At 71.3% G+C, this 56,709-nt stretch carries 53 protein-coding genes (2 of these 53 only partly in view); 33 read left to right on the top strand and 20 right to left on the bottom strand.

Going from position 1 to position 56,709, the window contains the following annotated elements; all coding sequences use genetic code 11:
- The 4 genes from ABZZ74_RS03900 to ABZZ74_RS03885 form a co-directional block, all read right to left on the bottom strand.
- On the bottom strand, positions 1–1,372 hold the 5' portion of the coding sequence (locus ABZZ74_RS03900) for an alkaline phosphatase D family protein (RefSeq protein WP_356761638.1). The gene continues 299 nt to the left of window position 1, outside the view; 1,372 of the gene's 1,671 nt are visible here — the first part of the coding sequence; it begins with the start codon at positions 1,370–1,372; its stop codon lies off the left edge, out of view.
- A 94-nt stretch (positions 1,373–1,466) separates the two neighbouring features.
- Positions 1,467–2,285 carry a thioredoxin domain-containing protein gene (locus ABZZ74_RS03895; protein WP_356761636.1) on the bottom strand — a complete coding sequence of 273 codons (819 nt, stop codon included), beginning with the start codon at positions 2,283–2,285 and terminating at the stop codon, positions 1,467–1,469.
- A gap of 157 nt (positions 2,286–2,442) precedes the next feature.
- Positions 2,443–3,135 carry a hypothetical protein gene (locus ABZZ74_RS03890; RefSeq protein WP_356761634.1) on the bottom strand — a complete coding sequence of 231 codons (693 nt, stop codon included), beginning with the start codon at positions 3,133–3,135 and terminating at the stop codon, positions 2,443–2,445.
- A gap of 77 nt (positions 3,136–3,212) precedes the next feature.
- Positions 3,213–4,538, bottom strand: coding sequence for a DUF2252 domain-containing protein (locus tag ABZZ74_RS03885; protein WP_356761632.1), 1,326 nt, complete (start codon positions 4,536–4,538; stop codon positions 3,213–3,215).
- Positions 4,539–4,741: 203 nt separating this feature from the next.
- Between ABZZ74_RS03885 and dnaE the strand changes: the two genes are divergently transcribed.
- Entirely contained in the window at positions 4,742–8,281 is a 3,540-nt protein-coding gene (dnaE, locus tag ABZZ74_RS03880) for a DNA polymerase III subunit alpha (RefSeq protein WP_356761630.1), read from the top strand.
- An 82-nt stretch (positions 8,282–8,363) separates the two neighbouring features.
- On the opposite strand, the gene ABZZ74_RS03875 is transcribed toward dnaE, so the two are convergent.
- A complete protein-coding gene (locus tag ABZZ74_RS03875) occupies positions 8,364–8,528 on the bottom strand; it encodes a hypothetical protein (protein WP_356761628.1) in 165 nt (54 codons plus the stop codon).
- 236 nt (positions 8,529–8,764) lie between these two features.
- Between ABZZ74_RS03875 and ABZZ74_RS03870 the strand changes: the two genes are divergently transcribed.
- The 4 genes from ABZZ74_RS03870 to ABZZ74_RS03855 all read left to right on the top strand — a co-directional run bounded on the left by ABZZ74_RS03870 (position 8,765) and on the right by ABZZ74_RS03855 (position 12,734).
- A complete protein-coding gene (locus ABZZ74_RS03870) occupies positions 8,765–9,973 on the top strand; it encodes an NYN domain-containing protein (RefSeq protein WP_356761626.1) in 1,209 nt (402 codons plus the stop codon).
- A gap of 122 nt (positions 9,974–10,095) precedes the next feature.
- The gene (locus tag ABZZ74_RS03865; protein ID WP_356761717.1) at positions 10,096–11,070 is read left to right on the top strand and encodes an ABC transporter ATP-binding protein; all 975 of its coding nucleotides are present in this window, start codon (positions 10,096–10,098) and stop codon (positions 11,068–11,070) included.
- A gap of 91 nt (positions 11,071–11,161) precedes the next feature.
- On the top strand, positions 11,162–11,980 hold the full coding sequence (locus ABZZ74_RS03860; protein ID WP_356761624.1) for an ABC transporter permease: 819 nt from the start codon (positions 11,162–11,164) through the stop codon (positions 11,978–11,980).
- 34 nt (positions 11,981–12,014) lie between these two features.
- Positions 12,015–12,734 (top strand): AAA family ATPase, encoded by a 720-nt coding sequence (locus tag ABZZ74_RS03855; protein WP_356761622.1) that lies wholly within the window; start codon positions 12,015–12,017, stop codon positions 12,732–12,734.
- Positions 12,735–12,925: 191 nt separating this feature from the next.
- Here ABZZ74_RS03855 and ybaK read toward each other — a convergent pair whose 3' ends face one another.
- From ybaK to ABZZ74_RS03835, 4 genes are all read right to left on the bottom strand, one after another.
- Positions 12,926–13,429 carry a Cys-tRNA(Pro) deacylase gene (ybaK, locus tag ABZZ74_RS03850; RefSeq protein WP_356761620.1) on the bottom strand — a complete coding sequence of 168 codons (504 nt, stop codon included), beginning with the start codon at positions 13,427–13,429 and terminating at the stop codon, positions 12,926–12,928.
- Between the two features lie 19 nt (positions 13,430–13,448).
- On the bottom strand, positions 13,449–14,189 hold the full coding sequence (locus ABZZ74_RS03845; protein WP_356761618.1) for an LON peptidase substrate-binding domain-containing protein: 741 nt from the start codon (positions 14,187–14,189) through the stop codon (positions 13,449–13,451).
- An 11-nt stretch (positions 14,190–14,200) separates the two neighbouring features.
- Complete coding sequence (locus tag ABZZ74_RS03840) at positions 14,201–15,256, bottom strand: hypothetical protein (protein WP_356761616.1); 1,056 nt, start codon at positions 15,254–15,256, stop codon at positions 14,201–14,203.
- Between the two features lie 129 nt (positions 15,257–15,385).
- Positions 15,386–16,963 carry an oxidoreductase gene (locus ABZZ74_RS03835; RefSeq protein ID WP_356761614.1) on the bottom strand — a complete coding sequence of 526 codons (1,578 nt, stop codon included), beginning with the start codon at positions 16,961–16,963 and terminating at the stop codon, positions 15,386–15,388.
- Positions 16,964–17,150: 187 nt separating this feature from the next.
- Between ABZZ74_RS03835 and hisD the strand changes: the two genes are divergently transcribed.
- The 10 genes from hisD (at position 17,151) to ABZZ74_RS03785 (ending at position 24,815) form a co-directional block, all read left to right on the top strand.
- Positions 17,151–18,473, top strand: coding sequence for a histidinol dehydrogenase (hisD, locus tag ABZZ74_RS03830; RefSeq protein WP_356761613.1), 1,323 nt, complete (start codon positions 17,151–17,153; stop codon positions 18,471–18,473).
- A complete protein-coding gene (locus tag ABZZ74_RS03825; protein WP_356761611.1) occupies positions 18,470–19,576 on the top strand; it encodes a histidinol-phosphate transaminase in 1,107 nt (368 codons plus the stop codon). The genes hisD and ABZZ74_RS03825 overlap by 4 nt, the downstream gene beginning before the upstream one ends.
- Positions 19,573–20,166: an imidazoleglycerol-phosphate dehydratase HisB gene (gene hisB, locus ABZZ74_RS03820; protein WP_356761609.1), complete on the top strand. Its 594-nt coding sequence runs from the start codon at positions 19,573–19,575 to the stop codon at positions 20,164–20,166. The genes ABZZ74_RS03825 and hisB overlap by 4 nt, the downstream gene beginning before the upstream one ends.
- Positions 20,163–20,327, top strand: a complete 165-nt coding sequence (locus tag ABZZ74_RS03815) for a hypothetical protein (RefSeq protein ID WP_208778187.1) — start codon at positions 20,163–20,165, stop codon at positions 20,325–20,327. Before hisB ends, ABZZ74_RS03815 begins: the two co-directional genes overlap by 4 nt.
- Positions 20,324–20,965: an imidazole glycerol phosphate synthase subunit HisH gene (hisH, locus tag ABZZ74_RS03810; protein WP_356761608.1), complete on the top strand. Its 642-nt coding sequence runs from the start codon at positions 20,324–20,326 to the stop codon at positions 20,963–20,965. The genes ABZZ74_RS03815 and hisH overlap by 4 nt, the downstream gene beginning before the upstream one ends.
- A complete protein-coding gene (gene priA / locus ABZZ74_RS03805; protein ID WP_356761607.1) occupies positions 20,962–21,687 on the top strand; it encodes a bifunctional 1-(5-phosphoribosyl)-5-((5-phosphoribosylamino)methylideneamino)imidazole-4-carboxamide isomerase/phosphoribosylanthranilate isomerase PriA in 726 nt (241 codons plus the stop codon). Before hisH ends, priA begins: the two co-directional genes overlap by 4 nt.
- The gene (locus ABZZ74_RS03800; RefSeq protein WP_356761605.1) at positions 21,684–22,088 is read left to right on the top strand and encodes a RidA family protein; all 405 of its coding nucleotides are present in this window, start codon (positions 21,684–21,686) and stop codon (positions 22,086–22,088) included. The genes priA and ABZZ74_RS03800 overlap by 4 nt, the downstream gene beginning before the upstream one ends.
- Positions 22,085–22,840 carry an imidazole glycerol phosphate synthase subunit HisF gene (hisF, locus tag ABZZ74_RS03795; RefSeq protein ID WP_356761603.1) on the top strand — a complete coding sequence of 252 codons (756 nt, stop codon included), beginning with the start codon at positions 22,085–22,087 and terminating at the stop codon, positions 22,838–22,840. The genes ABZZ74_RS03800 and hisF overlap by 4 nt, the downstream gene beginning before the upstream one ends.
- 118 nt (positions 22,841–22,958) lie before the next feature.
- The gene (locus tag ABZZ74_RS03790) at positions 22,959–23,546 is read left to right on the top strand and encodes a helix-turn-helix domain-containing protein (protein ID WP_356761601.1); all 588 of its coding nucleotides are present in this window, start codon (positions 22,959–22,961) and stop codon (positions 23,544–23,546) included.
- 12 nt (positions 23,547–23,558) lie between these two features.
- Entirely contained in the window at positions 23,559–24,815 is a 1,257-nt protein-coding gene (locus tag ABZZ74_RS03785; protein ID WP_356761599.1) for an MFS transporter, read from the top strand.
- A 301-nt stretch (positions 24,816–25,116) separates the two neighbouring features.
- Here the strand turns inward: ABZZ74_RS03785 and ABZZ74_RS03780 are convergent, their stop codons facing one another.
- Complete coding sequence (locus tag ABZZ74_RS03780; RefSeq protein WP_133042810.1) at positions 25,117–25,752, bottom strand: TIGR03085 family metal-binding protein; 636 nt, start codon at positions 25,750–25,752, stop codon at positions 25,117–25,119.
- Positions 25,753–25,835: 83 nt separating this feature from the next.
- Here ABZZ74_RS03780 and hisI point away from each other — a divergent pair, with 83 nt between their 5' ends.
- The 11 genes from hisI to lgt all read left to right on the top strand — a co-directional run bounded on the left by hisI (position 25,836) and on the right by lgt (position 34,657).
- Positions 25,836–26,246 carry a phosphoribosyl-AMP cyclohydrolase gene (gene hisI, locus ABZZ74_RS03775; RefSeq protein ID WP_133042809.1) on the top strand — a complete coding sequence of 137 codons (411 nt, stop codon included), beginning with the start codon at positions 25,836–25,838 and terminating at the stop codon, positions 26,244–26,246.
- An 11-nt stretch (positions 26,247–26,257) separates the two neighbouring features.
- Positions 26,258–27,736, top strand: coding sequence for an anthranilate synthase component I (locus tag ABZZ74_RS03770; RefSeq protein WP_356761596.1), 1,479 nt, complete (start codon positions 26,258–26,260; stop codon positions 27,734–27,736).
- A gap of 52 nt (positions 27,737–27,788) precedes the next feature.
- Positions 27,789–28,427, top strand: coding sequence for a TIGR02234 family membrane protein (locus ABZZ74_RS03765; protein WP_356761594.1), 639 nt, complete (start codon positions 27,789–27,791; stop codon positions 28,425–28,427).
- Between the two features lie 113 nt (positions 28,428–28,540).
- A complete protein-coding gene (locus ABZZ74_RS03760) occupies positions 28,541–28,795 on the top strand; it encodes an HGxxPAAW family protein (protein WP_356761592.1) in 255 nt (84 codons plus the stop codon).
- An 89-nt stretch (positions 28,796–28,884) separates the two neighbouring features.
- Complete coding sequence (locus ABZZ74_RS03755) at positions 28,885–29,334, top strand: DUF2752 domain-containing protein (RefSeq protein ID WP_356761591.1); 450 nt, start codon at positions 28,885–28,887, stop codon at positions 29,332–29,334.
- 147 nt (positions 29,335–29,481) lie between these two features.
- Positions 29,482–30,291 carry an indole-3-glycerol phosphate synthase TrpC gene (gene trpC / locus ABZZ74_RS03750; RefSeq protein WP_356761589.1) on the top strand — a complete coding sequence of 270 codons (810 nt, stop codon included), beginning with the start codon at positions 29,482–29,484 and terminating at the stop codon, positions 30,289–30,291.
- 21 nt (positions 30,292–30,312) lie between these two features.
- Positions 30,313–30,480, top strand: coding sequence for a hypothetical protein (locus ABZZ74_RS03745; protein ID WP_356761587.1), 168 nt, complete (start codon positions 30,313–30,315; stop codon positions 30,478–30,480).
- A gap of 104 nt (positions 30,481–30,584) precedes the next feature.
- On the top strand, positions 30,585–31,868 hold the full coding sequence (trpB, locus tag ABZZ74_RS03740) for a tryptophan synthase subunit beta (RefSeq protein ID WP_356761585.1): 1,284 nt from the start codon (positions 30,585–30,587) through the stop codon (positions 31,866–31,868).
- On the top strand, positions 31,865–32,683 hold the full coding sequence (trpA, locus tag ABZZ74_RS03735) for a tryptophan synthase subunit alpha (RefSeq protein ID WP_133042801.1): 819 nt from the start codon (positions 31,865–31,867) through the stop codon (positions 32,681–32,683). Before trpB ends, trpA begins: the two co-directional genes overlap by 4 nt.
- Before the next feature lie 87 nt (positions 32,684–32,770).
- Positions 32,771–33,547, top strand: a complete 777-nt coding sequence (locus ABZZ74_RS03730; RefSeq protein ID WP_356761583.1) for a thioredoxin domain-containing protein — start codon at positions 32,771–32,773, stop codon at positions 33,545–33,547.
- A 93-nt stretch (positions 33,548–33,640) separates the two neighbouring features.
- On the top strand, positions 33,641–34,657 hold the full coding sequence (gene lgt / locus ABZZ74_RS03725) for a prolipoprotein diacylglyceryl transferase (RefSeq protein ID WP_356761581.1): 1,017 nt from the start codon (positions 33,641–33,643) through the stop codon (positions 34,655–34,657).
- A gap of 58 nt (positions 34,658–34,715) precedes the next feature.
- Here the strand turns inward: lgt and ABZZ74_RS03720 are convergent, their stop codons facing one another.
- From ABZZ74_RS03720 to ABZZ74_RS03690, 7 genes are read right to left on the bottom strand one after another with little or no spacing between them, the layout of a single operon-like run.
- Positions 34,716–35,555, bottom strand: a complete 840-nt coding sequence (locus ABZZ74_RS03720; RefSeq protein ID WP_356761579.1) for a CoA ester lyase — start codon at positions 35,553–35,555, stop codon at positions 34,716–34,718.
- On the bottom strand, positions 35,552–36,754 hold the full coding sequence (locus tag ABZZ74_RS03715) for a CoA transferase (protein WP_356761577.1): 1,203 nt from the start codon (positions 36,752–36,754) through the stop codon (positions 35,552–35,554). Before ABZZ74_RS03715 ends, ABZZ74_RS03720 begins: the two co-directional genes overlap by 4 nt.
- Entirely contained in the window at positions 36,751–37,644 is an 894-nt protein-coding gene (gene rbsK, locus ABZZ74_RS03710; RefSeq protein ID WP_356761575.1) for a ribokinase, read from the bottom strand. The genes ABZZ74_RS03715 and rbsK overlap by 4 nt, the downstream gene beginning before the upstream one ends.
- Positions 37,641–38,999, bottom strand: coding sequence for an ADP-ribosylglycohydrolase family protein (locus tag ABZZ74_RS03705; RefSeq protein ID WP_356761573.1), 1,359 nt, complete (start codon positions 38,997–38,999; stop codon positions 37,641–37,643). The genes rbsK and ABZZ74_RS03705 overlap by 4 nt, the downstream gene beginning before the upstream one ends.
- A complete protein-coding gene (locus ABZZ74_RS03700; protein ID WP_356761571.1) occupies positions 38,987–40,180 on the bottom strand; it encodes an ADP-ribosylglycohydrolase family protein in 1,194 nt (397 codons plus the stop codon). The genes ABZZ74_RS03705 and ABZZ74_RS03700 overlap by 13 nt, the downstream gene beginning before the upstream one ends.
- 7 nt (positions 40,181–40,187) lie before the next feature.
- Entirely contained in the window at positions 40,188–41,633 is a 1,446-nt protein-coding gene (locus ABZZ74_RS03695) for an ADP-ribosylglycohydrolase family protein (protein ID WP_356761570.1), read from the bottom strand.
- Positions 41,630–42,655 (bottom strand): ADP-ribosylglycohydrolase family protein, encoded by a 1,026-nt coding sequence (locus ABZZ74_RS03690; protein WP_356761568.1) that lies wholly within the window; start codon positions 42,653–42,655, stop codon positions 41,630–41,632. The genes ABZZ74_RS03695 and ABZZ74_RS03690 overlap by 4 nt, the downstream gene beginning before the upstream one ends.
- A 196-nt stretch (positions 42,656–42,851) precedes the next feature.
- Here ABZZ74_RS03690 and ABZZ74_RS03685 point away from each other — a divergent pair, with 196 nt between their 5' ends.
- The 3 genes from ABZZ74_RS03685 (at position 42,852) to ABZZ74_RS03675 (ending at position 50,001) form a co-directional block, all read left to right on the top strand.
- Positions 42,852–43,583, top strand: coding sequence for a VIT1/CCC1 transporter family protein (locus ABZZ74_RS03685; protein ID WP_133042792.1), 732 nt, complete (start codon positions 42,852–42,854; stop codon positions 43,581–43,583).
- A 369-nt stretch (positions 43,584–43,952) separates the two neighbouring features.
- Positions 43,953–48,545: a glutamate synthase large subunit gene (gene gltB, locus ABZZ74_RS03680; protein ID WP_356761567.1), complete on the top strand. Its 4,593-nt coding sequence runs from the start codon at positions 43,953–43,955 to the stop codon at positions 48,543–48,545.
- A complete protein-coding gene (locus ABZZ74_RS03675) occupies positions 48,538–50,001 on the top strand; it encodes a glutamate synthase subunit beta (RefSeq protein WP_356761565.1) in 1,464 nt (487 codons plus the stop codon). The genes gltB and ABZZ74_RS03675 overlap by 8 nt, the downstream gene beginning before the upstream one ends.
- Before the next feature lie 133 nt (positions 50,002–50,134).
- Here ABZZ74_RS03675 and ABZZ74_RS03670 read toward each other — a convergent pair whose 3' ends face one another.
- A complete protein-coding gene (locus tag ABZZ74_RS03670) occupies positions 50,135–51,046 on the bottom strand; it encodes a rhomboid family intramembrane serine protease (protein WP_356761564.1) in 912 nt (303 codons plus the stop codon).
- Positions 51,047–51,142: 96 nt separating this feature from the next.
- Here ABZZ74_RS03670 and ABZZ74_RS03665 point away from each other — a divergent pair, with 96 nt between their 5' ends.
- Positions 51,143–51,868 (top strand): VWA domain-containing protein, encoded by a 726-nt coding sequence (locus tag ABZZ74_RS03665; RefSeq protein WP_356761562.1) that lies wholly within the window; start codon positions 51,143–51,145, stop codon positions 51,866–51,868.
- A 69-nt stretch (positions 51,869–51,937) separates the two neighbouring features.
- Positions 51,938–53,584 carry a cytochrome bc complex cytochrome b subunit gene (locus ABZZ74_RS03660; protein ID WP_356761561.1) on the top strand — a complete coding sequence of 549 codons (1,647 nt, stop codon included), beginning with the start codon at positions 51,938–51,940 and terminating at the stop codon, positions 53,582–53,584.
- Here the strand turns inward: ABZZ74_RS03660 and ABZZ74_RS03655 are convergent.
- The gene (locus ABZZ74_RS03655) at positions 53,559–54,521 is read right to left on the bottom strand and encodes an acyl-CoA dehydrogenase family protein (protein WP_356761559.1); all 963 of its coding nucleotides are present in this window, start codon (positions 54,519–54,521) and stop codon (positions 53,559–53,561) included. The two genes, ABZZ74_RS03660 and ABZZ74_RS03655, sit on opposite strands and share 26 nt — an antisense overlap.
- Entirely contained in the window at positions 54,521–55,660 is a 1,140-nt protein-coding gene (locus tag ABZZ74_RS03650; protein ID WP_356761557.1) for an acyl-CoA dehydrogenase family protein, read from the bottom strand. The genes ABZZ74_RS03655 and ABZZ74_RS03650 overlap by 1 nt, the downstream gene beginning before the upstream one ends.
- 50 nt (positions 55,661–55,710) lie before the next feature.
- Here ABZZ74_RS03650 and ABZZ74_RS03645 point away from each other — a divergent pair, with 50 nt between their 5' ends.
- Positions 55,711–56,520, top strand: coding sequence for an SDR family oxidoreductase (locus ABZZ74_RS03645; protein WP_356761555.1), 810 nt, complete (start codon positions 55,711–55,713; stop codon positions 56,518–56,520).
- A gap of 15 nt (positions 56,521–56,535) precedes the next feature.
- Positions 56,536–56,709, top strand: partial view of a TetR/AcrR family transcriptional regulator gene (locus ABZZ74_RS03640; RefSeq protein ID WP_133042783.1) — the start only. 438 nt of this gene lie beyond the right edge of the window; 174 of the gene's 612 nt are visible here — the first part of the coding sequence; its start codon is at positions 56,536–56,538; its stop codon lies off the right edge, out of view.

Genomic DNA, 56,709 nt, shown 5'->3' with positions numbered 1-56,709 from the left:
CGGCGGAGGCCGACAGCGGGTACGTACCGGCGTCCAGAGGCACGTCGTTGGCCCACGCCATGTGGATGTCACCGGTCAGGAACACGGTGTTGCGGATGGCGTTCGAGGTCAGATGGGCGAGCAGTTCGCGCCGGTCGTCGGTGTAGCCGTCCCACTGGTCGGTGTTGACCGCGAGGCCCTCCTGCGGCAGTCCCAGCAGCTTGGCCAGCGGCTTGAGGAGGTCGGCGGAGAGCGAGCCGACGACGAACGGCGCGATCATCACCGAGTTGCCGACCAGCCGCCAGGTGGTGTCGGAGGCCTTCAGCCCGGCCTTCAGCCAGTCGAGTTGGGCGCGGCCGGTGATCGTGCGGTCCGGATCGTCCACCGAACCGGAGCCGGAGGTGGCCTGCTGGGAGCGGAAGGAGCGCAGGTCCAGCAGGGACAGGTCGGCGAGCTTCCCGAAGCGCAGCCGCCGGTAGGTGGTGCCCGCGATCGCCGGACGCACCGGCATCCACTCGAAGTAGGCCTGCTTGGCGGCCGCCTTGCGGTCGGTCCAGGTGCCCTCACCACCCTCGGTGTGGTTGACCGCGCCGCCGGACCAGGCGTTGTCAGCGAACTCGTGGTCGTCCCAGATCGCGACGACCGGCGCCTTCGCGTGAAGCGCCTGCAGGTCCGGGTCTGTCTTGTACTTGCCGTGCCGGGTGCGGTAGTCGGCGAGCGTGAGGATCTCGTTGGCCGGCGCGTGCGGCCGTACGACCGTGCCGCGGGCCGCGTACTCACCGGACTTGTACTCGTAGATGTAGTCGCCGAGATGCAGCCAGGCGTCCAGGTCGCCGCGTGCCGCGAGATGGCGGTACGAGGCGAAGTAACCGCCCTCCCAGTTGGCGCAGGAGACCACGCCGAAGCGCAGGCCGGTGACGGCCGCGTCGGCGGCGGGCGCGGTGCGGGTGCGGGCGGCGGGGGAGTCCGTGCCGCCGGCCGAGAAGCGGAACCAGTAGTCGGTGGCCGGCTCCAGGCCCCGTATGTCCGCCTTCACGGTGTGGTCGGAGGCGGCGGTCGCCGTGGTCGAGCCCTTGGCGACGATCGTCGTGAAGGCCTTGTCCCGGGCCACCACCCAGCTCACCTGGGTGTCCGGGCCGAGCCCCGAGCCGGGCACCGCCTCGGCGGTGGGCGTCACCCGGGTCCACAGCAGGACGCCGTCGGGCAGCGGGTCGCCGGAGGCGACGCCGTGCAGGAACTGCGGGGTGTCGGCGGCGGCCCTGGCGGGCAGGGCGGCGGCGAGCGGGCCGGCCAGAACAGCCGTCGCCGCCGCGGCCTTGACGACCGTACGGCGGCGGGGCGAGCGCGAGTTGAGGTCCTGGGACGCCTTGGTGGATCTGTATCGACTGGTCACGGGCGAACAGGTTACTGACCGGTACGCGCAAGAGCGGGCGAACTCGCAAAAGTTCGCCCGCTCTTCCCTCGGAGGTCGTTCGCCGACCCCGGGATCAGGCCTTCAGGGCCGCGTCCACCACCTGGTTGAACTGCTCCACCGTCATCGGCGGGTTGCCCTGGCTGTCGGCCGTGAGCATCTTGCCGTTCATGACGAAGCTCGGCGTGCCGGTCACGCCGTCCTTGTTGTCGTCGAAGGTCTTCGACATGGCCATCGCCCAGGCGTCGTACGTGCCCTTCTTCACCGCGTCCTGGAACTTGGTGTTGTCCTTCAGCGCGGGCACGGTCTGGGCGACCTTGATGAGGTAGCTGTCGTCCTTGAACTTGTCGGTCGTCTCGTCCGGGTGCCACTTCGTCGAGTACAGGGCGGTCTTGTACGCGAGGAACGCGTCGTCGCTCACGTTCAGGGCGGCACCCAGGGCGCTCAGCGCGTTCTTGGAGCCCTGTCCGTTGTCCTTGTTGTCGATGAACGTGCCACCGATGTACTGGATCTTGAACTTGCCGCTGTCGATGTCCTTGATCACGGTCGAGCCGACGGTCTGCTCGAACTGGGCGCAGACCGGGCAGCGCGGGTCCTCGTAGACCTTGAGGGTCTTCTTCGCGTCGGCCTTGCCTATGACGACGGTGGTGCCCTTGGTGCCCGTCGTGTTGGCCGGGGCCACCACCTTGGCGTCCTTCAGGCCCGCCCAGTAGCTGGGCTTGTTGGCCTGAACGACCGCGTAGCCGATGCCGCCGGCCGCCGCGAGGACGGCGACGATCGAGCCGGCGACGATGATCTGCCGCTTCGCCTTGGCCCGCTTGGCCTGACGCTCGCGCTCCTGGCGCAGCCGCTCCCGGGCCGCCGTCTTGGCCGCCTGGGTGTTCCGCTTGCTCATGTTGGTGTTCTCCATGTGGGACGCGCATATGTCGTGCGCGGGATACGTGTGGGGGACTGCTCGTGCTCAGTGCTCAGTGCTCAGTGCTCAGTGCTCAGTGCTGTTCGGTGCTCGGCGCTCGTGAAGGGCGATGGGCGCCGTCGGCACCGGATGTCGTTCAGGCGAGGGCGAGCGGCAGCGGTGGTCCGCGTCGGCCCAGGGAGTGCACGAGGAGCCGGTCACGCACGACGGCCGGGGCGAGCTCGGGGCGCCCGAGGCGCCGTACCGTCGAGACCGGGCGGACGGTGACGGCGGCGACCGCCAGCAGCAGCGGCCGGAAGGTCGTGGCGGCCACCGCGCGCAGCAGCTGGGCCAGCGCGCGCTCGCCGCGGCGCAGCCAGGCGGCGGCGAGCAGGCCGACGCCGACGTGGGCGCCGAGCAGCAGCCAGGCGGTGGCCGGGTCGGCGTGCGCGAGCAGCGCCGCGAGGCGGTCGGGGTCCGCGCCGGTGACCTGCGCCAGCGGGGTGCCGACCTGGGTGTTGCTGCCGCACAGCACGTCCCAGCCGACCGAGGCCAGGGGGCCGGCGACCGGGCCGCCCGCACGGCCGTAGCAGACGTGCTGGCCGGTGGTGAGGATGGTGTCGGCGGCCAGCTCCAGCGGGATCAACAGACCGGCGATCGGCCAGAAGCCGCGCTCACGGCCGGCCAGCGCGTAGGAGACCGCGAACACGGCGGCGGCGAGCGCGGCCACCGTGTTCAGCGGCAGCGGGACCCGTGACAGCAGCACGTGCGACGCGGTGCTGAGCGTCACGACGAGTGCCGTGAACAGCGCCGCGCGCAGCGCTCTGAGTCGGGTCCCGGAGATGTCCATAGCGTGGAGAGTGTGTCACGTGCTCCGGTAAGGGACCCTTAAAAGGTCCCTGTGAGATGACGGACTGTGCCGGACTGTTAGAGACCCGGAATCCGCCCGTTGCGGAACAGGTCCACGAAGATCTGGTGGTCGGTACGCGCGCGTGCGCCGTAGTCGTGCGCGAAGCCGACCAGGAGGTCCGCGAAGCCGTCCTCGTCCGCCGCGATCGCCGCGTCGATGGCCCGCTCGGTGGAGAACGGCACCAGGGACTCGCCGGAGGTGTCGTCCGCCGCCGCGTGCATGGTCGCCGTCGCCCGGCCGAGGTCGGCGACGACCGCCGCGATCTCCTCCGGGTCGTCGATGTCGCCCCAGTCCAGGTCGACCGCGTAGGGCGAGACCTCCGCCACCAGCTGGCCCGCGCCGTCCAGCTCGGTCCAGCCCAGCCACGGGTCCGCGTGCGCTTGCAGGGCGCGCTGGGAGATCACCGTGCGGTGGCCCTCGTGCTGGAAGTAGTCCCGGATCGCCGGGTCGGTGATGTGCCGGGAGACGGCCGGGGTCTGGGCCTGCTTGATGTAGATCACCACGTCGTTCTCCAGGGCGTCGCTGTGCCCCTCGAGAAGGATGTTGTACGACGGCAGCCCGGCCGACCCGATGCCGATGCCGCGCCGGCCCACCACGTCCTTGACCCGGTAGGAGTCGGGGCGGGCCAGCGAGGAGTCCGGCAGCGTCTCCAGGTAGCCGTCGAAGGCCGCCAGGACCTTGTAGCGGGTGGCCGCGTCCAGCTCGATGGAGCCGCCGCCCGGAGCGAAGCGGCGCTCGAAGTCACGGATCTCCGTCATCGAGTCCAGCAGCTCGAAGCGGGTCAGCGAACGGGCCGCGCGCAGGGCGCCCAGCAGCGGGCCCTCCGCGGTGTCCAGGGTGAACGGCGGCACCTCGTCGCTCTTGGCGCCGGTCGCCAGCGCGTGGATCCGCTCGCGGTACGCGCCCGCGTACACCCGCACCAGCTCGCTGATCTGGTCGTCGCTGAGCGCCTTCGCGTACCCGATCAGCGCGACGGAGGCGGAGAAGCGCTTCAGGTCCCAGGTGAACGGGCCGACGTAGGCCTCGTCGAAGTCGTTGACGTTGAACACCAGACGGCCGTTGGAGTCCATGTACGTGCCGAAGTTCTCCGCGTGCAGGTCGCCGTGGATCCACACGCGCGAGGTGCGCTCGTCCAGGTACGGGCCGCCGCGCCGATCGGCGTCGAGGTCGTGGTAGAAGAGGGCCGCCGTGCCCCGGTAGAACGCGAAAGCGGAGGCCGCCATCTTGCGGAACTTCACCCGGAACGCGGCCGGGTCGGCGGCCAGGAGCTCGCCGAAGGCGGTGTCGAAGACGGCGAGGATCTCCTCGCCGCGCTGCTCGTCGTTGAGCTGGGGAACCGACATCGCGGGATGCCTCCTGGTGCATGGACGGGTGCGACAGCGTGTCTGCCGCTTCAACGGGCGGCGGGTCACGGAAGTGCCCGCGACCCCCGCTGTGAAGGTACGCGGGGGAGCCCTCGGATTGTCAGTGCCGAGGCATAGACTTCGACGCTGACCCCAGGACTGTCGCCGGCCCGTCGTCCACCGTTTCCTCTGGAGGCTCCACCGTGTCAAAGCCGCCGTTCACGCACCTGCACGTCCACACCCAGTACTCGCTGCTGGACGGTGCCGCGCGGCTCAAGGACATGTTCAACGCCTGCAACGAGATGGGCATGACGCACATCGCCATGTCCGACCACGGCAACCTCCACGGTGCGTACGACTTCTTCCACTCCGCGAAGAAGGCCGGGGTCACCCCGATCATCGGCATCGAGGCCTATGTCGCCCCGGAGTCCCGGCGCAACAAGCGCAAGATCCAGTGGGGCCAGCCGCACCAGAAGCGGGACGACGTCTCGGGTTCCGGTGGTTACACCCACAAGACCATGTGGGCCGTGAACTCGACGGGCCTGCACAACCTCTTCCGCCTCTCCTCGGACGCCTACGCCGAGGGCTGGCTGCAGAAGTGGCCGCGGATGGACAAGGAGACCATCTCCCAGTGGTCCGAGGGGATCGTCGCCTCCACCGGCTGCCCCTCCGGCGAGGTGCAGACCCGGCTGCGCCTGGGGCAGGAGGAGGAGGCCCTCAAGGCGGCCGCCGACTACCAGGACATCTTCGGCAAGGACCGCTACTTCCTGGAGCTGATGGACCACGGCATCGACATCGAGCACCGGGTCCGCGACGGTCTGCTCGAGATCGGCCGGAAGCTCGGCATCCCCCCGCTGGTCACCAACGACTCGCACTACACCTACGCGCACGAGGCGACCGCCCACGACGCCCTGCTGTGCATCCAGACCGGCAAGAACCTCTCCGACCCCGACCGCTTCAAGTTCGACGGCACCGGCTACTACCTGAAGTCCACGGACGAGATGTACGCCATCGACTCCTCGGACGCCTGGCAGGAGGGCTGCCGCAACACCCTCCTGATCGCCGAGATGGTCGACACCGACGGCATGTTCGAGGCCAAGAACCTCATGCCGAAGTTCGACATCCCCGAGGGCTACACCGAGGTCACCTGGTTCAAGGAGGAGGTCCGCCGCGGCATGGAGCGCCGCTTCCCGGGCGGTATCCCCGAGGACCGCCAGAAGCAGGCCGAGTACGAGATGGACGTCATCATCTCGATGGGCTTCCCCGGCTACTTCCTCGTCGTCGCCGACTTCATCATGTGGGCCAAGAACAACGGCATCGCGGTCGGCCCCGGCCGAGGCTCCGCGGCCGGCTCGATCGTCGCCTACGCCATGGGCATCACCGACCTCGACCCGATCCCGCACGGCCTGATCTTCGAGCGGTTCCTCAACCCCGAGCGCATCTCCATGCCCGACGTCGACATCGACTTCGACGAGCGCAGGCGCGTCGAGGTGATCAGGTACGTGACCGAGAAATACGGCGCCGACAAGGTCGCCATGATCGGCACCTACGGCAAGATCAAGGCGAAGAACGCGATCAAGGACTCCGCGCGCGTGCTCGGCTACCCGTACGCGATGGGCGACCGCATCACCAAGGCCATGCCCGCCGACGTCCTCGGCAAGGGCATCGACCTCAACGGCATCACCGACCCCTCGCACCCCCGCTACTCGGAGGCGGGCGAGGTCCGGGCGATGTACGAGAACGAACCGGACGTGAAGAAGGTCATCGACACCGCCAAGGGCGTCGAGGGCCTGGTCCGGCAGATGGGCGTGCACGCCGCCGGCGTGATCATGTCCAGCGAGACCATCACCGAGCACGTGCCGGTCTGGGTGCGGCACACCGACGGTGTGACCATCACGCAGTGGGACTACCCGAGCTGCGAGTCGCTCGGCCTGCTGAAGATGGACTTCCTCGGCCTGCGCAACCTGACGATCATGGACGACGCCGTCAAGATGGTGAAGTCCAACAAGGGCATCGACCTGGAGCTGCTGAGCCTCCCGCTGGACGACCCCAAGACCTTCGAGCTCCTCCAGCGGGGCGAGACCCTCGGCGTCTTCCAGTTCGACGGCGGCCCCATGCGCTCGCTGCTGCGCCTGATGAAGCCGGACAACTTCGAGGACATCTCCGCCGTCTCCGCGCTCTACCGTCCCGGCCCGATGGGCATGGACTCGCACACCAACTACGCGCTGCGCAAGAACAAGCTCCAGGAGATCACCCCCATCCACAAGGAGCTCGAAGAGCCCCTCAGGGAGGTCCTGGACGTCACCTACGGCCTGATCGTCTATCAGGAGCAGGTGCAGAAGGCCGCGCAGATCATCGCCGGCTACTCGCTCGGCGAGGCCGACATCCTCCGCCGCGTGATGGGCAAGAAGAAGCCCGACGAGCTCGCCAAGAACTTCACCATCTTCCAGGCCGGCGCCCAGAAGAACGGCTACAGCGACGAGGCCATCCAGGCCCTGTGGGACGTGCTGGTCCCCTTCGCCGGCTACGCCTTCAACAAGGCCCACTCGGCCGCGTACGGACTGGTCTCCTACTGGACCGCCTACCTCAAGGCGAACTACCCCGCCGAGTACATGGCGGCGCTGCTGACCTCCGTCAAGGACGACAAGGACAAGTCGGCGGTCTACCTCAACGAGTGCCGTCGTATGGGCATCAAGGTGCTCCCCCCGAACGTCAACGAGTCGGTGCACAACTTCGCCGCCCAGGGCGACGACGTGATCCTCTTCGGCCTGGAGGCCGTGCGCAACGTCGGCACCGGCGTGGTCGACTCGATCATCAGGGCACGCAAAGCGAAGGGGAAGTTCGCCTCCTTCCCCGACTACCTGGACAAGATCGACGCCGCCGCCTGCAACAAGCGGACCACGGAATCGCTCATCAAGGCGGGCGCGTTCGACTCGCTCGGCCACACCCGCAAGGGACTCACCGCGCAGTACGAGCCGATGATCGACAACGTGGTCGCGGTCAAGCGCAAGGAGGCGGAAGGGCAGTTCGACCTCTTCGGCGGGATGGGCGAGGAGGACTCCAGCGAGCCCGGGTTCGGTCTCGACGTCGAGTTCACCACCGATGAGTGGGACAAGACCTATCTGCTCGCCCAGGAGCGGGAGATGCTCGGTCTGTACGTCTCCGACCATCCCCTGTTCGGTCTGGAGCACGTGCTGTCCGACAAGGCCGACGCGGGCATCGCCCAGCTCACCGGTGGTGAGCACGCGGACGGCGCGGTGGTCACCATCGGCGGCATCATCTCGGGCCTGCAGCGCAAGATGACCAAGCAGGGCAACGCCTGGGCGATCGCCACCGTCGAGGACCTCGCCGGCTCCATCGAGTGCATGTTCTTCCCGGCGACCTATCAGCTGGTGTCGACCCAACTCGTCGAGGACGCCGTGGTGTTCGTCAAGGGCCGGCTCGACAAGCGCGAGGACGTGCCGCGGCTGGTCGCGATGGAGCTGCAGGTGCCCGACCTGTCCAACGCGGGCACCAACGCGCCGGTGATCCTCACCATCCCGGCCACCCGGGTCACCCCGCCGATGGTCAGCCGCCTCGGCGAGATCCTCACGCACCACAAGGGCGACAGCGAGGTCCGCATCAAGCTCCAGGGGCCGACGAAGACCACGGTGCTGCGACTGGACCGGCACCGGGTGAAGCCGGACCCGGCGCTCTTCGGCGACCTCAAGGTGCTGCTCGGCCCGTCCTGCCTGGCCGGCTGAGCACGGCACCCACGCGCGAGGGGCGCCCCTTCACGGGTGCGCCCCTCGGTGGTGCTGGGTCTCAACAACCCGTTACACAGCGTCAGTTGTGACCGAAGCTCTTCTGCCGCCCCTTGCGGGCCATGTCGCCCGGGGTGACCGACGGGACGTGCTGCTCGGACGGCGACTCCATCGGGATCTGCTCGCCCTGCTGACGGCCACGCTCGGACTGCGGCTGCTTACGGTTCTGCTTCTTGTTCTTGGCCATGGTGATCTGCCTCCTGTGGGTGATCTAGGGGCCAGGGCCGGGACCAGATTCACATAGGCTGACAACAAGCGCATGTCGGATAATTACCGTGTGTGACATGGCTGGTCGGGGAGTGCGGACCCGCTCCGCACTCCGAAACGCCACGCCGAAGATCGAGTTCGGGCCGTTAACCCCTCCGTAGTCGGGCAGACTCGAAGGAAGCCCGAAGCAAACCTCCCGGAAAGAGGGTGGATCGCGTGGACCGCTGCATCGTCCTGGTGGACGCCGGGTATCTGCTGGGGGCCGCCGCCAGTCTCCTTGCCGGGGAGCCCTCCCGCTCCCGCATCACTGTCGACCACACCGCCCTCATCCAGGGGCTGCGTGAGCGCGCCGAGTCCGACACCGAGCGGCCCCTGCTGCGCATCTACTGGTTCGACGGCGCCCCGGACCGTGTGCCCCAGCCCGAGCACCGCCGGCTGCGGGTGATGCCCCGCGTCACCGTCCGGCTCGGCGCGCTGACCCGCAGCGACGGACGCTGGGCGCAGAAGGGCGTGGACGCGGCCATGCACGCCGAGCTCACCGAGCTGGCCCGCAACCGCGCCTGCTCCGACATCGTCCTGGTCACCGGCGACGGCGATCTGCTGCCGGGCATGATGGCCGCCAAGGAGCACGGGGTGGCCGTACACCTGTGGGCGGTGCAGGCGGCCGACGGGGACTACAACCAGTCCGAGGACCTGGTCGCCGAGGCCGACGAGCGGCGGGTGCTGGACCGTACGTGGATCACCAAGGCGGTCCGGGCCAAGGAGCTCGGCGGGGTGTGCGCGCCGCCGCCCGCGCCCCGGCCCGAGATCGCCGCGATCCTCTCCGCGCCGCTGCCGGAGTCCGCGCCCGGTGCGGCCGAGCGGTCCGCCGAGGAGAGCGAGCACGCTCCTGCCGCCGCCGCGGAGAACGGCAGACAGGAGCGGATCCCGGCGCCCAAGGGCGTGCCCACCCCGAAGGACCTCGCCGCGCTGCGCGCCCCCGGGGTGCAGCCGGCCCCGCAGCCCGCGAGCGCGACGCTGCGCTGGTCCTCCGACAAGGGCTGGGTGGACCGGCCGGCGGCCGAGCCGCCCGAGGTGGCCTCGATGCCGACGCTGGCGCAGCTGACGACGGCCGAGCAGCGCTGGGCCGACCGGGAGGAGGACATCACGACGGTCGGCGGGGACCCGTTCGAGGTCGGACAGGTGTTCGCGCGGCGGTGGATGGAGCGGCTCGGGGACCAGAGCCATCTGCAGAAGCTGTCCGCCATGTACCCGCGCGTCCCGCACCGCATCGACGGCGAGCTGCTGCGCTACGCGGCCCGCTTCGGTCTGCTGGCCCACAAGGACGACCAGATCGACGAGCACGACCGTTACGCCATCCGGGCGGGGTTCTGGCGGGAGATCGACGTCCGCACGGCCGCCGAGCACGCACCCGCGGGTGAGTAGTTCTTTACCGGCGGATGTGCCGCCCTGGACCAACCCGAGAGCGGGCGGACGGCGGCGACCCCGTACCCTCGTCCTTTGTGAGTACGCGCGCGGCACAGGCACTTCGGCACGGTGGGGATGTCGTGTGCGCGGTGCGCGGGCTGACCAAGACCTATCCGGCGGTGCGCGGGCGGCGCGGGGCGCCGGGCACGCCCGCGGTGCGGGCCACCGACGACGTACGGCTGGACATCCGCCGCGGTGAGATCTTCGGGCTGCTCGGGCCGAACGGGGCCGGCAAGTCCACCCTGGTCCGCCAGCTGACCGGGCTGATGCGGCCCGACGCGGGGCGCGTGGAGATCCTCGGGCACGACATCGTGCGGCATCCGGAGCGCGCCGCGCGGATCCTCGCCTACCTCGGCCAGGAGTCCAGCGCGCTCGACGAGCTCACCGTGTCGCTGGCCGCGGAGACGACCGGACGGCTGCGCGGCCTGGAGGGGCGGCAGGCGCGGGACGAGAAGGACGCCGTACTCGAGGAGCTGGGACTCACGGCCATCGCCGGGCGGCCGTTGAAGAAGCTGTCCGGCGGACAGCGGCGGCTCGCGTGCTTCGCCGCCGCGCTGGTCGGGGAGCGGCCGCTGCTCGTGCTCGACGAGCCGACCACCGGGATGGACCCGGTGGCGCGGCGGGCGGTGTGGGCGGCCGTGGACCGGCGGCGGGCCGAGCGCGGCACGACCGTGCTGCTCGTCACCCACAACGTCATCGAGGCCGAGACCGTCCTCGACCGGGTCGCCGTCCTCGACCAGGGCAGGGTGATCGCCTGCGACACCCCGGCCGGGCTCAAGGAGCAGGTCGCCGGGGAGGTCCGGGTCGAACTGGTGTGGCGTGAGACCGCGCCGCTGCACGTCCCCGAGGTCGCCGCACTGCGGGAGCGGGCCGTGGAGGCCGGGCGTCGCTGGACGCTGCGGCTCGCGCCGGAGGAGGCGCGGGCGGTCGTGGCCACGGTCACCGGCGGCAGCGCCTTCGCCGCGCTCGACGACTTCACGCTGGCCACGCCCAGCCTGGAGGACGTGTACCTGGCGCTGGGGGGCGCCGCGCAGCAGGGGTTGGTGAAGGCATGAGCGACCTGGTGAGTGCGCGGACCATGGCGTCCGTATGGACCCTTCGGGAGACTGCCTCAGTGAGCCCGAGCGAGAAGGGGAGCAGCGCGACGTGAGTGTCGTACCCGCCGATGTCCTGCCCGGCGCCCTGGGCGCGGAGGGGGGCGAGCGTCGCGCGGCCGAGCTGGGGCCGCGGGCGCGGATGTGGCCGGCGCTGGTCGCCGTCTACCGGGCTCAGCTCTCCCGCGCGCGGGTCGCCCGGATCCCGCTGCTGTTCGTGGCGACCTTCCAGTCGATCGGGATCATGGTCCTGATGCGGGGGGTCGTGGACGGCGGCGGCGAGGCCGAGTCGGTGGTCGCCGGCTCGTCCGTGCTCGTCGTGGCCTTCGTCGCGCTGAACCTGCTCGCGCAGTACTTCGGGCAGCTGCGGGCCAGCGGCGGACTCGACCACTACGCGACGCTGCCGGTGCCGCCGGCCGCCGTGGTGCTGGGCGCGGCGGGGGCGTACGCCTCCTTCACCGTGCCGGGGACCGTGCTGAGCGCGGTGTTCGGGTGCGTGCTGTTCGGGCTGCCGCTGGCGCATCTGTGGGTGCTGGCCGCGGTGATCCCGCTGGCGGGGGCGGCCCTGTCCGGGCTCGGGGCGGCCCTCGGACTGCTCGCGCCCCGGCCCGAACTCGCCACGCTGCTGGGGCAGTTGGGGATGTCCGCCGCGCTGCTGCTGGGTGTGCTGCCCGCCGACCGGATGCCGGAGATCGTGCGGCTGGCGCGGGATCTGCTGCCGTCCACCTACGGCGTCGAGGCGTTCGCGCGGACGTTCGGGGGGCATCCCGACTGGGCGTTCGTGGCCGGTGACCTCGCCGTGTGCGCCGGGGTCGGGGTCGTCTCGCTGGCCGTGGCCACCTGGGCCTACCGTCGGGCGGCCGTCCGGTGACGCGCCGCACAGGCGGGCCTGGCACGATGGCAGGGTGACCGCACCGTTGACTCCGCCTCCGCCGCCCCATGAACAGTCCTCGCAGTCTTCCCAGGGTTCGCCCGCACCGCAGCAGGCCTGGCAGCTGCCCGCCGGGGGACCTGCGGTGCCCTCGGGCCATGACCACCTGTGGGACGGCACGTACGGACAGGACGGGCCCGGGATGAAGACCGAAGTGCGCGAGGCCGCCCTGATCACGGTCGCGGTGGCGCTCGGAGGGGTCCTGCTCGGCGTGCTGTGGTGGTGGCTCGCCCCGCATGTGCCGCTCGTCGGTGACCTGGTGAACAAGCGCTGGATCGTCTACCTCGCCGACAGCGAGGGGGAGCAGGCGATAGGCGTGGACGGCACGTTCACGCTGCTCGCGCTGGCCTTCGGAGTGGTGAGCGCGCTCGTGGTGTTCCTGGTGCGCCGGCGCGGCGGGATCCCCCTGGTGGTGGCGCTCGGTGTCGGCGGGCTGCTGGGATCCCTGCTGGCCTGGCGGCTCGGCGTGTGGCTCGGGCCCGCGCAGGACGTGATCGCGCACGCCAAGCAGGCCGGCAACGGCGTCACCTTTTCGGCGCCGCTGAAGCTCGGCGCGAAGGGCGCGTTGCTGGCCTGGTCACTGGCCGCGCTGGTGGTGCACCTCGGACTGACCGCCCTGTTCGGCCCCCGCGACCCGGAGCCGTACCAGCAGAACCCCGTGCAGACGGATCCGTACGGGGCCCCGCTGCCGTAGGGCCTGTGGCCGAAGCCCTGCACCGCAGGACCCGCCCTTCGGGCGGGCCGCGGGGCTTTCGCGACAGGCCGGGGGATCACGCCGGACGGTGGCCGTGGTTCGAGTGGCCCTTCTTGGTGCGCCATTTGCGTTTCCGCGTTTTCTTCGACATGTCCCTCGTCTTAACCGAACGAGCCGGGGTCGTCGAGGGGTCACGCACGCCCGATGGGGGCCACCACCGCTTCCGTGAGCTTCGCCAGGTCCTCGGGGGACAGCTCCACCTCCAGGCCCCTGCGGCCCGCGGAGACGCAGATCGTGGCGTGCGCGGAGGCCGAGGCGTCCAGGACCGTGGGGAGCCGCTTGCGCTGGCCCAGGGGCGAGATACCGCCCCGGACGTAGCCCGTGGTGCGCTCGGCGAGGGCCGGGTCCGCCATCGCCGCCCGTTTGCCGCCCACCGCCGAGGCCAGGGCCTTCAGGTCCAGGGACCCCGCCACCGGGACGACGGCGACCGTCAGGGCGCCGTCCACGTCCGCCACCAACGTCTTGAAGACGCGGTCCGGTGAGACGCCCATGGCCTCGGCCGCCTCCTCGCCGTAGGAGGGGTGGGCGGGGTCGTGGTCGTAGGAGTGGATCGTGTACGGCACCCCGGCCGAGGTCAGGGCCACGGTCGCCGGAGTGCCGCCCTGCGCTGGGGATTTCTTGGACTTCTTCGCCATCGCGGCCTTCGCTGTGTCGTCAGTTGAGGCTGGTCTGCCCGCGCGTCAGCTCCGACGCCGGCAGTGACGGCAGGCTACGGATGATCGCCGTCTCGGAGCGAAGGAGTTTCAGTTCGTCGCGCAGCCGGGAGGCGGTGTCCGGCGCCTGCAGCAGCCGTTGCTTGGTCGGGGTGTCCAGCATCATCGCGGCCGCGACCAGGTAGGAGACGACCGACGGCTCGTCGGGCAGGTCGGCGCCCGTCGACAGCGAGCGCTCCCGCGCGCCCGCCAGCCGCTTCTGGTACTGGCGGAACGCCCGCAGCACCCCTTCGGCGATCGCACCGGCCTCGTCGCCCTGCTCCTCCGCGAGCTCGTCCAGCTCCGCGGTCAGGAACGGGCCGGAGGTGTCGACGGAGAGCAGACGCACCCGGTTGGTCCCGGTCGCCAGCACCTCGAACGTGCCGTCCGCCCGCTCCCGGATCGTCGCCGCGTCCGCGATGCAGCCCACCGCGTGGAAGGACTTCGCCGGGTCGGGGCCGAAGCCCGCCGCGGGGCCGCGCTCGGGCACGGCCGTGGGATCCGGCATGCCGGGCGCGCTAGGCGCGACCTCGTGGCCGTCGCGGATCGCCACGACGGCGAACCGGCGCGGCTCCTCCTCGGGTGTCTTGAGCAGATCGCGCATCATGGCGCGATACCGCTCCTCGAACACGTTGAGCGGCAGGACGAGGCCCGGGAACAGCACCGAGTTCAGCGGGAAGAGCGGAAGACGGACGGTGGTCACGACGCAGAAGCCTAGTGGTCGCGGGAGTGTGTGCGTTCGACCCGCTCGGTCCGCGGACCCCCGGCACCCTGCTGAGCCACCCGCGCGCGGACCTCGGCGCGCATCTTCAGGAAGATCGCCAGCGGGTCCTCGGACAGGTGGATCCAGGGGAAGGACGTGGCATACGGACCGATCAGCCGCAGCTGGTCCAGCGCCTCCTGCCAGCGCTCCAGGTGTACGAGGACGTAGGTGAGCTTGTTGCGGATCTCCGACGGCCACGGGTCCGCCGCCGGGAATCGGGCCGACAGCGCGATCGCCCGGTCGGCGGCCGCGTCGAGCCGCTCGCGCGTCACCTCCACCGCGCAGCCGTCGGTCAGGTAGCCGAAGGCCGCCCGCGAGGGCAGCGCCTGGATCAGGGAGTCCGGCGGGGCGTCCTGCGCGGCCCGGTCGGCGAAGTCGAAGCACTCCTGGTGGGAGTGGCGCCAGGAGGCGGCGAGATAGCGCAGGGCGGCCACGTGGCAGCCGTAGTGCAGCGGGGCGCGGCGCAGGGCCGCCTCCCACAGCTCGGAGAAGTACTTGTGCCCGGCGCCGGTCCCGCGCGCGTGGTCCAGTGCGAGCCGCCACGGCACCGGGTCGCGGTCGTCGCCCCGAGCGGCGGCCGTGATCAGCGGGCTGACGTCCCGCAGCAGCTCCGCGCGGGCCGGCGAGACCCAGGCGTGGTCCACCGCGAGCTGGGCCCGCAGCAGCAGCACGTCCGGGTCCTCGGGGGTCTCGGCGTACCAGTGCTCCAGCCACTCGCCGCGCGAGCGCGCGAACGCCGTCAGCCGTCTCGCGTACCGGTCGCGGTACTCCCACTCGGCACGCACGCGCGTGCCGGCCAGCAGTTCGGACGCGGGCCCGTACTCGCCCCGGGCGGCCGCGACCAGCGTGGCGCCGAGGTGGTCGTCGGGCGCGTCGAGCAGCACCTCGTCGTCGGCGGGCAGGCCGGAGGCGTCCGCGGGCGGCGCGGAGGAGGCGGGGCGCGGCGCGGTCCGGGAGGTCCGGGCCGTGCGGCTGAAGGGGTGCAGCAGAGCCATGGTGTCGACCATTGAAAGGCCGCAGGTCAAGGCTGCGCCAGACGGAAAGGGCAAGTTGCGGAAAGTTGTATGCCGAGCGGTCAAGACCGCGTAAAAGTACGTTGTTCAACAACTGTTCGAACCGTGTACGTCCTGTGATGATCAGTTCCGGCGCAGCAGCCGGGTCGCCCCCGCGGCCACCGTCGTCGCCAGGATCCAGCCCAGCAGGACCATCGCCGCGGCCAGCCACTGCCAGCCCCCGCTGAGCTGCCACACGCCGACCTGGCCCAGGTCGATGACGGGAAGCAGCAGGTCCAGGGCGAACAGCGCGGGGTTCCACGGTGGATGGGCCCCCGGCTGAAGCGGCGGGTGGCTCGCGTGCGCGAAGGCCAGCGAGCCCGCCGCCCACAGCACCGCCATCCACACCGCGGCCCGCCCGGGACGGTAGCCGTAGGCCACCGTCCAGTCCTGCGCGTACCCCCACAGCTTGGCCGCCAGCGGCAGGCTCTCCCGGCGCCGGCGCTGCTTGGCCAGCAGCACCTCGCGCGCGTCCTCGTCCTCGCCGCCGGCCCGCAGCACGGAGGCCAGCCGCTCGTACGGCTCCGGGTTGTACTCGGCGGTTGCCGCGGCCACCCAGTCCAGCCGCTCCTCCAGCGGAAAGGGCCCCTGCGGTACGAGGTTCTCGTACTGGAAGCCGCCCATGTGCAGGTTCCCCGGCCCGGGCCAGGCGCTCGCCCGGTCGATCAGATTGACCACCCGCGCCCCCGAGAGCACCACCTTCCCGCGCTGCGGCCGCTCGCCGAGGAAGCGCAGCTCGGGCGTCTGCACCCGGCGCAGCGACAGCTCCTGGTCGTCGGTGAGGGTGAACCGGGCCCGCTCCAGGTCGACCGAGTCACCGAAGCGCCCGTCGTCCAGCCGGAGCCCGCCCTGGCACTCGAAGCGCTGGATGCGCGTCCCGCGCGCGGGAGTCGCCCCGCTGAACATCGAGGCGCCGACGCCCGCCGGCGTCAGGTACATCGTGCGCTCCACGGTCAGCTGGGGCGCGTTGAGCGCGAGCCTGCCGTAGGGGTTGGCCAGCCGGGCGCCGCGCAGGCTGAGACTCACACCGACCTTGGCGCTGCGCAGTCTCAGCTCACCGTGCGACTCCAGCAGCTCGGCCTGGAGGTCCTGGCCGACGGTCATGCCGTCGGCGGCGATGGAGCGACCGCTGCGGTCGGGGTGGACGACGGCCTGGTTGAGCATCAGGTCGGTGCCGATGTGCGCGTCGGTCAGCCGCACCCCACCCAGGAACCGGCAGCGCGGCAGATGCAGGTCGCCCTCGGTGTGGACGCGGGCCGCCTCCAGGCGCGGCACCGAGCAGTCGATCATGCGCATGGTGCTGAACCGGGCCTCCGGCAGCAGCACCTCGCGCTCGAAACGGCAGCCGCGCAGCTCGATGTACGGCACCACGATCCCGCCGGCGAGGTCGAGCGTGCCGCTGATCTGCACCCCGCGCAGCTTCAGCGAGGACACCCGGCCCGCGAGCGCGGGCGGGCCGTCCAGCAGCAGCCAGCACACGATCCGCGCCCGCACGGTCCGCTCGGGTCCCCAGGGGCGCCCGCCGTGCGGATCGTCGACGACCGCGTCCCCGCTGCTGAGGTCGTACACACTGCCGTTGCGGAACGCCTGCCACATGCCGGCCTCGGCGGCGGTCAGATCGTCCGGCAGGTCTCCGGCGCGCAGGCCGGCCCCCTCGGTCACAACTCCTCCACTCCTGTGTTCGCACAGCTGGTGATGCCCGTTGCGTAACTCCTGAATCACTGGACGTGAAGGCGATCTTCCGGGTTCCGGAGCGTTTTCCGGGGCGGTTCTGTATCAGCCATTGATACGCGCGGACGACGCCCGACCACGGTCTGAGAGAATTGAGCCCGTGCTGCAATATCCCTTCTTGGCCCGAATCGATCTGCGCGGCGACGCCCTCCCCGAAGGGCCCGCTCTGCGCGACCTGCTGCCCCGAGCCGACTTCGACGTTCAGGCCGCCCTCGAGAAGGTGCGTCCGATCTGCGAAGCCGTGCATCATCGGGGCGACGCGGCGCTGATCGACTTCGCGGAGAAGTTCGACGGGGTCAGGCTCGACCAGGTGCGGGTGCCCGCCGCGGCCCTCGCGAAGGCCCTCGACGAGCTCGACCCGGCGGTGCGCGCGGCCCTGGAGGAGTCCATCCGGCGCGCCCGTCTCGTCCACCGCGAGCAGCGCCGTACGACCCACACCACCCAGGTCGTACCGGGCGGCACCGTCACCGAGAAGTGGGTGCCGGTCGAGCGGGTCGGGCTGTACGCGCCCGGCGGCCGGTCGGTCTACCCGTCCTCCGTGGTCATGAACGTCGTCCCCGCCCAGGAGGCCGGCGTCCCGTCCGTGGCCCTCGCCTCGCCCGCCCAGGCCGAGTTCGGCGGCCTCCCGCACCCGACGATCCTCGCCGCCTGCGCCCTGCTCGGCGTCGACGAGGTGTACGCGGCCGGCGGCGCCACGGCCGTCGCGATGTTCGCGCACGGCACCGAGTCCTGCCCGCCCGCCAACATGGTCACCGGGCCCGGCAACATCTGGGTCGCCGCCGCCAAGCGCTACTTCACCGGCAAGATCGGCATCGACGCCGAGGCCGGCCCGACCGAGATCGCGATCCTCGCGGACGACACGGCCGACCCCGTGCACGTGGCCTCCGACCTGATCAGCCAGGCCGAGCACGACCCGCTCGCCGCCGCCGTCCTGGTCACCGACTCCGTCGCGCTCGCGGACGCCGTGGAGAAGGAGCTGGAGCCCCAGGTCGCGGCCACCAAGCACATCGAGGACCGGATCGTCCCGGCCCTGAAGGGCCGCCAGTCCGCGATCGTCCTCGTCGACGGCGTCGAGGAGGGGCTGCGGGTGGTCGACGCCTACGGCGCCGAGCACCTGGAGATCCAGACGGCCGACGCGGCCGCCGTCGCCGACCGGGTGAAGAACGCAGGCGCGATCTTCATCGGCCCCTGGGCGCCGGTGTCGCTGGGCGACTACGCGGCCGGCTCCAACCACGTCCTGCCCACCGGCGGTTGCGCGTGCCACTCCTCGGGCCTGTCCGTCCAGTCCTTCCTGCGGGGCATCCACATCGTCGACTACACCGAGGACGCGCTGGCCGAGGTCGCGCACCACGTGGTCACGCTGGCGGAGGCGGAGGACCTGCCGGCGCACGGCGCGGCGGTCAAGGCAAGGTTCGGCTGGAAGGTACCGACGAGCAAGTGAACCCCGGAATCGACGATCTCCCCGTACGGGACGAGCTGCGCGGCAAGTCCCCTTACGGCGCGCCCCAGTTGGACGTCCCCGTACGGCTGAACACGAACGAGAACCCTTACCCGCTGCCCGAGCCGCTGGTCGAGCGGATCGCCGAGCGCGTCCGTGAGGCCGCCCGTGACCTCAACCGCTACCCGGACCGGGACGCGGTCGAACTGCGCACCCGGCTCGCCGAGTACCTGACGAACACCTCCGGCCACGAGGTGGGCCTCGCCAACGTCTGGGCGGCGAACGGCTCCAACGAGGTCATCCAGCAGCTGCTGCAGACCTTCGGCGGACCGGGCCGTACGGCGATCGGCTTCGAGCCGTCGTACTCGATGCACGCGCTCATCGCGCGCGGCACCGGCACGGGCTGGATCTCCGGTCCGCGCAACGAGGACTTCACCATCGACCTCCCGGCCGCCGAGCGGTCGATCGCCGAGAACGAGCCGGACGTCGTCTTCGTCACCACCCCCAACAACCCCACGGGCAACGCGGTTCCGCCCGAGACGGTCCTCGCGCTGTACGAGGCCGCGCAGGCGAAGCCGTCCATGGTCATCGTGGACGAGGCGTACATCGAGTTCAGCCACGGCGACTCGCTGCTGCCGCTCATCGAGGGCCGGCCGAACCTCGTCGTCTCCCGGACGATGTCGAAGGCCTTCGGCGCGGCGGGGCTGCGCCTGGGCTATCTCGCCGCGCACCCGGCCGTCGTCGACGCCGTCCAGCTCGTACGGCTGCCGTACCACCTCTCGGCGGTCACCCAGGCGACCGCGCTGGCCGCCCTGGAGCACACCGACACGCTGCTGAAGTACGTCGAGCAGCTGAAGGCTGAGCGGGACCGGCTGGTCGGCGAGCTGCGCGCGGCCGGCTACGACGTGGTCGAGTCCGACGCGAACTTCGTGCAGTTCGGCAGGTTCGAGGACTCGCACACGGCCTGGCAGAAGATCCTCGACCGGGGTGTCCTGGTCCGGGACAACGGCATTCCGGGGTGGCTGCGGGTGTCCGCCGGAACCCCGGAGGAGAACGACGCGTTCCTCGACGCGGTCCGTGACTTGAAGAAGGAGCTGAACGCATGAACCGCGTGGGACGCGTGGAGCGGGTCACCAAGGAGACGTCGGTGCTCGTCGAGATCGATCTCGACGGCAGCGGCAAGGTCGATGTGTCGACAGGCGTCGGCTTCTACGACCACATGCTCGACCAGCTCGGGAGGCACGGCCTGTTCGACCTCACCGTGAAGACCGAGGGCGACCTGCACATCGACTCGCACCACACCATCGAGGACACCGCCCTCGCCCTCGGCGCCGCCTTCAAGCAGGCGCTCGGCGACAAGGTGGGCATCTACCGCTTCGGCAACTGCACGGTCCCGCTGGACGAGTCCCTCGCCCAGGTCACCGTGGACCTGTCGGGCCGCCCCTACCTCGTGCACACCGAGCCCGAGAACATGGCGCCGATGATCGGCGAGTACGACACCACGATGACCCGGCACATCCTGGAGTCCTTCGTCGCCCAGGCCCAGATCGCGCTGCACGTGCACGTGCCCTATGGCCGCAACGCTCACCACATCGTGGAGTGCCAGTTCAAGGCCCTGGCGCGGGCCCTGCGCTACGCCTCCGAGCGCGACCCGCGCGCGGTCGGCATCCTCCCCTCCACGAAGGGCGCGCTGTGAACGGGCTGTCGACCATCCTGATCGTCGTCGGCCTCTTCCTGGTCGGCGGCATCATCTCCTTCGTCAAGCAGAAGATGCCCAAGCAGCTGATCGTGCTGCTGTCGATCGGCGCCGCGATGTGCCTGGTCGCCGGGATCATGCGGCTGGAGGTGTGGAATTGAGCGCACCCAGGAAGGTAGTCGTCTTCGACTACGGCTTCGGCAACGTCCGCTCCGCCGAACGCGCCCTCGCGCGCGTGGGGGCCGACGTCGAGATAACGCGTGACTTCGACACGGCCATGAACGCCGACGGCCTGCTGGTGCCGGGCGTCGGCGCCTTCGCCGCCTGTATGCGGGGCCTGAAGGAGGCGCGCGGCGACTGGATCGTCGACCGGCGGCTGTCCGGCGGGCGCCCCGTCATGGGCATCTGCGTCGGCATGCAGATCCTCTTCGCGCGCGGCATCGAGCACGGCGTGGAGACCGAGGGCCTCGACGAGTGGCCCGGCTCGGTCGAGCCGCTGCAGGCCGAGATCGTGCCCCACATGGGCTGGAACACCGTCGACGCACCGGCCGGCTCCGAGCTGTTCGCCGGCCTCGACGCGGACGCGCGCTTCTACTTCGTGCACTCCTACGCCGTCCACGACTGGTCCCTGGAGACGCACAACCCGACCCTGCACGCCCCGAAGGTCACCTGGGCGACGCACGGCAAGCCTTTCGTGGCGGCCGTGGAGAACGGCGCCCTGTGGGCCACCCAGTTCCACCCCGAGAAGTCCGGCGACGCCGGCGCCCAGCTCCTCACCAACTGGATCGGAACACTGTGAGCAAGCTCGAACTCCTCCCCGCCGTCGACGTCCGCGACGGCCAGGCCGTCCGCCTCGTCCACGGCGAGTCCGGCACGGAGACCTCCTACGGCTCCCCGCTGGAGGCCGCCCTCGCCTGGCAGCGGTCGGGCGCCGAGTGGCTGCACCTGGTCGACCTGGACGCCGCCTTCGGCACCGGTGACAACCGCGCGCTGATCGCCGAGGTGACCAAGGCGATGGACATCAAGGTGGAGCTGTCCGGCGGCATCCGCGACGACGACACCCTCGCCGCCGCCCTCGCCACCGGCTGCACCCGGGTGAACCTCGGCACGGCCGCCCTGGAGACCCCGGAGTGGGTCGCCAAGGTCATCGCCGAGCACGGCGACAGGATCGCGGTGGGTCTGGACGTCCGCGGCACCACCCTGCGCGGGCGCGGCTGGACCCGGGACGGCGGCGACCTCTACGAGACGCTGGAACGCCTCAACAAGGAGGGCTGCGCCCGCTACGTCGTCACCGACATCGCCAAGGACGGCACCCTCCAGGGCCCGAACCTGGAGCTCCTGAGGAACGTCTGCGCGGCGACGGACCGCCCGGTCGTGGCCTCGGGCGGTGTCTCGTCCCTCGACGACCTGCGCGCCATCGCCGAACTGGTCCCCCTCGGTGTCGAGGGCTCGATCGTCGGGAAGGCCCTGTACGCGAAGGCGTTCACCCTGGAAGAGGCCTTGGAGGCTGTGGCGTCATGAAGTCCGAAGCCGTACGGCGTGTGCAGAGCGGAACGTCCTGGGAGGAGACCTTCGGTTTCGCGCGCGCCGTGGCGGCGGGCGACCGAGTGCTGGTGGCAGGCACCACGTCCTTCAAGGGCGATGTGCTGTACGGCGAGGGCGACCCGTACGAGCAGGCCAAGGTGGCCTTCACCAGCGCGGTCGAGGCGATCGGGGAGTTCGGGCTCGACATCGGGTCGGTGGTCCGCACCCGGTTGTTCCTCACCCACGCGCGGGACGTGGAAGCCGTCGGCCGCGCGCACAAGGAGTTCTTCGACACGGTACGGCCGGTGTCGACCCTGCTGGTCGTGCAGGGTTTCGTCGACCCGCGCATCCTCGTCGAAGTGGAACTAGAGGCATACAGAGGAGCCGTGGATTCATGACCCTGGCGGTCCGAGTCATCCCCTGCCTGGACGTGGACAACGGCCGGGTCGTCAAGGGCGTCAACTTCCAGAACCTGCGCGACGCGGGCGACCCCGTCGAGATGGCCAAGGTGTACGACGCCGAGGGCGCCGACGAGCTGACGTTCCTGGACATCACCGCGTCGTCCGGCGACCGCGAGACGACCTACGACGTGGTGCGCCGGACGGCCGAGCAGGTCTTCATCCCGCTGACCGTCGGCGGCGGTGTGCGCACGGCGGAGGACGTCGACAAGCTGCTGCGGGCCGGCGCGGACAAGGTGGGCGTCAACACGGCCGCGATCGCCCGTCCCGACCTGATCCGGGAGATCGCCGAGCGCTTCGGCCGACAGGTGCTGGTCCTCTCGGTGGACGCGCGGCGCACTCCCGAGGGCTCCTTCGAGGTCACCACCCACGGCGGCCGCCGCGGCACCGGCATCGACGCCGTCGAATGGGCGCACCGGGCCGCGGAGCTTGGCGCGGGGGAGATCCTGCTGAACTCCATGGACGCCGACGGCACCAAGGACGGCTACGACGTGGAGATGATCCAGGCCGTCCGCAAGCACGTCACCGTCCCGGTGATCGCCTCGGGTGGCGCGGGCAGGCTCGACCATTTTCCGCCGGCCATCGCGGCGGGCGCGGACGCCGTTCTGGCCGCGTCGGTCTTCCACTTCGGCGACCTGCGGATCGGGGAAGTGAAGCAGGCGCTCAGGGACGCGGGGCATCCCGTCCGCTGACGGCCCTCTTCGCACGGCTCCCAGGAAGCACGGCACCCGGGAAGCGAAAGAGAAGTTGCGCAAAAAATATTGTGCAACTTAGATTGTGCAACTTTTCTTTCGTTTCTAGCCTGAGGGCATGGCAGACCGCGAGAGAGACCGCCGCATCACGGACGTGGGCACCCTCAAAGCGCTCGCGCATCCGCTGCGGGCGCAGCTGTACCGGCTGCTGATCATCGCGCGGACGGCCACCGCGTCCCAGCTGTCCGAGCAGGTCGACGAGGCGGTGTCGCTGGTCAGCTACCACTTGCGCAAGCTGGCCGCGCACGGGCTGATCGAGGAGGCCGAGCCGCGCGGGGACGGGCGCGAGCGCTGGTGGCAGCCCGCCTCGGACGGCGTGAGCATCCGCGACGAGGACTTCCGGGACGCCCCCGAGAAGGCCGCCGCGCACATCGCGGCCAGCCGCCTCTTCTTCGAGCAGCGCGCCGACATGGTCCGCCGCTTCCTCGACGAGCGCGCGCACTGGAGCGACGCGTGGACCAGCGCCTCCGACTCCTCCGAGTGGCTGCTGCACCTGACCCCCGACGAACTGCTCGAACTGGCCAAGGAGATGAACGCCCTCGTGCGCCGCTACGAGGAGCACGGCCGGGCCGCCATGGCCGCCGGCGACACCGAGGGCCGGGAGAACGTCGCGGTGCACACGTACGCCTTCCCCTTCCGTCTCTGAGAGGACCCCCGCATGACCACCGGGCTCGAGAGCACGGCCACGGTCACCACCCCCGAGAAGCCCGCCCACCGGGACGGCAACGTCCTGCGCTGGGTCGGCGCCTACGCCTCCTCGATGGCCGGCGACGGCGTGTACTACGTCGCCCTGTCCTGGGCCGCGGTGCAGGCGGGCACCCCCGCTCAGGCCGGGCTCGTGATGTCCGTCAGCGCTCTCCCGCGCGCGGTGCTGATGCTGGGCGGCGGAGTGGTCGCCGACCGGTTCGGGCCGCGCAGGGTCGTCATCGGCAGTGACGCCGTGCGCTGCGCGGCCGTGCTGGCGGTGGCGGCACTGCTGTTCCTCACCGGCCCGGGGCTGTGGCCGCTCGCGGCGCTCGCCCTGGTCTTCGGCATCGTGGACTCCGTGTTCGTGCCCGCCGTCGGGGCGCTGCCCGCCCGGATCACCGGCCGCGGGCAGCTCGCCCGGGTGCAGGGCATGCGGGGCCTCGCGTACCGGTTCGCCGTCGTCGTGGGCGCGCCGCTCGGCGGGCTCGGTGTGGCGGTGGGCGGGGCGGCGGCCGCGTTCGGGCTCGCGGGGCTGCTGATCGCCGTGTCCGTGCCGCTGCTGGTCTCCGTACGGATGCGGGAGCTGCCGCCGGACGACGCGGTGGACGAGCGGGGCGGCACCGCCTGGTCCGACCTGGTGGCGGGCCTGCGGTACATCCGCCGTCACCGCGTTCTCGCTCCGCTGGTCCTGGCCATCGCCCTGGGGGACCTCGGGTTCGTCGGGCCGTTCAACGTGGGGCTGACGCTGCTCGCCGACGAGCGCGGGTGGGGCGCCTCCGGGATGGGCTGGGTGCTGGCCGGGTTCGGCGTGGGCGCGGGGTTCGTCTCGCTGCTGCTGGCGGTGCGGGGGCGGCTGCCGCACGCCGGGTGGGTGGCGGGATGGGCGCTGCTCGCGGGGGCGGTCGCCGTCGGCGCGCTGGCCTTCGTGCCGAGTCTCCTCGCGGCGGTGGGCACGGCACTCGCCGTCGGGCTGCTGGCGGGGCTCAGCGGCGCCATGTGCACGGCCCTGCTGCAGACCCACGCGGCCCCCGCCTACCTCGGCCGCGTCACCGCGGTCTCCAGTCTGGTCAGCCTCGGCCTGACCCCCCTCACCATGCCCCTGACGGCCGCGGCGATCGGCGCGTGGGGAACGGGGCCGGTGTACGTGGCCAGCGCGGCGGTGTGCGGACTGGGCGGGCTGGTCGCGCTGGGCGTGAGCGAGTTGCGGCGCGCGGAACTGCCCGGGTGAGGCACGGAGGGGCCGGGCGGGGCGGCGCCGCGTGCCGCGTGCCGCGGACCCGGCCGGTGTTGTCGGGTGCGCCGGGTGGTTCTGGATTCGGCTGGTGTCTTGTCGGGTGCGCCGGGTGGTTCTGGATTCGGCTGGTGTCTTGTCGGGTGCGCCGGGTGGTTCTGGATCCGGCCGGTGTCTTGTCGGGTGCGCCGCGTGGCTCCGGATCCGGCCGGTGCCGTGTCAGATGTGCCGCGTGGCTCCGGATCTGGCCGGTGGCTTGTCAGATGCGCCAGGTGCCCCTGGAACCGGCCGGGCCTCGTCAGATGCCCAGTTGCTTCGCCTCGTGGAGCTTGGTGATCGCTTCCTTGTCGCCGTCCAGTTCAACCTTGGCGGCGCTCTGCCGGCCGTAGGAGAACAGCAGCAGCTCGGACGGTTCGCCGGTCACCGTGACGACGGGGGTGCCGCGGTGTGCCACCGCCGTCTGGCCGTCGGGGCGACGCAGCACCAGGCCGGTCGGGGCACTGCGGCCCATCAGCCGGGCCGAACGCTCCAGACGCGACCACAGCGTGTCCTGGAAGACCTGGTCCAGCTCCCGAGGCGCCCAGTCCGGCCGGGCCCGGCGGACGTCCTCCGTGTGGACGTAGAACTCCACCGTGTTCGACAGCTCGTCCACCTGCTTGAGCTGAAACGGCGAGAAGCGCGGCGGGCCCGTGCGGATGAGCTGGATCAGCTCCTCGTACGGCTTCGCAGTGAACTCCGCCATCACCCGCTCCAGGCGCGGCGCGAGCTGCTTGATCAGCATGCCGCCGGCTGCGTCGGGACGGCGCTCGCGCACCACCACGTGCGCGGCGAGATCACGGGTGAGCCAGCCCTCGCAGAGGGTCGGGGCGTCGGGGCCCTCGGCCTCCAACAGATCGGCCAGAAGAAGTCGTTCACGCTTGGCGAAAGTCGACATGCCCATCAGCCTACGACCACCCTCCGGGTCCGCCCAGTGGACATGGCCCGTCACTGTCCGTGGCGCGCGGCACAATGGCACCCATGACCAGTACGACCGGTACCCCCCGGCCCAGCAGCCTCGACCCCGAGATCGCCGCGCGGCTCAAGCGCAGCGCCGACGGGCTCCTCCCCGCGATCGCCCAGCAGTACGACACCGGTGAGGTGCTGATGCTGGGCTGGATGGACGACGAGGCGCTGCACCGCACGCTCACCACCGGCCGCTGCACCTACTGGTCGCGCAGCCGCCAGGAGTACTGGGTCAAGGGCGACACCTCGGGCCACTTTCAGTGGGTCAGGTCGGTCGCGCTGGACTGCGACGCCGACACCGTGCTGGTCAAGGTCGACCAGGTCGGCGCCGCCTGCCACACCGGCGCCCGCACCTGCTTCGACGAGGACGTGCTCCTCAAGGAGACCGAGGGCGCCGATTCCGTCGTACCCGCACGGGATCAGTAAGGTCAGCCGCCATGGACCTCGAGACCTTCCGCAAGCTCGCCACCGACCGGCGTGTCATCCCGGTCACGCGCAAGCTCCTCGCCGACGGCGACACCCCCGTCGCGCTGTACCGCAAGCTCGCCGCCGAGCGCCCCGGCACCTTCCTGCTGGAGTCCGCGGAGAACGGCCGCTCCTGGTCCCGCTACTCCTTCGTGGGCGTCCGCAGCGCCGCCACCCTGACCTCCCGCGACGGCGGAACCCACTGGCTCGGCACCCCGCCCGTCGGCGTCCCCGTGGACGGTGACCCGCTCGCCGCCCTGCGCGCCACCATCGAGGCCCTGCACACCCCGCACCAGGAGGGCCTGCCGCCCTTCACCGGCGGCATGGTCGGCTACCTCGGCTACGACATCGTGCGCCGCCTGGAGAAGATCGGCCCCGGCGAGCGGGACGACCTGCAGCTGCCCGAGCTGACCATGCTGCTCACCAGCGACCTGGCCGTGATGGACCACTGGGAGGGCTCGGTCCTGCTGATCGCCAACGCGATCAACCACAACGACCTGGACACCGGCGTCGACGAGGCCTACGCGGACGCCGTGGCCCGGCTGGACGCGATGGAGGCGGACCTGTCCCGGGCGGTCGCCCAGCCGCCCGCCGTCCTGCCGCCCTCGGAACTGCCCGAGTACACCGCGCTGTGGGGCGGCCCCGACTTCCAGGCGGCCGTCGAGGACGTCAAGGAACGCATCCGCGCCGGTGAGGCCTTCCAGGTCGTCCCCTCCCAGCGCTTCGAAACACCGTGCACGGCAAGCGCGTTGGACGTGTACCGGGTGCTCAGGGCCACCAACCCCTCCCCGTACATGTACCTGTTCCGCTTCGACGGCTTCGACGTCGTCGGCTCGTCCCCCGAGGCCCTGGTGAAGGTCGAGGACGGACGGGCCATGGTCCACCCCATCGCCGGCACCCGGCACCGCGGGGCGACCCCGCAGGAGGACCAGGCGCTCGCCGACGAACTGCTCGCCGACCCCAAGGAGCGCGCCGAGCACCTGATGCTGGTCGACCTCGGACGCAACGACCTCGGACGGGTCTGCGAGCCGGGCTCCGTCGAGGTCGTCGACTTCATGTCCATCGAGCGGTACTCGCACGTGATGCACATCGTCTCGACGGTCACCGGCCGGGTCGCCGCGGGCCGCACCGCCTTTGACGTCCTGACGGCCTGTTTCCCGGCCGGCACCCTCTCCGGCGCCCCCAAGCCCCGCGCGATGCAGATCATCGACGAACTCGAGCCGTCCCGGCGCGGGTTGTACGGCGGCTGCGTCGGCTACCTCGACTTCGCGGGCGACTCCGACACCGCCATCGCCATCCGCACCGCCCTGCTCCGGGGCGGCACGGCGTACGTCCAGGCGGGCGCCGGCATCGTCGCCGACTCCGACCCGGTCGCCGAGGACCAGGAGTGCCGCAACAAGGCGGCTGCGGTGCTGCGCGCGGTCCACACGGCCAACCGGCTCGGACAGTAGGACGGGTCTCACGTGAACCCCGGGTGACGGTTCACCCGGGGTTCGGGCGATAGTGGAGTACGTGACTGCCGTACCTCATCCCCGTTCCGAAGCCGCAGGACCCGCCCGGGCCGGCCGCATCTCCCTCGCCGTCGCCCTGCTGGCCGGTGCGCTCGGCGCGGCCGTGGCGCTGCTGTCGACCCGGCAGCGCTGGTCGGAGGGCACCACGACGGTGGCCGGCGGTGCCTTCTCCCTGACCGCCAAGGGCAGTGACGTCACCGGCGTCCCCGCCGCGCTGGCCATAGTGGGACTGGCCGCGCTGGTCGCCGTGTTCGCCGTCCGCCGGGCCGGCCGTCTGCTGGTCGCTGCCCTGCTCGCGCTCTCCGGCGCCGGCACGGTCGCCGCGGCCCTGCTCGGAGCCTCCGACAGCTCGGCCCTCGACGACAAGGCCGCCCAGGCGGCCGGCGACACCTCGGCCACGGTGCACGCCCTCAGCCACACGGCCTGGCCGTACGTGGCCGCGGCGGGCGGCGCGCTGATCCTGCTGGCCGGGCTGCTCGCGCTGCGCTACGGGCGGTACTGGCCGGCGATGTCCGGCCGCTACGAGCGGGACGGGGCGGCCAGGCCGCGGCGCAGGCCCGCCGTCGATCCCGACCGTCCCGAGGACCTGTGGAAGGCCCTGGACCGCGGGGAGGACCCGACGAGCGCGTAGGCGACGGCGCCGACGCGCGAAGGGCGACCCCCGGGCAGCGCACGCGCGCGCGTGCGGGACAATGTCGGCTGAGCGTCCGGCTCAGACACGTAATCAGCAACGAGGAGCAAGTCATGGCGGGCAGCAGCCACGGTCACACCCCGGCCGCCTGGACCGGTGTCATCATCGCCTTCATCGGTTTCTGCGTCGCGGGCGCCTTCATGGTCATGGCTCAGCCCGCGGGCTTCTGGGCCGGCATGGCGATCGTGGTCATCGGTGGCATCGTCGGCTGGGTGATGAGCGCGATGGGCATGGGCCAGCCGAAGGACGCGCACGACAGCTTCCAGTCGGAGCTGGCGGAGAGCCAGGCTGCGCACGCCGAGAGCTGAGCGCGCACGACTACTGCACGCACGCGTGAGGGGCGACCCGGAAAGCCGGGTCGCCCCTCACGCGTGCGTGGCGGCCGTTCCGGGGGAGAATGCCTGACGTGAACGTCGAGAGCCGGTCCGTCACGCCCTCCCGCGCCGAACCCACCACGGCGGCGCGGCTCGCCGTGCCCGCGGGCATCATGGCCGCCGTCGCCGGGGCCTTCGCCTACGTGGGCACGGTCGACCCCAACCAGCCCGGCCACTACCCCGTCTGCCCCCTGTACGCCGTCACCGGCCTGTACTGCCCCGGCTGCGGCGGACTGCGCAGCGCGCACGCCTTCGTCCACGGCGACTTCCTCGGTGCGCTCCACGACAACGCCCTGGCCACCGTCGGCTATCCGCTCTTCGCCGTGCTGTGGACCGTATGGGTGGTGCGTGCGGTACGGGGACGGCCGCTGCGGCTCGGGCTCGGGTCGGCGCACCTGTGGGCCCTCGGGGCGTTGCTGCTGGTCTTCACGGTTGTCCGGAACCTGCCGTTCGGTGGCTTGCTGCATCCTTGATCAAACCGTGAACGTCCAGGTAGTGGGACCGGTGTCAACCGGATGCGAGGGCTGCGCCCTCCTCCGGATACCATCGCAGTGACCATCGGTTTTCTCCCGACGGTCAAAAAGCTTCAACAGTCCACCGTCTGGAAGGGGGCCGCTCGCGTGAGTGTGCTCGACGAGATCATCGACGGAGTCCGTGCCGACCTCGCGGAGCGGCAGGCGCGCGTCAGCCTCGACGAGCTCAAGGAGCGTGCGGCGAAGGCTCCCACCGCCAAGGACGGGGTCGCCGCGCTCAAGGGCGACGGCGTCAAGGTCATCTGCGAGGTCAAGCGATCCAGCCCCTCCAAGGGCGCGCTGGCCGCGATCGCCGACCCCGCCGGACTCGCCGCGGACTACGAGGCGGGCGGCGCGGCCGTCATCTCCGTCCTCACCGAGCAGCGCCGCTTCGGCGGCTCGCTGGCCGACCTGGAGGCGGTCCGCGCACGCGTGGACATCCCCGTCCTGCGCAAGGACTTCATCGTCACGTCGTACCAGCTCTGGGAGGCCCGCGCGTACGGCGCCGACCTCGCCCTCCTGATCGTCGCCGCCCTGGAACAGCCCGCCCTGGAGTCCCTCATCGAGCGCGCCGTCTCCATCGGCCTCACCCCGCTCGTCGAGGTGCACGACGAGGACGAGGTCGAGCGGGCGGTGGACGCCGGCGCCAAGATCATCGGCGTCAACGCGCGCAACCTCAAGACCCTCGAGGTCGACCGCTCCACCTTCGAGCGCGTGGCCCCCGAGATCCCCGACCACCTCGTCAAGATCGCCGAGTCCGGCGTCCGCGGCCCCCACGACCTGATCGCCTACGCCAACGCCGGCGCCGACGCGGTCCTGGTGGGCGAGTCCCTGGTCACCGGCAAGGACCCGAGGACAGCGGTCTCGGACCTGGTGGCGGCGGGCGAGCACCCGGCTTTGCGGCACGGGCGCGCTTGATCTTTCGGTAGGCTGACCCCGATGACACTCACCCTGACGACCGTGGACCGGTACGCCCGCCTCGCGCGCGGCTGCCGCCCTCGCGGCTGCCGCGCCCCGGCCCGCCGCGTACACGGCCGCCGCGTGCGCTACGTCATCGGAGACGAACCGGGACAGGTAAACGGCCGTCGATGGCAGCGCGCCCCCTAGGGGCGCGGGGAACTGCGCGACCAGCCACGCACAACCTGAGGTCGCATTCGGGCTCCGCCCCCACGGCGAACACGTACGTCCCAAACTCACCGTGAGGTTCAGCCATGCCCAGCGACTTCTTCATCCCCGACCCGGAGGGTCAAGTACCGAGCCCCGAAGGCTACTTCGGGGACTTCGGCGGCAAGTTCATCCCGGAGGCCCTCGTCGCAGCCGTGGACGAGGTGGCCGTCGAGTACGACAAGGCCAAGCACGACCCCGAGTTCGCCCGAGAGCTCGACGACCTGCTGCTCAACTACACGGGGCGCCCCTCGGCGCTCACCGAGGTCCCCCGTTTCGCCGCGGAAGCGGGCGGCGCACGCGTGTTCCTCAAGCGCGAGGACCTCAACCACACCGGCTCCCACAAGATCAACAACGTCCTCGGCCAGGCCCTGCTCACCAAGCGCATGGGCAAGACCCGGGTCATCGCGGAGACCGGCGCCGGCCAGCACGGCGTGGCCACCGCCACCGCCTGCGCCCTGTTCGGCCTCGAGTGCACGATCTACATGGGCGAGATCGACACCCGGCGCCAGGCCCTCAACGTGGCCCGCATGCGCATGCTCGGGGCCGAGGTCGTCGCGGTGAAGTCCGGCAGCCGCACCCTGAAGGACGCCATCAACGAGGCCTTCCGCGACTGGGTCGCCAACGTCGACCACACCCACTACCTCTTCGGTACGGTCGCCGGCCCGCACCCCTTCCCGGCCATGGTCCGCGACTTCCACCGCGTCATCGGCGTGGAGGCCCGCCGCCAGCTCCTGGAGCGCGCCGGCCGCCTCCCGGACGCGGCGATCGCCTGCGTCGGCGGCGGCTCCAACGCCATCGGCCTCTTCCACGCGTTCATCCCCGACGAGGGCGTCCGCCTGATCGGCTGCGAGCCGGCCGGCCACGGCGTGGAGACCGGCGAGCACGCGGCCACCCTCACCGCAGGCGAGCCCGGCATCCTGCACGGCTCCCGGTCCTACGTCCTGCAGGACGACGAGGGCCAGATCACCGAGCCGTACTCGATCTCGGCCGGCCTGGACTACCCGGGCATCGGCCCGGAGCACTCGTACCTCAAGGACAGCGGTCGCGGCGAGTACCGCGCGGTCACCGACGACGCGGCGATGCAGGCCCTGCGCCTGCTCTCGCGCACCGAGGGCATCATCCCGGCGATCGAGAGCGCCCACGCCCTCGCGGGTGCCCTGGAGATCGGCAGGGAGCTGGGCGAGGACGGTCTGATCGTCGTCAACCTGTCCGGCCGCGGCGACAAGGACATGGACACCGCCGCCCGCTACTTCGGCCTGTACGACACCGACGCCGAGGTCGCGGCCGACGCCGCCGACACCGCCGAGATCGAGGGGGACGCCAAGTGAGCGGGAACATCCAACTGCTGTCGGACACCCTCGCCGCCGCCAAGGCCGAGGGCCGTGCCGCGCTCATCGCCTACCTCCCGGCCGGGTTCCCGACCGTGGACGGCGGCATCGAGGCGATCAAGGCCGCCCTGGAGGGCGGGGCGGACGTCATGGAGGTGGGGCTGCCGCACAGCGACCCCGTCCTCGACGGTCCCGTCATCCAGACCGCCGACGACATCGCCCTGCGCGGCGGCGTCAAGATCGCGCACGTCATGCGCACGGTCAAGGAGGCCCACGAGGCCACCGGCAAGCCGATCCTCGTCATGACGTACTGGAACCCCATCGACCGCTACGGCGTCGAGCGCTTCACCGCCGAACTGGCGGAGGCCGGGGGCGCCGGGTGCATCCTGCCCGACCTGCCCGTCCAGGAAGCGGCGCTGTGGCGGGAGCACGCCGAGAAGCACGGGCTCGCCACGGTCTTCGTGGTCGCGCCCAGCAGCAAGGACGCCCGGCTCGCACAGATCACCGCGGCCGGCAGCGGCTTCGTGTACGCCGCCTCGCTCATGGGCGTCACCGGCACCCGTGAGTCTGTGGGCGCGCAGGCCCAGGACCTGGTCGAGCGGACCCGGGCGACCGGCACCGACCTGCCCGTCTGCGTCGGTCTCGGCGTCTCCGACGCCGCGCAGGCCGCCGAGGTGGCCGGCTTCGCCGACGGCGTGATCGTCGGCTCGGCGTTCGTGAAGCGGATGCTGGACGCGCCGGACGACGCGGCCGGCGTCGAGGCGGTCCGCGCACTCGCCGGGGAACTGGCGAAGGGCGTGCGCGGCCAGGCGTAACGGCACACTACGGAACATTCGGTCACTCGAACGGGTGGACCTGGGACCGGGGAGGCGCGCTGCGCCTCCCCGGTTCGTTCTGGGGGTGTGAGCGAGAAGAACCGTGAGGGAAAGCGCACCGCCCGTGAGCGGCTGGCGGTCGAGCGCGAGAAGCAGAAGGCCGCCGAGAAGCGGCGGCGGGTGCTGATCGTCGGCGCGAGCGTCGTCTGCGTGCTGGGGCTCGCCGCGGTGATCGGCGTGGTCGCCGCGAACGCCGGCAAAGACAAGGGCAGCAAGAGCTCGGGCCCCATCGCGGCGCCGTCCGGGGCCCAGGGCAAGGACAGTCTCGCGATCCCGGTCGGCAAGGACGGTGCCAGGTCGACGCTCACCGTCTGGGAGGACTTCCGCTGCCCGGCCTGCCAGGCCTTCGAGATGACCTACCGCCCGACCATCCACGAGCTGACCGACTCCGGACAGCTCCGGGTCGAGTACCACCTGGTCAGACTGATCGACGGGAACCTCGGCGGCACCGGCTCGCTGCGCGCGGCCAACGCGGCGGCCTGCGCCCAGGACGCCGGGAAGTTCCGCGACTACCACGACGTGCTGTACCAGAACCAGCCGAAGGAGACCGACGACGCCTTCGCGGACAACAGCAAGCTGATCGCGCTCGCGGGCAAGGTGCACGGCCTCGACACCCCGGCCTTCCGCACCTGCGTCAACGACGGCACGCACGACAGCTGGGTCGACAAGTCGGCCGCCGCGTTCAGGTCCAGCGGTTTCTCCGGCACGCCGACCGTGATCCTCAACGGCAAGAACATCTACCAGGACCAGACGATGACCCCGGCCAAGCTCAAGCAACTGGTACAGGAGGCCGCCAAGCGGTAAGGCGCACGGGACCCATTCACACCTGCCCGTTATGGACCCGTAGCCGGGCCGCCTGCCGTGGTCCCGGTCCGGCACGGTAGCGTCGACCCTGCCATGGAAGAACTTGCCTACATTCCGAGCCCGTCGCGCGGGGTGCTGTATCTCGGCCCCATTCCGCTGCGCGGCTACGCGTTCTGCATCATCATCGGCGTCTTCGTCGCGGTCTGGCTCGGCAACAAGCGCTGGATCGCCCGCGGGGGACGGGCCGGGACGGTGGCCGACATCGCTGTCTGGGCGGTGCCGTTCGGCCTCGTCGGCGGCCGGCTCTACCACGTGATCACGGACTACGAGCTGTACTTCAGCCAGGGCCGTGACTGGGTGGACGCCTTCAAGGTGTGGGAGGGCGGCCTCGGTATCTGGGGCGCGATCGCGCTCGGTGCGCTGGGTGCCTGGATCGGCTGTCGGCGCCGGGGCATCCCGATGCCCGCGTACGCCGACGCCGTGGCGCCCGGTATTGCCCTCGCGCAGGCGATCGGGCGGTGGGGCAACTGGTTCAACCAGGAGCTGTACGGCAAGGAGACCGACGTTCCCTGGGCGCTGCACATCACGTCCTCGGCGGACGGTCGGGTGCCGGGGTACTACCACCCGACGTTCCTCTACGAGTCCCTGTGGTGCATCGGCGTCGCCTTCCTGGTCATCTGGGCCGACCGGCGGTTCAAGCTGGGGCACGGGCGGGCGTTCGCGCTGTACGTCGCCGCGTACTGCGTGGGGCGGGCGTGGATCGAGTACATGCGGGTCGACGACGCGCACCACATCCTCGGGCTGCGGCTGAACGACTGGACCGCGGGAATCGTGTTCCTGCTCGCGGTGACGTACATCGTGGTGTCCTCGAAGAAGCGGCCCGGGCGTGAAGCGGTGGTCGAGCCGGGGGCGGCGGACGAGGCTCCGGGCGAGGAGACCGAGGGCGAGACCGAAGCCAAGGACGCCGACGTCAAGGACGCCGACGTCAAGGACGCCGACGTCAAGGACGCCGACGTCAAGGAGGCCGGCGGGGAGTCCTCCGAGGAGAACGCCGCTGAAGCCGAGGCGAAGGACAAGGCCGAGTCGACCGAGTCGGCCAAGAAGCTCTGACGCACGACCGACGGCGGGTTTCGGCGGCTTAGGCACGCCGGGACCCGCCGTCGGCGTTTCATCGGCAGCGGTTGGCCAGGGACAGGGTGCGCTGGGCCGTTGCCACGACCGCCGCGTCGATGAAGCGGCCGTCCGGGAGGGCCTGGGCGCCCTGGTCCCTTGTCGCCGCCTTCACGATGGTTTCCGCCTCCTCGATCTCGTGGGTCGTGGGGAGGTAGGCCCGTTCGATGATGGGGAGTTGGCGGGGGTGGATGGCGGCTCGGCCGAGGAAGCCCAGGGCGCGGCCGTGGGTGCAGGAGGCCGCCAGGGACTCCAGGTCCCGGATGTCCGGGTGCACCGACTGCGGTGGCGGGGGCAGGCCCGCCGCCCGGGCGGCTACGACGACCCGGGAGCGCGACCAGTCGAGGCCCGCGTCCTCACGTACGCCCAGGTCGGCCCGGAGATCCGCCTCGCCCAGCGAGATGCCGCGCAGCGACGGGTGAGCGGAGGCGATGGCGTGGGCGTTTTCCACGGCCAGGGCGGTTTCCAGGAGGGCGTACAGCGCGGGGGCGTCGCCCCTCAGCGAGGTCATGTGGTGGGCGATGCGGATGATCTGGGACGGTGACGTCACCTTCGGCAGACGCAGGCCCGACAGGCCCGGGAGCATGGCGATCGCTTCGAGGTCCCGGGGCGCCAGCGGGCCGTCCAGGGCGTTGACGCGGACGTGGACCGGGACCGGCGGGGAGTCGGTGAGGAGCTCGGCCGTGGCGGCGCGGGCGTAGTCCTTGCGGTCCGGGGCGACCGCGTCCTCCAGGTCGACGACCACGACGTCGGCGCCGGCGACGAGGGCCTTGGCGACCACGTGCGGGCGGTCGCCGGGGGCGTACAGCCAGGTGAGCGGGGTGGTCCTGTCGGTCATACGGCCCCCTCCTCCCGTAGAGCCGCCAACTCGGCCCGGCTCAGGCCCAGTTCGGTCAGGACCTGTTCCGTGTCCGCGCCGTGCGGGCGGCCCGCCCAGCGGATGGCGCCCGGCGTGGAGGAGAGTCGGAAGAGGACGTTCTGCATACGGAGCGGGCCGAGTTCGGGATCGTCGAGGGTCGTGATCGTGTCGAGGGCCTGGTACTGCGGGTCGCTGAGTACGTCCCGTACGTCCTGCACGGGCGCGATGGCCGCCTCCGCCTTCTCGAAGGCGGCGAGGACCTCCGTGCGGGTGCGGGTGGCGATCCAGTCGCCGACCGCCGCGTCGAGGACGTCCGCGTGCGCGGCGCGCTCGGCGCCCGTCGCGAACCAGGGCTCGTCGATCAGCTCCGGGCGGCCCACCAGGTGCATCACGCGTTCCGCGATCGACTGGGCCGAGGTGGAGACGGCGACCCAGGTGCCGTCGGCGGTGCGGTAGGTGTTGCGCGGGGCGTTGTTGGCGGAGCGGTTGCCGGTGCGGGCCTGGACGTATCCGAGCTGGTCGTACCAGGTGGGCTGGGGGCCGAGGACGGTGAGGATCGGTTCGATGATCGCCATGTCGACGACCTGGCCCTCGCCGGTGCGCTCGCGCGCGGCGAGCGCGGTCAGCACGGCGTACGCCGACGCCAGGCCCGCGATGGAGTCGGCGAGGCCGAAGGGCGGGAGGGTCGGAGGGGCGTCCGGTTCACCGGTGATCGCGGCGAAGCCGCTCATCGCCTCGGCGAGGGTGCCGAAGCCGGGGCGGTGGGCGTAGGGGCCGAACTGGCCGAAGGCGGTGACGCGGGTGAGGACCAGCCGGGGGTTGACGGCGGACAGCTCCGCCCAGCCGAGGTCCCACTTCTCCAGGGTGCCGGGACGGAAGTTCTCGATCAACACGTCTGCGGTGGCGGCAAGTTGGAGCAGCGTGGCGCGGCCGCCGGGTTTGGAGAGGTCGAGGGTGATCGTGCGCTTGTTGCGGCCGAGGATCTTCCACCACAGACCGACGCCGTCCTTCGAGGGACCGTGGCCGCGGGAGGGATCCGGTTTGGTGGGGTGCTCGACCTTGACGACCTCCGCGCCGAAGTCGCCGAGCAGGGTGGCGGCGAGGGGGCCGGCGAAGAGCGTGGCGAGGTCGAGGACGCGCAGACCGGTGAGCGGGGGCCGGGTGCCGGGAGTGGTCATGAGGAGTACCGCGCCTCGATCTCGGAGCGGTACGGCATCGACGCGGAGGCGCCGGGGCGCTGCACCGAGAGCGCGGCGGCCGTGGCGGCCCAGGCCAGGGCCTCACGGATGGGCCGCTCCTCGCCGAGGGCCACCGCGAGCGCGCCGACGAAGGTGTCGCCCGCGCCGGTGGAGTCCACGGCGGTGACCTGCGGGGCCCCGACGGCGAGGGGCTCGGCGTCCCGTGCCAGGTACAGGCTGCCCGCCGCGCCGAGCGTGACCACCACGGCCGGGACCTTCTCCAGCAGGGCGGTGGCCGCGTCGACGGTGTCGGTCTCGTCGGTGAGGGTGACCGCCTCGTACTCGTTGGCGATCAACAGGTCGGTGGCGGCGAGGAGTTCGGGGGGCAGGGGCTGTGCCGGGGCGGGGGTGAGGATCGTACGGACGCCATGGGCGCGGGCGGTCCGCGCTCCCGCGACGACCGCGGGCATCGGGATCTCCAGTTGCAGCAGCAGGGTGTCGGCGGAGGCGATGAGGCCCTCGTCGCCGGGGACGAGGTGGTCGACGGTGCCGTTGGCGCCGGGGATCACGACGATCGCGTTGCCGCCCTCGTCGTCGACGACGATGTGGGCGGTGCCGGAGGGGCCGTCGATGGTGCGGAGCAGGTCCGTCTCGACGCCCGAGTGTTCCAGGGTGGAGCGGAGATGGGTGCCGTAGGTGTCGGTGCCGATGGCGCCGATCATCGACACGGTGGCGCCCGCGCGGGCCGCGGCGATCGCCTGGTTGGCGCCCTTGCCGCCGGGGATCGTACGGAACTGCCGTCCTGTCACGGTCTCTCCGCGCTGCGGGGCCTTCTCGACGTAGGTGACGAGGTCCATGTTCGTGCTGCCCAGCACGACGATGTGGGTCATGGGTGGGATGCCTCCCGGTGGGTGAGGTGGGCCAGGGTGTCGAAGCCGACGCCGTTGAAGTCGCCGACGGACGTGGACAGCCGGTTCTTCAGGGGGGACGTCCAGCGGTCGGGGAGGGCGGCGGGGCTGCCGGTGAGCAGTGCGGCGATGCCGCCCGCGGTGGCGCCGTTGGAGTCGGTGTCCAGGCCGCCCGACACGGCACGGGAGATGGAGCCGGTGAAGTCGCCGTCGGCGTGGGTGAGGGCGGCGGCGATCAGGGCCGTGTTGGGGATGGCGTGGACCCAGTGGTGGGTCTCGGCGTAGATGGCGTGGAGTTGGTCCACGACGGTGTCGAAGTCGGGCTCTTTCCCGGCCAGTCGGATGGCGTGGCGGATCGCCTCGGACAGGCGGGAGCGGGGTGGGATCACCGTGAGGCCGGTGCTCAGGCAGCTGTGGATGTCGTGGGTGCCGGTGGCGGCCTCGGCGATGACGGCCGCGGTGAACATCGCCGCGTAGACGCCGTTGCCGGTGTGGGTGAGGGAGGCGTCCGCATGGGCCTGTTCCGCGGCGGCGGCCGGGTCGCCGGGGTTGGTCCAGCCGTGGACGTCCGCGCGGATGAGGGCGCCGATCCATTCGCGGAAGGGGTTGCGGTGGCGGGCGGTGTGCGGGGGTTCGATGCCGGTGAGGAGGTTGCGGTAGGCGACGCGTTCGGCGGTGAAGGTGCGGCCGGCGGGGAGTTCGTCCAGCCAGAGCCTCGCCACGTCGGCGGTGGTGAAGCGGCGGCCGTGGCGTTGGAGCAGGAGCAGGTTGAGGAGGGGGTAGTTCAGGTCGTCGTCCTCGGGCATCCCGTCGATGTTCTCGACGAGGGAGGTGGAGGCCGAGCGGCGGTTCCAGGGGTGCTGTGAGAGGAGGTCTTCCGGGACCCCTCGGGCGGTGAAGTAGGTGTTCAGGGGCCAGTTGCCGGTGGACCGGGCCAGTTGGCGGATGCCGGTGAGGGGGAGCTTCTCGACGGGCTTGCCCAGGAGGCAGCCCGCGGCCCGGCCCAGCCAGGCGGCTTCCAGACGGAGTCGGCTCGTGGCCGCTCGGGCCGGCCGGGGCCAGTCGGGGCAGCAGGCCTTGATCCTCGTGAGGTCGGTCGGCTCCGCCTCGGTCAACGTGCCGGGCAGGTCCGCCAGTTCGTCCAGCAGGTCCTCCGCCAGCTGCCGCAGGTAGCGCGATGCCCGTTCCGTCGACGCACCCGCTCGGCCCGGGGCTTCCGCACCCCCCGCCGCCCTCCAGCGCGCCGCGATCACCGACGCCTCACGACCGTCCAGAGCCGCCTGACGCAGCTCATGGCCGATCAGGTCCTCCGGCTGCACCCAGGTCAGTCGGAGCATCCGAGGCTTCCGAGTCTCGTGAACGCCGCCTCGTGCGCCCGCCGCCGCTGTACGTCCCGCTCGAAGATCTCGTACGCCACCTCGGTGAGGACGCGGGCCGGTTCCCACAGGTCCAGACGGCTCGCCTCCGATACCGTCTTGGACCAGTCGTCCGGCACCGGGGAGCCGAGGGCGCCGGTCAGGGCGCCCGCCATCGTGGCGATCGAGTCGCAGTCCCGGCCGTAGTTCACCGAGCCCAGGACCGCGTGGCGGTAGTCGCCGCCGGACACCAGCACCATGCCGAGGGCGATGGGGAGTTCCTCGATGGAGTGCAGACGGGAGGGGCGGCGGGCGCCGAGGGAGGGGGCGCGGTAGTCGGGGCCCACCGTGTCGTACGGTGTCACCGCCTCGCGCAGGGGGGCCAGGGCGGACTCGAAGTCCGTGTGCCGGGACGCCACTTCGCAGACCCGCTCGATCGCCTCGCGGGTGCCGTCCTTGGCGAGGGAGAGGACGGTCGAGACGATCGTGTCCGGGGTGGCACCGGGGACGCAGGCCGCCGCCACCGCCGCCGCGAGGACGGCCGCCGCCTCCCGGCCGTACGACGACTGGTGGGCGCCCGCGACGTCCAGGGCCTCGGCGTAGGCGGCCGCCGGATCGGCCGCGTTGACCAGGCCGACCGGGGCCATGTACATCGCGGCGCCGCAGTTGACGATGTTGCCGACGCCGGCCTCGCGCGGGTCGGCGTGGGCGTAGTGGAGGCGGGTCACCAGCCATTTCTCGGCGAGGAAGACGCGGTGGAGGGGAAGGGCCTCGGCTTCCAGCTCCGGGATCCAGCGCGGGTTCGTCATCAGGTCGGGGACCAGATGGTCGGCGATCGCGTACGCGTCGAGGTGGTCGCGGACGGTTCCGTAGACCCGTACCAGCGCGTGCGTCATCAACGTGTCGTCGGTGACGTGACCGTCGCCCTTGTGGTACGGGGCGAGGGGGCGGGCCGTGCGCCAGGCGTCGCCGTTCCAGGGGCCGACGATGCCGTGGACGCGGCCGCCGTGACGTTCGACGATCTGGGTGGGGGAGTAGCCCTCGACCGGGCCGCCCAACGCGTCCCCGACCGCCGCGCCCACGAGGGCTCCGGTGATGCGGTCCTCGAGGCTGGTTGTCGCTTGTTCCGTGAGGCCGGTTGTTTCCTGCTCTTTGGGCGTCATGCCCGAATCATCCTCCCGGTGGGGCCGGTTGCGTGGCTTCCAGGAGTTCGGCGAGTTCCACCAGGTCGGTGGCGGTGAGGCGGGGGAGCGCGCAGCCGGAGAGGGTGCGGCAGGCGTCCCGCCAGGAGGCCGGGATCGTGCTGCCGCCGCCCAGGGCTCCGGTCAGGGCGCCGGCGAGGGCGGGGGCGGAGTCGGCCACTCGGGAGAGACAGGCCGCCGCCGGTACCGCTTCGGCGATACGGCCCCTTGCGGCGGTCGTCAGGGCCAGCGCCACGGGGACGGTTTCGGCGGCCGCGATGCCGTAGCTGTAGACGTGGTCGACGATCTGGTGTTCCAGGAGGGGGACCAGGGCGAAGGCGGACTCGGCCCGGCGGGCCAGGTCGAGCGCGTGGCGGGCGTTGCGGCCGATCTCGGTGGTCTCGGGGAGTTCGGCGAGGGCGGCCGTCACGCAGGTGTGGACGTCGGCGCCGGTCAGCGCCAGGGACACCGCCGCCGCCATCGCGCGGGCTCCGTGCACTCCGTCGCCGTCCTGGGTGTAGCGGGCGTCGAACTCGGCGAGGTCCGCGGCGAGTCGGGGGTCGCCCGGGTGGGCCACGGCCAGGACGCAGGCCCGGACGCAGGCCGCGTCGTCGAAGTAGTGGGGGTTGTCGTGGCCGGTGGCGGGCGGGCGGAGGCCGGCGGCGAGGTTGCCGAGGCCGGCGCGGACGGAGATGCGGGCGCGGAGGGGGAGGACGGCGGACTCCACCTCCGGGGCGCGTTGGGCCGCGGCGGCGACCTCGCTGGCCAGGGCGTTCCAGGTGAGGTCGAGGGCGGCTCTGGTGCGGCGTTCGCGGCTGAGGTCGCCGAGGGCGGTGTCGTCGCCGGCGCGGAGGAGGGCCTCGGCGGCGAAGGCCGCCCACTCGGCGTCGTCGGAGGGGCCGAGGAGGAGGGGCTCGGGGGGTTGGTTGAGGGCGATGGGGACGGGGAGGGTGGTCGTGGCGTTGTGCTCGGCGAAGTTGTCGAGTTCCCGGGTGAGGCGGCGGGTCCAGTCGGGCATGCGGGTGGCTCTGTGGCGGGCGGAGGGCCAGCCGGCGGCGTCGCCCGCGGCCAGGCCCAGCAGGAGGCCGACGGTCCTGTCGGCCTCGGCGGGTCCCTGCGGGGGCTTGCCGCCGTCCACCGCCTCGGCGGGTCCCTGTGGGGGCTTGCCGCCATGCACCGCTTCGGCGGGTCCTTGCGGGGGCTTGCCGCCATGCACCGCTTCGGCGGGTCCTTGCGGGGGCTTGCCGCCGTCCACCGCCTCGGCTTCGCCTTCGGCGGGTTCGTTCCCACCCGCACCACCCGTACAACCATCGTCGTCGGCTGCGGGTGGCCCCTGTGGGGCGTCCCCGCCGTCGGCGGCCGCGGGAGCGTCCGGCTGCGCCGTGGGCGTCGGTTCGCTGGTGGCTCCCTCGTCCCAGGGGCCTGGGGGCCTCACCGGACTACCCCCGCCTCAGTGTCGGGTGCCAGGGTGAAGGACGTGGGGTCCGGGGGACGTACCGATGTCTCCTCGTCCTCCGTCAGCAGGTCCGCCACCTCCAGGACGTGGTGGCCCGCCATCGCCGGCAGGCAGCTGCCCCTCGCCGGGGTGATCGCCGCCGCCCAGTCGGCCGGGATCGCGGCGACGCCCTGTGTCGCTCCCGCCAGCGCGCCCGCCACCGCCGCCGTCGTGTCGGCGTCGCGGCCCATGTTGACCGCCGTGAGGACCGCGTCGCGGAAGTCGCCGTCTGCCGCCGCGTAGGCGCCGTAGGCCAGGGCGACGGCTTCCGGGGCCAGGTCCGTCCACGGGTAGCCGCCGATCACCACCGCCGAGCGGACCGCGCGTTCGCCGCGGTGGGCGGCTGTCACGGCCCGGCGCAGGGAGCGGGCCGTCCAGGAGTCGTCCGGGACGACGGCGAGGGCGGAGGCCACCACCGCGATCGGCGCCGCCCCGGCCATCGCCGCCGCCACACCCGCCGCCACGGCCTGGCCGCCGTAGATGCCCTCGCCCTCGTGGCTCACCGAGCCGTCGATCGCCGCCAGCCGGGCCGCCTCGGCGGGGCGGCCCGCGGCGAAGACGCCGAAGGGGGCCGCGCGCATGGCGAGACCGTCGCTCCAGGCGTGCCGGTGCTGGGCGGAGATGGGGGCGGCGAGACCGCGGCGGAGGTTCTCCAGGGTGCCGCGCTCGCTGAAGCCCGCCCCGCGGAAGGGGCCCTCGGCGCGGTCGGCGATCCACTCGTGCCAGGCCGCCTCCACGTGGGCGGGGGTGAGGGCCGAGCCGTGGCGGGCCAGTAGCAGGCCCGAGAAGATCGCGTACTCCGTGTCGTCCGTGCCGGCCGGTACGTCCTTGACGTACCCCGTGATCCGGCCCCAGCGGGCGCGGATCTCGGACGGTTTCATGTTCTCCGCGGGCGCCCCGAGGGCGTCCCCCACGGCCAGACCGAGCAGTGCGCCGCGTGCCCGTTCGCGGATCGATGGCATGGCCCATGTGTCCCACCATCGGCGGTTGACCCCAGCCTCGCCGGGCTCCATGTCACCCGGTCGATCGGCAAAGTCGCAGGTTAGCCCAGCCTTTCCTTGCTGGCGGCGGGGAATGCGGAGGCGTAGGTTCTGCGTTGTCGGAAATTAGAACCTGTCCAAAGTTAGCTTTGGCTTAGCTTTCCTGGGGGACCCCGCAATGGCGATCATCGAGACCGAGGCCACGCTCCACGAGGCCCACCGCGACAACCACACGCACCGTGACGTCAACGGTGGGTGGCTGCGGCCGGCGGTGTTCGGGGCGATGGACGGGCTCGTCTCCAACCTCGCGCTGATGACCGGTGTCGCGGGCGGCGCCGTGAGTCCGAACACCATCGTGCTGACCGGCCTCGCGGGTCTCGCCGCCGGCGCCTTCTCGATGGCCGCGGGTGAGTACACCTCCGTCGCCTCCCAGCGCGAGCTCGTCGAGGCCGAGCTGGACGTCGAGCGCGCCGAGCTGAGGAAGCACCCGGCGGACGAGGAGGCCGAGCTCGCCGCGCTCTACCAGGCGCGCGGCGTCGAGCCGGAGCTGGCCCGTGAGGTCGCCCGGCAGCTGTCCCGCGATCCCGAGCAGGCGCTGGAGATCCACGCCCGCGAGGAGCTCGGCATCGACCCCTCGGACCTGCCGTCTCCGCTGGTCGCGGCCGTGTCGTCCTTCGGGTCCTTCGCCCTGGGCGCGCTGCTTCCCGTACTGCCGTATCTGCTCGGTGCGACCGCGCTGTGGCCCGCCCTGCTGCTCGCCTTCATCGGGCTGTTCGCGTGCGGTGCCGTGGTGGCCCGGGTGACCGCGCGCAGCTGGTGGTACAGCGGGCTGCGGCAGCTCGCGCTCGGCGGCGCCGCGGCCGGTGTGACGTACGCCCTGGGCAGTCTGTTCGGAACGGCCGTAGGATAGCTCGGCTGGAACTTATGCGTTGGGCCGCATAAGTAGCCGTTACCCGCTGGTTTCGAATGGTTTTCCACCGGGCATGAGCCGTAAGCGCTGTGGGCAATGAGGCCTGCCGCGCACCACCGGGAAGGGCGACGCGGCCCTCCCCGTCTTTCGGGTCGGCGGACATCGATCTGTCCCGTCCGGTCCCCATAGCTTCCACCGCAGGCGCGGCACCCGCGCTGCAGCCGAGCGGTGTCCGCATGCTGGAACGGAATATCCCGGTTCCCGAGAACCGCTCCATCATGTAACCTGCACGAAATTTTGCACTCCGCAGAGGGCCAACGTCGTCCCTCGGCAATCTGCATGCCACTTGAGACGACGACGGGAGAGCCGATGCGTACGCCGCGCCAGCCGTCCCAGCATTCCGCGAATGGCCAGAACTGGTCCTTCATGGATGCTCGCCCTGCTGCGCAGGGTATGTACGACCCCCGCTTCGAGCGCGACGCGTGCGGCGTCGGCTTCGTTGCCACCCTCACCGGCGAGGCGTCCCACACCCTGGTCGAACAGGCCCTGACCGTCCTGCGCAACCTCGAACACCGCGGTGCCACCGGCTCGGAGCCGGACTCCGGGGACGGCGCCGGCATCCTCTCCCAGGTGCCCGACGCGTTCCTCCGTGACGTGGCCGGATTCGAACTGCCCGAGGCGGGCGGTTACGCGGTCGGCATCGCCTTCCTGCCTGAGGAGGGGGCCGAGGACGCCGTCTCACGCATCGAGACGATCGCCGACGACGAGGGCCTCACCGTCCTCGGCTGGCGCGAGGTCCCGGTCGCCCCCGAACTGCTCGGCGCCACCGCCCGCTCGACGATGCCCGCCTTCCGCCAGATCTTCGTCACGGACAACGCCTCGAAGGGCATCGTTCTCGACCGCAAGGCCTTCGCGCTGCGCAAGCGCGCCGAGCGCGAGGTCGGTGTCTACTTCCCGTCGCTCTCCGCGCGCACCATCGTCTACAAGGGCATGCTGACCACCGGTCAGCTCGAGCCCTTCTTCCCGGACCTGTCCGACCGCCGCTTCGCCTCCGCGATCGCGCTCGTGCACTCCCGGTTCTCCACGAACACCTTCCCGTCGTGGCCCCTCGCGCACCCGTACCGCTTCGTCGCGCACAACGGTGAGATCAACACCGTCATGGGCAACCGCAACTGGATGCGTGCCCGCGAATCGCAGCTGGTCTCCGACCTGTTCGGGGACAGGGGCCTGGAGCGCGTCTTCCCGATCTGTACGCCGGACGCCTCCGACTCGGCGACCTTCGACGAGGTGCTCGAACTGCTGCACCTGGGCGGGCGTTCGCTGCCGCACTCCGTGCTGATGATGATCCCGGAGGCGTGGGAGAACCACGACTCCATGGACCCGGCCCGCCGCGCCTTCTACAACTTCCACTCCACGATGATGGAGCCCTGGGACGGCCCGGCCTGTGTCACCTTCACCGACGGCACCCAGGTCGGCGCGGTCCTCGACCGCAACGGCCTGCGCCCCGGCCGCTACTGGGTCACCGACGACGGTCTGGTCGTCCTCGGCTCCGAGGTCGGCGTCCTGGACATCGACCCGGCCAAGGTCGTCCGCAAGGGCCGGCTGCAGCCCGGCAAGATGTTCCTCGTCGACACCGTCGAGCACCGCATCATCGAGGACGACGAGATCAAGGCGACCCTCGCCGCCGAGCAGCCCTACGCCGAGTGGATCGAGGCCGGCGAGATCGAGCTGGGCGACCTGCCCGAGCGCGAGCACATCGTCCACACCCACGCCTCGGTCACCCGCCGCCAGCAGACCTTCGGCTACACCGAGGAAGAACTGCGCGTCATCCTCGCGCCGATGGCCAAGGCCGGTGCCGAGCCGATCGGTTCGATGGGTACGGACAGCCCGATCGCCGCGCTCTCCGAGCGCCCGCGGCTGCTGTTCGACTACTTCACCCAGCTGTTCGCGCAGGTCACCAACCCTCCGCTGGACGCGATCCGCGAGGAGCTGGTCACCTCCCTGCGCTCGTCGCTGGGCCCGCAGGGCAACCTGCTCGACCCGAGCGCCGCCTCCTGTCGCTCCGTCGTGCTGCCCTTCCCGGTCATCGACAACGACGAGCTGGCCAAGCTCATCCACATCAACGCCGACGGCGACATGCCCGGCTTCAAGGCCGCGACCCTCTCCGGTCTGTACCGGGTCTCCGGCGGCGGTGACGCCCTCGCGGCGCGCATCGAGGAGATCTGCGCCGAGGCCGACGCCGCCATCGGCAACGGCGCCCGGCTGATCGTCCTGTCGGACCGCCACTCCGACGCCGAGCACGCGCCGATCCCCTCGCTGCTGCTCACCGCGGCCGTCCACCACCACCTCATCCGCACCAAGCAGCGCACCCACGTGGGCCTGCTGGTCGAGGCCGGCGACGTCCGCGAGGTCCACCACGTCGCCCTGCTCATCGGCTACGGCGCCGCGGCCGTGAACCCGTACCTGGCGATGGAGTCGGTCGAGGACCTGGTCCGCGCCGGTACCTTCCTCTCCGGCATCGAGCCCGAGCAGGCCATCCGCAACCTGATCTACGCCCTCGGCAAGGGCGTGCTGAAGGTCATGTCGAAGATGGGCATCTCCACGGTCGCCTCCTACCGGGGCGCCCAGGTCTTCGAGGCCGTCGGTCTCGACGACGCGTTCGTCGCCAAGTACTTCAGTGGTACGGCCACCAAGATCGGCGGTGTCGGCATCGACGTCGTCGCCAAGGAGGTCGCCGCCCGCCACGCCAAGGCCTACCCGGCCTCCGGCATCGCGCCCGCCCACCGCGCCCTGGACATAGGCGGCGAGTACCAGTGGCGCCGCGAGGGCGAGCCGCACCTGTTCGACCCCGAGACGGTCTTCCGCCTCCAGCACTCCACGCGCACCGGCCGCTACGACATCTTCAAGAAGTACACCGAGCGGGTGAACGAGCAGTCCGAGCGGCTGATGACGCTGCGCGGGTTGTTCGGCTTCAAGTCGGACCGTCCCTCGATCTCCATCGACGAGGTCGAGCCGGTCTCCGAGATCGTCAAGCGCTTCTCCACCGGCGCCATGTCGTACGGCTCCATCTCGCGCGAGGCGCACGAGACGCTCGCCATCGCCATGAACCAGCTGGGCGGCAAGTCCAACACCGGTGAGGGCGGCGAGGACCCGGACCGTCTGTACGACCCGGCCCGCCGGTCCGCCATCAAGCAGGTCGCCTCCGGCCGCTTCGGCGTGACCTCCGAGTACCTGGTCAACGCGGACGACATCCAGATCAAGATGGCCCAGGGCGCCAAGCCCGGCGAGGGCGGCCAGCTGCCCGGCCACAAGGTGTACCCGTGGGTCGCCAAGACCCGTCACTCGACCCCGGGCGTCGGTCTGATCTCCCCGCCGCCGCACCACGACATCTACTCCATCGAGGACCTGGCCCAGCTGATCCACGACCTGAAGAACGCGAACCCGCAGGCGCGGATTCACGTCAAGCTGGTCTCCGAGGTCGGCGTCGGCACGGTCGCGGCGGGTGTGTCCAAGGCGCACGCGGACGTCGTGCTCATCTCCGGTCACGACGGCGGCACGGGCGCCTCCCCGCTGACCTCGCTGAAGCACGCGGGCGGCCCCTGGGAGCTCGGCCTCGCCGAGACCCAGCAGACCCTGCTGCTCAACGGCCTGCGCGACCGGATCGTGGTCCAGACCGACGGCCAGCTCAAGACCGGCCGTGACGTCGTCATCGCCGCGCTGCTCGGCGCCGAGGAGTTCGGTTTCGCGACCGCGCCGCTCGTCGTCTCCGGCTGCATCATGATGCGCGTCTGCCACCTGGACACCTGCCCGGTCGGCATCGCCACCCAGAACCCGGTCCTGCGCGACCGCTTCTCCGGCAAGGCCGAGTACGTGGTCAACTTCTTCCAGTACATCGCCCAGGAGGTCCGCGAGATCCTGGCCGAGCTCGGCTTCCGCTCCATCGAGGAGGCCGTCGGCCACGCCGAGGCACTCGACGTGACCCGCGCGGTCGACCACTGGAAGGCGCAGGGCCTGGACCTGGCCCCGCTGTTCCACGTGCCGTCGCTGTCCGAGGGCGCGGTCCGCCACCAGGTGATCGCCCAGGACCACGGCCTGGAGAAGGCGCTCGACAACGAGCTGATCAAGCTCGCCGCCGACGCCCTGGCCGCGGACTCCGCGACCGACGCCCAGCCGGTGCGCGCCCAGGTCGCCATCCGCAACATCAACCGCACGGTCGGCACCATGCTCGGCCACGAGGTGACGAAGAAGTTCGGTGGCGCCGGCCTGCCCGACGACACCATCGACATCACCTTCACCGGTTCCGCGGGCCAGTCCTTCGGCGCCTTCCTCCCGCGCGGTGTCACGCTGCGCCTGGAGGGCGACGCCAACGACTACGTCGGCAAGGGCCTCTCCGGCGGCCGGGTGATCGTCCGTCCCGACCGGGGCGCCGACCACCTCGCCGAGTTCTCGACCATCGCGGGCAACACCATCGCCTACGGCGCGACCGGCGGCGAGCTGTTCCTGCGCGGTCGTACCGGTGAGCGGTTCTGTGTCCGCAACTCCGGCGCGACGGTCGTCTCCGAGGGCGTGGGCGACCACGGCTGCGAGTACATGACCGGCGGACGCGCGGTGGTGCTCGGCCCGACGGGCCGCAACTTCGCGGCCGGTATGTCCGGCGGTGTCGCGTACGTGATCGACCTCGACCGGGACAACGTCAACGTCGGCAACCTGGAGTCGGTCGAGGAGCTGGACGACACCGACAAGCAGTGGCTGCACGACGTGGTGCGCCGGCACCAGGAGGAGACCGCCTCCACGGTGGCCGAGAAGCTGCTGGCCGAGTGGGACACCGCGGTCGAACGCTTCAGCAAGATCATCCCCAGCACGTACAAGGCAGTGCTCGCCGCCAAGGACGCCGCCGAGCAGGCGGGACTCTCCGAGTCCGAGATCACCGAGAAGATGATGGAGGCGGCGATCAATGGCTGACCCGAAGGGCTTTCTGAACCACGGCCGTGAGGTCGCCAAGTCCCGTCCGGTCGAGGACCGCCTGAAGGACTGGAACGAGGTCTACGTCCCCGGCTCCCTGCTGCCGATCATCAGCAAGCAGGCCAGCCGCTGCATGGACTGCGGTATCCCGTTCTGTCACAACGGCTGTCCGCTGGGGAACCTGATCCCCGAGTGGAACGACTACGCCTACCGCGAGGACTGGTCGGCGGCTTCGGAGCGCCTGCACGCGACGAACAACTTCCCCGAGTTCACGGGGCGGCTGTGCCCGGCCCCGTGCGAGTCGGCGTGTGTGCTGGGCATCAACCAGCCGCCGGTGACCATCAAGAACGTCGAGGTCTCGATCATCGACAAGGCGTGGGAGACCGGTGACGTCGCCCCGCAGATCCCGGAGCGCCTGTCCGGCAAGACCGTCGCCGTCATCGGCTCGGGCCCGGCGGGCCTGGCCGCCGCCCAGCAGCTGACCCGGGCCGGCCACACCGTCGCCGTCTACGAGCGCGCCGACCGCATCGGCGGCCTGCTCCGCTACGGCATCCCCGAGTTCAAGATGGAGAAGCGGCACATCAACCGCCGTATCGAGCAGATGCGCGCGGAGGGCACCCGCTTCCGTACCGGCATCGAGATCGGCCGCGACCTCAAGGCGACCGACCTGAAGAAGCGGTACGACGCCATCGTCATCGCCGCCGGTGCGACGACCGCGCGGGACCTGCCGGTGCCGGGCCGCGAGCTCAAGGGCATCTACCAGGCCATGGAGTACCTGCCGCTGTCGAACAAGGTCCAGGAGGGCGACTACGTCGTCTCCCCGGTCTCGGCCGAGGGCAAGCACGTCGTGGTCATCGGCGGCGGCGACACCGGCGCTGACTGCGTGGGCACCGCCCACCGCCAGGGCGCGGCCTCCGTCACCCAGCTGGAGATCATGCCCCGGCCGGGCGACGAGCGGAACGCCGTCACCCAGCCGTGGCCGACCTTCCCCATGCTGTACAAGGTGACCTCCGCGCACGAGGAGGGCGGCGAGCGGGTCTACTCCGTCTCCACCACCCACTTCGAGGGCGACGAGGACGGCAACGTCCAGTGGCTGCACCTCACCGAGGTCGAGTTCATCGACGGCAGGCTCACCCCGAAGCCGGGCACCGAGCGCAAGATCCCGGCCCAGCTGGTGACGCTGGCGATGGGCTTCACCGGCACCGACCGGGACAACGGCCTGGTCGACCAGTTCGGCCTGGACCTCGACGAGCGGGGCAACATCGCCCGCGACGCCGACTTCCAGACCAACGTCCCCGGGATCTTCGTCGCCGGTGACGCCGGCCGCGGCCAGTCGCTCATCGTGTGGGCGATCGCGGAGGGCCGCTCGGCCGCCCGCGGCGTCGACCGCTTCCTGACCGGCGCCAGCGACCTGCCGGCCCCGATCCGCCCGACGGACCGCGCGCTGATGGTCTGACGGTTCACCAGGAACGTCCCGTACAAAGGCGTACGGGCTGGTTGTCTGGGGGGTATCCCCCCAGACCCCCCGTGACGGCGTCTGCCCAGTCCCCGACCGGACTACGGGCAGGCGCTGTCGCCTTTTCGGCTGTTCAGACCGTCAGCTCCGCGACCTTCGCCATCGCCAGGATCACCAGCAGCGCCAGCAGGGTCACGCACGCGCCCGCCTGGACGAGGGTGCGGCGCTGGTCGCGGGGCGCGTAGGCGAAGGCGACGGTCACCACGGCGCCGGCCAGCAGTCCGCCGAGGTGGCCCTGCCATGAGGTGAGGCCCGCGGAGATCAGCAGCCACAGCAGCAGGCCCGCCATGAAACGGTTGACCTGACTCATGTCGGCGCCCAGCCGCCGGGCCATGACGTAGTACGCGGCGCCGAGCCCGAAGATCGCGCCGGACGCGCCCAGCGTCGGGGTGTCCGGCGCGAGCAGCAGCACCAGCACCGAGCCGCCCAGCGCCGACAGCAGATACAGGGTGACGTACCGGATCCGGCCGAGCTGGAACTCGACCACCCGGCCGATGTTCCACAGCGACACCATGTTCATCACGATGTGCAGGATCCCGAATGTGCCCCCGGTCGGCGGCAGATGCAGGAACGCGCCGGTCAGCAGCCGGTACCACTCCCCGTCGACGACACCCTCGGGGTGGAAGGCCGAGGGGTACCCGGCCACCCACACGTAGTGCCCGCCGTCCGGCCCGACCAGCCCCCGGCCCAGCATCTCGAACCGGTCCACGACCGAAGGCCGCACCAGCTCGCCCAGATACGCGAGCACATTGAGCCCGATCAGGACGTACGTCACCACGGGCGCCGTGGTGATCCGCCCGCCGAACGCCGTGCGCGCCTGCCGCACCGACCGCGCGCCCTGACGTACGCACTCCACGCACTGGTGGCCGACGGACGCCTCCCGCATACAGTCCGGGCAGATGTAGCGGTCGCAGCGGGTGCAGCGGACGTGGGACTCCACCGCGGGATGGCGGTAGCAGGTGGTGACGGTGGACTCGGGTTCCACGCCGGCTCCTCGGAGGGGATGGGACGAACGGTGAGCCGGTGGGGACGGCGGCGAACAAAATAACGAACACAGGTGACGGATGGGAGAGTAGGGGCCATGGTTGCGATCAGTCTGAAGAAGGTCGAGGAGACCGCGCCGGCCCTGGTCAGCCTCTACAAGAGCGCCGGGGTCTCGCTGCGCAAGCACGGGCTCGACGGGCTACGGGCCGCCGTGTACCTCGTCGTCGACTACTCCGGCTCGATGAAGCCGTACTACAACGACGGCAGTGTGCAGGCGCTGGCCGACCGGGTGCTCGGGCTGTCCGCGCATCTCGACGACGACGGAAGCGTGCCGGTGGTGTTCTTCTCGACGGACGTCGACGCCGAGACCGAGATCGCGCTCGCCGACCACGCGGGGCGCATCGAGAAGATCCTGGCCGGGCTCGGGCACATGGGCAAGACCAGCTACCACCTGGCCATGGACGCCGTGATCGACCACTACCTCGACAGCGGCTCCACCGACCCCGCCCTGGTGGTCTTCCAGACCGACGGCGGCCCGATCAACAAGCTCGCCGCCGAACGGTACCTGTGCAAGGCGGCCGGGCTGCCGCTGTTCTGGCAGTTCGTGGGCTTCGGGGACCCGCACAGCAAGCAGTTCGACTTCCTGCGCCGGCTCGACGACCTGGCGGTGCCGGACAAGCGGGTCGTGGACAACGCCGGGTTCTTCCACGCCGGGGCCGACCCGCGGAAGGTGTCGGACGCCGAGCTGTACGACCGGCTCGTGAGTGAGTTTCCGAAGTGGCTGGTGGCGGCGCGGGCGCAGGGAATCGTGCCGCCGTCCTGAACGCACCGTTGGCTCAGCCCCGGGGCGCGTGCCACCCTGATGTTGATCCGACGGGGAGGCGACGAACCTATGGACGGCGCACGTGCGGAAAACCACGGGGCTTCGGCGCGCAGGGAGCCCCCGGGCAAGGGCGAGAAGGTCGCCGACTGGGCCGACGGACGGCTCGGCCTCTACGCCCTGGCCAAGGCCAACATGCGCAAGGTCTTTCCGGACCACTGGTCCTTCATGCTCGGCGAGATCTGCCTGTACAGCTTCATCATCCTGATCCTCACCGGCATCTACCTGACCCTGTTCTTCGAGCCCAGCGGGGTCGAGGTCGTCTACCACGGCTCGTACGTGCCGCTCAACGGTGTCCGGATGACCCGCGCCTACGAGTCCGCGCTCGACATCAGCTTCGACGTGCGCGGCGGACTGCTCATCCGGCAGATCCACCACTGGGCGGCGCTGGTCTTCGTCACCGGCATGCTGGTGCACATGATGCGGGTGTTCTTCACCGGCGCCTTCCGCAAGCCCCGCGAGGTCAACTGGCTGTTCGGCTGGACCCTGCTGATGCTCGGCATCATCACCGGCCTGACCGGCTACTCGCTCCCCGACGACCTGCTCTCCGGCACCGGCATCCGCTTCGCCGACGGCGCGATCCTGTCGATCCCGATCGTCGGCACGTATCTGTCGATGTTCCTGTTCGGCGGGGAGTTCCCGGGCCACGACATCATCTCGCGGCTCTTCCCGGTCCACGTCCTGCTGCTGCCAGGGCTGATGCTGGGGCTGGTGGTCGCCCATCTGATCCTGGTCTTCTACCACAAGCACACCCAGTACCCCGGGCCCGGGCGCGACCAGAAGACCGTGGTCGGCATGCCCTTCCTGCCCGTCTACATGGCCAAGGCCGGCGGCTTCTTCTTCCTCGTCTTCGGCGTGCTGGCCGTGATGGGCGGCATCGCCAGCATCAACCCCGTGTGGGCCTTCGGCCCCTACCGACCGGACCTGGTGACCACCGGCGCCCAGCCCGACTGGTATCTCGGCTTCTCCGAGGGACTGATCCGGGTGATGCCGGGATGGGAGATCAACGCCTGGGGCCACACCCTCGTGCTGGGCGTCCTCATCCCCTTCTCGCTCTTCCCGCTGATCCTGCTCGCCCTCGGGCTGTATCCCTTCGTCGAGGCGTGGATCACCGGGGACAGACGCGAGCACCACATCCTGGACCGGCCGCGCAACGCGCCCGTGCGCACCGGACTCGGTGTCGCCTGGCTCGCCCTGTACGTGGTGCTGCTGATCGGCGGCGGCAACGACATCGTGGCCACGCATCTGCACCTGTCCATCAACGCCATCACCTGGTTCGTGCGGGTCGCCTTCTTCGCGGCGCCGGTCGTCGCCTTCATCGTCACCAAACGGGTCTGCCTGGGCCTGCAGCGCCGGGACCGGGACAAGGTGCTGCACGGCCGGGAGACCGGCACCATCAAGCGGCTGCCGACCGGCGAGTTCGTCGAGGTGCACGAACCGCTCCCGCAGGACCAGCTGTTCACCCTCACTCAGCACGAACAGAACCCGCCCTACGAGATCGGCCCGCTCGTCGACGCCAACGGCGTGCGCCGGCCGGTCACCGTCGCCCAGCGGGTGCGCGCCCAGCTGGCGCGGGCGATGTTCGGGCCCGATTCGCGGATCGCCAAACCGACCGTGGAGGAGTACCGGGAGCTCACCAGCGGCGACCACCACCACTGACCACCAGCGCCCGGCACTCCCGCGGCGTGCCCCACGCGGTGCGCAGCGCTCGGGCCTTGGTCAGCCACAGGGACAGGTCGTACTCCGCGGTGTACCCGATCGCGCCGTGCGACTGGAGCGCGGTACGGGCGGCCCGGTACGCCGCCTCGCAGGCCGCGACCTTGGCGGCGGCCACGTCGGCGGGCGCCATGGTGAGCGCGGCTCCGAACACCAGGGGCCGCGCGAACTCCAAGGCGATCTTGACATCGGCCAGTCGGTGCTTCACGGCCTGGAAGGAGCCTATGGGGACGCCGAACTGGGTGCGCTGTTTCACGTACGCGACGGTCCGGTCGAGGAGGGCGAGCCCGACACCGAGGGCCTGGGCGGCGGTGGCGAGACGGGCGTGGGCGAGGGCGTGCTCCACGGGCGGCTCGGCGGTGAGGAGTTCGCCGCCCGGGGTCAGGGGGGTGAGGCGGCGGGCGGGGTCGAGGGACGGGCGTACCGGACCGTGACCGGGGGCGAGGCGCAGGCCGTCGGGTGCCAGCGAGAGACGGACGTCCGCCGCCTCCCCGTCGAGGGCGTACGACCCCTCGTGCGCCACCGTCGCCAGCGCCTCGCCCGAGGCCAGCGACGGCAACAGGCGCTTGGCGGACGGACTCGGCTCACCGAGCAGGGCGGCCGCGACGACCGTCTCCACCACAGGTCCCGGTACCGCGTGCCGCCCCAACTCCACGAACGCGACGGCGAGTTCCACGGGACGGACGCCCAGGCCGCCGTACTCCTCCGGTACGGCGAGACCGAACACCCCCGCTTCGGCGACACGGCGCCACAGCGCACGGCCGCTCGCCCGTTCGCCGCGGCCCCACTCCCGTATGGCGCACGGCGTGTCGGAGGCCGTGAGCAGGGCGTCCAACGAGGCCGCGAACGCCCGCTGTTCGGCGTCGAGCAGAAAACGCATCAGCGGCGTCCCTTCGGCAGGCCCAGCAGGCGCTCGGCGATGATGTCGCGCTGGATCTCGTTGGTGCCCGCGTAGATCGGGCCGGCGAGGGAGAAGACGTAGCCCTCGGCCCAGGCCGTGTCCGCCGACTCGCCCTCCTCGCCGAGCAGGTCGAGGGCCGTCTCGTGCAGCGCGATGTCGTACTCGGACCAGAAGACCTTGTTCAGGCTGGACTCGGGCCCGATGGAGTCGCCGTCCAGGAAGCGGGAGGCCGCCGCGTCGGTGAAGAGCTGGTAGGCGCGGGCGCCGATCAGGGCGTCGGCCACCTGGTCGTGTGCGTGGGGCGGACTTCCCCGCTCCTCCCAGAGGGCGCGGAGTCTTTCGGCACCGGCGAGGAAACGGCCCGGGGAGCGCAGCATCAGCCCCCGCTCGTTCCCCGCCGTCGACATCGCGATCCGCCAGCCCTCGCCGGGCGCGCCGATCACGTCCTCGTCCGGCACGAACACGTCGTCCAGGAAGAGCTCGGCGAACGCCGGCTTCCCGTCGAGGCGGCCGATCGGACGGACCGTGACGCCTGGGCTACGCAGGCCGAACATCAGGTAGGTCAGGCCCTGGTGGGGTTTCGGCGTGTCCGGGTCGCTGCGGAACAGGCCGAAGGCGCGGTCGGCGAAGGCGGCCCGGGACGACCAGGTCTTCTGCCCGGTCAGCAGCCAGCCGCCGTCCGTGCGCACCGCCCGCGATCTGAGGGAGGCCAGGTCCGAGCCCGCCTCGGGCTCGGACCACGCCTGCGCCCAGATCACCTCGCCGGTGGCCATCGACGGCAGCACCCGCGCCCGCTGCTCCTCGGTGCCGTGGTCGAAGAGGGTCGGCGCCAGCAGACTGATCCCGTTCTGACTCACCCGCCCCGGCGCGCCCGCCGCCCAGTACTCCTCCTCGAAGGCCAGCCAGCGCAGGAGACCGGCGTCACGTCCGCCGTACTCCGCCGGCCAGTTGACCACCGACCAGCGGTCCGCCGCCAGCTCCGCCTCCCACGCCCGGTGCGCCGCGAAGCCCTCCGCGGTCTCCAGGGACGGCAGCGGGTCGGCCGGTACATGCGCGGTGAGCCAGGCCCTGGCCTCCGCGCGGAACTCCTCGTCGGCGCGCGAGTCGGTGAGGTCCACGGTCGTCGCCCTCCTTCCCTAACAAGTGTTTGGTAGATTAGCGTGGCCTTATGACAACGGTCGAGACTCCGGCGTACGTGCCCGGGCACGGCCTGCTGACCGGTCGCACCGCCGTCATCACCGCGGCGGCCGGAGCGGGCATCGGCGGCGCCACCGCGCGCCGCTTCCTGGAGGAGGGCGCCCGCGTGCTGATCAGCGACGCCCACGGGCGGCGGCTGAAGGAGTACGAGGCCGAGCTGGCCCGGGACTTCCCGGGTGCGGTGGCCGCAGTGCCGTGCGACGTCACCGACGAGGCCCAGGTGCGGGCCCTGTTCGAGACGGCGGTGAGCGCGCACGGACGCCTGGACGTCGTCGTCAACAACGCCGGCCTCGGCGGCACCTCACCCCTCGCCGACATGACCGACGAGCAGTGGAGCCGGGTCCTGGACGTGACCTTGAACGGCACCTTCCGGTGCACCCGGGCCGCGCTGCGGCTGATGCGCTACAGCGGCGGCGGTGGCGTGGGGAACGGCGGTGGCGGGGTCATCGTCAACAACGCCTCCGTCGTCGGCTGGCGCGCCCAGGCCGGACAGGCCCACTACGCCGCCGCCAAGGCCGGCGTGATGGCTCTGACCCGGTGCGCGGCGCTGGAGGCGGCCGAGTACGGGGTGCGGGTCAACGCCGTCTCGCCGAGTCTCGCCATGCACCCGCACCTGGTGAAGGTGACGACCCCCGAGCTGCTGGAGGAACTGACCGCGCGCGAGGCCTTTGGCCGGTACGCGGAACCCTGGGAGGTGGCCAACGTGATCGTCTTCCTGGCGTCCGGCTACTCCTCGTACATGACGGGAGAGGTCGTCTCCGTCAGCAGCCAGCGCGCCTAGGACGAGAATGTATCCGTGCCGACCAAGAAGAAGCCCCAGGTGACCGCCGCGCCCGCCCGGCGCCGCGAACTCCTCGAGACCGCCGCCGAGGTCTTCGCCGAGCAGGGCTACAACGCCACCACCGTACGCAAGATCGCCGACCACGCGGGCATGCTCGCGGGCAGCCTCTACTACCACTTCGACTCCAAG

It is taken from the genome of Streptomyces sp. NPDC006476 (assembly GCF_040612015.1).
In the GTDB taxonomy this organism is placed as follows: domain Bacteria; phylum Actinomycetota; class Actinomycetes; order Streptomycetales; family Streptomycetaceae; genus Streptomyces; species Streptomyces griseorubiginosus_B.
Note: the sequence above shows the minus strand (reverse complement) of the source record. Positions and strands in the feature narration are given on the sequence as shown.

Excerpts from the sequence above, each read along its gene's own strand:
- ABZZ74_RS03895 (WP_356761636.1), bottom strand. The coding sequence starts at position 2,285 with ATGAGCAAGCGGAACACCCAGGCGGCCAAGACGGCGGCCCGGGAGCGG.
- ABZZ74_RS03890 (WP_356761634.1), bottom strand. The coding sequence starts at position 3,135 with ATGGACATCTCCGGGACCCGACTCAGAGCGCTGCGCGCGGCGCTGTTC.
- ABZZ74_RS03885 (WP_356761632.1), bottom strand. The coding sequence starts at position 4,538 with ATGTCGGTTCCCCAGCTCAACGACGAGCAGCGCGGCGAGGAGATCCTC.
- ABZZ74_RS03875 (WP_356761628.1), bottom strand. The coding sequence starts at position 8,528 with ATGGCCAAGAACAAGAAGCAGAACCGTAAGCAGCCGCAGTCCGAGCGT.
- ybaK (WP_356761620.1), bottom strand. The coding sequence starts at position 13,429 with ATGGCGAAGAAGTCCAAGAAATCCCCAGCGCAGGGCGGCACTCCGGCG.
- ABZZ74_RS03840 (WP_356761616.1), bottom strand. The coding sequence starts at position 15,256 with ATGGTCGACACCATGGCTCTGCTGCACCCCTTCAGCCGCACGGCCCGG.
- hisB (WP_356761609.1), top strand. The coding sequence starts at position 19,573 with ATGAACCGCGTGGGACGCGTGGAGCGGGTCACCAAGGAGACGTCGGTG.
- ABZZ74_RS03800 (WP_356761605.1), top strand. The coding sequence starts at position 21,684 with ATGAAGTCCGAAGCCGTACGGCGTGTGCAGAGCGGAACGTCCTGGGAG.
- hisF (WP_356761603.1), top strand. The coding sequence starts at position 22,085 with ATGACCCTGGCGGTCCGAGTCATCCCCTGCCTGGACGTGGACAACGGC.
- ABZZ74_RS03790 (WP_356761601.1), top strand. The coding sequence starts at position 22,959 with ATGGCAGACCGCGAGAGAGACCGCCGCATCACGGACGTGGGCACCCTC.
- ABZZ74_RS03785 (WP_356761599.1), top strand. The coding sequence starts at position 23,559 with ATGACCACCGGGCTCGAGAGCACGGCCACGGTCACCACCCCCGAGAAG.
- ABZZ74_RS03780 (WP_133042810.1), bottom strand. The coding sequence starts at position 25,752 with ATGTCGACTTTCGCCAAGCGTGAACGACTTCTTCTGGCCGATCTGTTG.
- hisI (WP_133042809.1), top strand. The coding sequence starts at position 25,836 with ATGACCAGTACGACCGGTACCCCCCGGCCCAGCAGCCTCGACCCCGAG.
- ABZZ74_RS03770 (WP_356761596.1), top strand. The coding sequence starts at position 26,258 with ATGGACCTCGAGACCTTCCGCAAGCTCGCCACCGACCGGCGTGTCATC.
- ABZZ74_RS03760 (WP_356761592.1), top strand. The coding sequence starts at position 28,541 with ATGGCGGGCAGCAGCCACGGTCACACCCCGGCCGCCTGGACCGGTGTC.
- ABZZ74_RS03755 (WP_356761591.1), top strand. The coding sequence starts at position 28,885 with ATGCCTGACGTGAACGTCGAGAGCCGGTCCGTCACGCCCTCCCGCGCC.
- ABZZ74_RS03745 (WP_356761587.1), top strand. The coding sequence starts at position 30,313 with ATGACACTCACCCTGACGACCGTGGACCGGTACGCCCGCCTCGCGCGC.
- trpB (WP_356761585.1), top strand. The coding sequence starts at position 30,585 with ATGCCCAGCGACTTCTTCATCCCCGACCCGGAGGGTCAAGTACCGAGC.
- lgt (WP_356761581.1), top strand. The coding sequence starts at position 33,641 with ATGGAAGAACTTGCCTACATTCCGAGCCCGTCGCGCGGGGTGCTGTAT.
- ABZZ74_RS03720 (WP_356761579.1), bottom strand. The coding sequence starts at position 35,555 with ATGACCGACAGGACCACCCCGCTCACCTGGCTGTACGCCCCCGGCGAC.
- ABZZ74_RS03715 (WP_356761577.1), bottom strand. The coding sequence starts at position 36,754 with ATGACCACTCCCGGCACCCGGCCCCCGCTCACCGGTCTGCGCGTCCTC.
- rbsK (WP_356761575.1), bottom strand. The coding sequence starts at position 37,644 with ATGACCCACATCGTCGTGCTGGGCAGCACGAACATGGACCTCGTCACC.
- ABZZ74_RS03705 (WP_356761573.1), bottom strand. The coding sequence starts at position 38,999 with ATGCTCCGACTGACCTGGGTGCAGCCGGAGGACCTGATCGGCCATGAG.
- ABZZ74_RS03700 (WP_356761571.1), bottom strand. The coding sequence starts at position 40,180 with ATGACGCCCAAAGAGCAGGAAACAACCGGCCTCACGGAACAAGCGACA.
- ABZZ74_RS03690 (WP_356761568.1), bottom strand. The coding sequence starts at position 42,655 with ATGCCATCGATCCGCGAACGGGCACGCGGCGCACTGCTCGGTCTGGCC.
- ABZZ74_RS03685 (WP_133042792.1), top strand. The coding sequence starts at position 42,852 with ATGGCGATCATCGAGACCGAGGCCACGCTCCACGAGGCCCACCGCGAC.
- gltB (WP_356761567.1), top strand. The coding sequence starts at position 43,953 with ATGCGTACGCCGCGCCAGCCGTCCCAGCATTCCGCGAATGGCCAGAAC.
- ABZZ74_RS03675 (WP_356761565.1), top strand. The coding sequence starts at position 48,538 with ATGGCTGACCCGAAGGGCTTTCTGAACCACGGCCGTGAGGTCGCCAAG.
- ABZZ74_RS03665 (WP_356761562.1), top strand. The coding sequence starts at position 51,143 with ATGGTTGCGATCAGTCTGAAGAAGGTCGAGGAGACCGCGCCGGCCCTG.
- ABZZ74_RS03660 (WP_356761561.1), top strand. The coding sequence starts at position 51,938 with ATGGACGGCGCACGTGCGGAAAACCACGGGGCTTCGGCGCGCAGGGAG.
- ABZZ74_RS03655 (WP_356761559.1), bottom strand. The coding sequence starts at position 54,521 with ATGCGTTTTCTGCTCGACGCCGAACAGCGGGCGTTCGCGGCCTCGTTG.
- ABZZ74_RS03645 (WP_356761555.1), top strand. The coding sequence starts at position 55,711 with ATGACAACGGTCGAGACTCCGGCGTACGTGCCCGGGCACGGCCTGCTG.